The organism is Metaplanococcus flavidus, assembly GCF_042675885.1.
In the GTDB taxonomy this organism is placed as follows: domain Bacteria; phylum Bacillota; class Bacilli; order Bacillales_A; family Planococcaceae; genus Planococcus; species Planococcus flavidus.
On the sequence record NZ_JBHTKI010000009.1, the window covers coordinates 1 to 56176 of the forward strand.

Annotated in this window: 58 protein-coding genes and 1 riboswitch (1 of these 59 cut by a window edge); of the genes, 21 read left to right on the plus strand and 37 right to left on the minus strand. The window is 45.0% G+C overall.

Annotation, left to right across the window (positions count from 1 at the left end):
• Positions 1-557: 557 nt before the first annotated feature.
• Positions 558-1430: a nucleotidyltransferase-like protein gene (locus ACFQ1X_RS07885; RefSeq protein ID WP_144840956.1), complete on the minus strand. Its 873-nt coding sequence runs from the start codon at positions 1428-1430 to the stop codon at positions 558-560.
• A 233-nt stretch (positions 1431-1663) separates the two neighbouring features.
• Here ACFQ1X_RS07885 and ACFQ1X_RS07890 point away from each other — a divergent pair, with 233 nt between their 5' ends.
• Positions 1664-2017 (plus strand): YgzB family protein, encoded by a 354-nt coding sequence (locus tag ACFQ1X_RS07890; protein ID WP_144840955.1) that lies wholly within the window; start codon positions 1664-1666, stop codon positions 2015-2017.
• 97 nt (positions 2018-2114) lie between these two features.
• On the opposite strand, the gene perR is transcribed toward ACFQ1X_RS07890, so the two are convergent.
• From perR to bcp, 4 genes are all read right to left on the minus strand, one after another.
• The gene (gene perR / locus ACFQ1X_RS07895; RefSeq protein ID WP_144840954.1) at positions 2115-2558 is read right to left on the minus strand and encodes a peroxide-responsive transcriptional repressor PerR; all 444 of its coding nucleotides are present in this window, start codon (positions 2556-2558) and stop codon (positions 2115-2117) included.
• 122 nt (positions 2559-2680) lie between these two features.
• The gene (locus ACFQ1X_RS07900; protein ID WP_144840953.1) at positions 2681-3238 is read right to left on the minus strand and encodes a cob(I)yrinic acid a,c-diamide adenosyltransferase; all 558 of its coding nucleotides are present in this window, start codon (positions 3236-3238) and stop codon (positions 2681-2683) included.
• A gap of 2 nt (positions 3239-3240) precedes the next feature.
• Entirely contained in the window at positions 3241-4182 is a 942-nt protein-coding gene (locus ACFQ1X_RS07905; RefSeq protein ID WP_144840952.1) for a D-2-hydroxyacid dehydrogenase, read from the minus strand.
• Positions 4183-4195: 13 nt separating this feature from the next.
• Positions 4196-4672 (minus strand): thioredoxin-dependent thiol peroxidase, encoded by a 477-nt coding sequence (gene bcp, locus ACFQ1X_RS07910; RefSeq protein ID WP_144840951.1) that lies wholly within the window; start codon positions 4670-4672, stop codon positions 4196-4198.
• A gap of 123 nt (positions 4673-4795) precedes the next feature.
• On the opposite strand from bcp, the gene ACFQ1X_RS07915 reads away from it, so the two are divergent.
• Complete coding sequence (locus ACFQ1X_RS07915; RefSeq protein ID WP_144840950.1) at positions 4796-6082, plus strand: glutamate-1-semialdehyde 2,1-aminomutase; 1287 nt, start codon at positions 4796-4798, stop codon at positions 6080-6082.
• Positions 6083-6119: 37 nt separating this feature from the next.
• Entirely contained in the window at positions 6120-7205 is a 1086-nt protein-coding gene (locus tag ACFQ1X_RS07920; RefSeq protein WP_144840949.1) for an FUSC family protein, read from the plus strand.
• Positions 7206-7262: 57 nt separating this feature from the next.
• On the opposite strand, the gene nikC is transcribed toward ACFQ1X_RS07920, so the two are convergent.
• The 9 genes from nikC to mutY all read right to left on the minus strand — a co-directional run bounded on the left by nikC (position 7263) and on the right by mutY (position 17381).
• Entirely contained in the window at positions 7263-8150 is an 888-nt protein-coding gene (gene nikC, locus ACFQ1X_RS07925; protein WP_144840948.1) for a nickel transporter permease, read from the minus strand.
• 14 nt (positions 8151-8164) lie between these two features.
• On the minus strand, positions 8165-9169 hold the full coding sequence (locus tag ACFQ1X_RS07930) for an ABC transporter permease (RefSeq protein WP_144840947.1): 1005 nt from the start codon (positions 9167-9169) through the stop codon (positions 8165-8167).
• 83 nt (positions 9170-9252) lie between these two features.
• Positions 9253-10887, minus strand: a complete 1635-nt coding sequence (locus tag ACFQ1X_RS07935) for an ABC transporter substrate-binding protein (protein WP_144840946.1) — start codon at positions 10885-10887, stop codon at positions 9253-9255.
• Between the two features lie 26 nt (positions 10888-10913).
• Complete coding sequence (locus ACFQ1X_RS07940; protein WP_379082050.1) at positions 10914-11897, minus strand: ABC transporter ATP-binding protein; 984 nt, start codon at positions 11895-11897, stop codon at positions 10914-10916.
• A complete protein-coding gene (locus ACFQ1X_RS07945) occupies positions 11872-12891 on the minus strand; it encodes an ABC transporter ATP-binding protein (RefSeq protein ID WP_144840945.1) in 1020 nt (339 codons plus the stop codon). The genes ACFQ1X_RS07940 and ACFQ1X_RS07945 overlap by 26 nt, the downstream gene beginning before the upstream one ends.
• Positions 12892-13082: 191 nt before the next feature.
• The gene (locus ACFQ1X_RS07950; RefSeq protein ID WP_144840958.1) at positions 13083-14834 is read right to left on the minus strand and encodes an ABC transporter ATP-binding protein; all 1752 of its coding nucleotides are present in this window, start codon (positions 14832-14834) and stop codon (positions 13083-13085) included.
• A 72-nt stretch (positions 14835-14906) separates the two neighbouring features.
• Entirely contained in the window at positions 14907-15449 is a 543-nt protein-coding gene (ntdP, locus tag ACFQ1X_RS07955) for a nucleoside tri-diphosphate phosphatase (RefSeq protein WP_144840944.1), read from the minus strand.
• A 103-nt stretch (positions 15450-15552) separates the two neighbouring features.
• Positions 15553-16299, minus strand: coding sequence for an enoyl-[acyl-carrier-protein] reductase FabL (fabL, locus tag ACFQ1X_RS07960; RefSeq protein ID WP_144840943.1), 747 nt, complete (start codon positions 16297-16299; stop codon positions 15553-15555).
• Between the two features lie 2 nt (positions 16300-16301).
• A complete protein-coding gene (mutY, locus tag ACFQ1X_RS07965; protein WP_144840942.1) occupies positions 16302-17381 on the minus strand; it encodes an A/G-specific adenine glycosylase in 1080 nt (359 codons plus the stop codon).
• Positions 17382-17492: 111 nt separating this feature from the next.
• Between mutY and ACFQ1X_RS07970 the strand changes: the two genes are divergently transcribed.
• Positions 17493-18473: a metal-dependent hydrolase gene (locus ACFQ1X_RS07970; protein ID WP_144840941.1), complete on the plus strand. Its 981-nt coding sequence runs from the start codon at positions 17493-17495 to the stop codon at positions 18471-18473.
• 71 nt (positions 18474-18544) lie between these two features.
• Here ACFQ1X_RS07970 and ACFQ1X_RS07975 read toward each other — a convergent pair whose 3' ends face one another.
• The 3 genes from ACFQ1X_RS07975 to recX are packed head-to-tail and all read right to left on the minus strand — an operon-like array spanning position 18545 to position 19932.
• A complete protein-coding gene (locus ACFQ1X_RS07975) occupies positions 18545-18796 on the minus strand; it encodes a YfhJ family protein (RefSeq protein ID WP_144840940.1) in 252 nt (83 codons plus the stop codon).
• Between the two features lie 4 nt (positions 18797-18800).
• Positions 18801-19133, minus strand: a complete 333-nt coding sequence (locus ACFQ1X_RS07980; protein ID WP_144840939.1) for a YfhH family protein — start codon at positions 19131-19133, stop codon at positions 18801-18803.
• Positions 19126-19932 carry a recombination regulator RecX gene (gene recX / locus ACFQ1X_RS07985; RefSeq protein ID WP_144840938.1) on the minus strand — a complete coding sequence of 269 codons (807 nt, stop codon included), beginning with the start codon at positions 19930-19932 and terminating at the stop codon, positions 19126-19128. The genes ACFQ1X_RS07980 and recX overlap by 8 nt, the downstream gene beginning before the upstream one ends.
• A gap of 92 nt (positions 19933-20024) precedes the next feature.
• Here recX and ACFQ1X_RS07990 point away from each other — a divergent pair, with 92 nt between their 5' ends.
• The 4 genes from ACFQ1X_RS07990 (at position 20025) to ACFQ1X_RS08005 (ending at position 23877) form a co-directional block, all read left to right on the plus strand.
• The gene (locus ACFQ1X_RS07990) at positions 20025-20924 is read left to right on the plus strand and encodes a TIGR01777 family oxidoreductase (RefSeq protein ID WP_144840937.1); all 900 of its coding nucleotides are present in this window, start codon (positions 20025-20027) and stop codon (positions 20922-20924) included.
• Positions 20925-20965: 41 nt separating this feature from the next.
• Entirely contained in the window at positions 20966-22330 is a 1365-nt protein-coding gene (rlmD, locus tag ACFQ1X_RS07995; RefSeq protein ID WP_144840936.1) for a 23S rRNA (uracil(1939)-C(5))-methyltransferase RlmD, read from the plus strand.
• A gap of 366 nt (positions 22331-22696) precedes the next feature.
• Positions 22697-23194, plus strand: coding sequence for a DUF7000 family protein (locus tag ACFQ1X_RS08000; RefSeq protein ID WP_144840935.1), 498 nt, complete (start codon positions 22697-22699; stop codon positions 23192-23194).
• 86 nt (positions 23195-23280) lie between these two features.
• Complete coding sequence (locus ACFQ1X_RS08005) at positions 23281-23877, plus strand: DUF998 domain-containing protein (protein WP_144840934.1); 597 nt, start codon at positions 23281-23283, stop codon at positions 23875-23877.
• 147 nt (positions 23878-24024) lie between these two features.
• Here ACFQ1X_RS08005 and ACFQ1X_RS08010 read toward each other — a convergent pair whose 3' ends face one another.
• Entirely contained in the window at positions 24025-25203 is a 1179-nt protein-coding gene (locus ACFQ1X_RS08010) for an MFS transporter (protein WP_379082059.1), read from the minus strand.
• Positions 25204-25282: 79 nt separating this feature from the next.
• On the opposite strand from ACFQ1X_RS08010, the gene ACFQ1X_RS08015 reads away from it, so the two are divergent.
• Both ACFQ1X_RS08015 and ACFQ1X_RS08020 read left to right on the plus strand, forming a co-directional pair.
• Positions 25283-25663 (plus strand): OsmC family protein, encoded by a 381-nt coding sequence (locus tag ACFQ1X_RS08015; RefSeq protein WP_144840932.1) that lies wholly within the window; start codon positions 25283-25285, stop codon positions 25661-25663.
• A gap of 567 nt (positions 25664-26230) precedes the next feature.
• Complete coding sequence (locus tag ACFQ1X_RS08020; protein WP_144840931.1) at positions 26231-26425, plus strand: SE1561 family protein; 195 nt, start codon at positions 26231-26233, stop codon at positions 26423-26425.
• A gap of 124 nt (positions 26426-26549) precedes the next feature.
• On the opposite strand, the gene ACFQ1X_RS08025 is transcribed toward ACFQ1X_RS08020, so the two are convergent.
• Entirely contained in the window at positions 26550-27482 is a 933-nt protein-coding gene (locus tag ACFQ1X_RS08025) for a YihY/virulence factor BrkB family protein (protein WP_379082063.1), read from the minus strand.
• Positions 27466-27927, minus strand: coding sequence for a YtxH domain-containing protein (locus tag ACFQ1X_RS08030; protein ID WP_379082065.1), 462 nt, complete (start codon positions 27925-27927; stop codon positions 27466-27468). Before ACFQ1X_RS08030 ends, ACFQ1X_RS08025 begins: the two co-directional genes overlap by 17 nt.
• A 197-nt stretch (positions 27928-28124) precedes the next feature.
• On the opposite strand from ACFQ1X_RS08030, the gene ACFQ1X_RS08035 reads away from it, so the two are divergent.
• Entirely contained in the window at positions 28125-29498 is a 1374-nt protein-coding gene (locus tag ACFQ1X_RS08035; protein ID WP_144840929.1) for an alanine/glycine:cation symporter family protein, read from the plus strand.
• Positions 29499-29556: 58 nt separating this feature from the next.
• Entirely contained in the window at positions 29557-29778 is a 222-nt protein-coding gene (locus tag ACFQ1X_RS08040) for a DUF1128 domain-containing protein (protein ID WP_144840928.1), read from the plus strand.
• A 240-nt stretch (positions 29779-30018) separates the two neighbouring features.
• On the opposite strand, the gene ACFQ1X_RS08045 is transcribed toward ACFQ1X_RS08040, so the two are convergent.
• Both ACFQ1X_RS08045 and ACFQ1X_RS08050 read right to left on the minus strand, forming a co-directional pair.
• A complete protein-coding gene (locus tag ACFQ1X_RS08045) occupies positions 30019-31005 on the minus strand; it encodes a class I SAM-dependent methyltransferase (protein WP_144840927.1) in 987 nt (328 codons plus the stop codon).
• Positions 31002-32309 carry an FAD-dependent oxidoreductase gene (locus ACFQ1X_RS08050; protein WP_144840926.1) on the minus strand — a complete coding sequence of 436 codons (1308 nt, stop codon included), beginning with the start codon at positions 32307-32309 and terminating at the stop codon, positions 31002-31004. Before ACFQ1X_RS08050 ends, ACFQ1X_RS08045 begins: the two co-directional genes overlap by 4 nt.
• 187 nt (positions 32310-32496) lie before the next feature.
• On the opposite strand from ACFQ1X_RS08050, the gene ACFQ1X_RS08055 reads away from it, so the two are divergent.
• From ACFQ1X_RS08055 to ACFQ1X_RS08070, 4 genes are all read left to right on the plus strand, one after another.
• Positions 32497-33729 carry an aminopeptidase gene (locus ACFQ1X_RS08055; RefSeq protein ID WP_144840925.1) on the plus strand — a complete coding sequence of 411 codons (1233 nt, stop codon included), beginning with the start codon at positions 32497-32499 and terminating at the stop codon, positions 33727-33729.
• Positions 33730-33814: 85 nt separating this feature from the next.
• Positions 33815-33955 (plus strand): hypothetical protein, encoded by a 141-nt coding sequence (locus ACFQ1X_RS08060; RefSeq protein WP_379082071.1) that lies wholly within the window; start codon positions 33815-33817, stop codon positions 33953-33955.
• 262 nt (positions 33956-34217) lie between these two features.
• Positions 34218-35225 (plus strand): rod-share determining protein MreBH, encoded by a 1008-nt coding sequence (gene mreBH, locus ACFQ1X_RS08065; RefSeq protein WP_144840924.1) that lies wholly within the window; start codon positions 34218-34220, stop codon positions 35223-35225.
• Positions 35226-35338: 113 nt separating this feature from the next.
• On the plus strand, positions 35339-35905 hold the full coding sequence (locus ACFQ1X_RS08070) for a beta-class carbonic anhydrase (RefSeq protein WP_144840923.1): 567 nt from the start codon (positions 35339-35341) through the stop codon (positions 35903-35905).
• A gap of 500 nt (positions 35906-36405) precedes the next feature.
• Here ACFQ1X_RS08070 and ACFQ1X_RS08075 read toward each other — a convergent pair whose 3' ends face one another.
• From ACFQ1X_RS08075 to ACFQ1X_RS08085, 3 genes are all read right to left on the minus strand, one after another.
• A complete protein-coding gene (locus tag ACFQ1X_RS08075) occupies positions 36406-36888 on the minus strand; it encodes a DinB family protein (protein ID WP_144840922.1) in 483 nt (160 codons plus the stop codon).
• A gap of 85 nt (positions 36889-36973) precedes the next feature.
• A complete protein-coding gene (locus ACFQ1X_RS08080) occupies positions 36974-37522 on the minus strand; it encodes a GNAT family N-acetyltransferase (protein WP_144840921.1) in 549 nt (182 codons plus the stop codon).
• 1 nt (position 37523) lies between these two features.
• Positions 37524-39323, minus strand: a complete 1800-nt coding sequence (locus ACFQ1X_RS08085; protein WP_144840920.1) for a M3 family oligoendopeptidase — start codon at positions 39321-39323, stop codon at positions 37524-37526.
• A gap of 202 nt (positions 39324-39525) precedes the next feature.
• On the opposite strand from ACFQ1X_RS08085, the gene ACFQ1X_RS08090 reads away from it, so the two are divergent.
• Positions 39526-40245: a tryptophan-rich sensory protein gene (locus tag ACFQ1X_RS08090; protein ID WP_144840919.1), complete on the plus strand. Its 720-nt coding sequence runs from the start codon at positions 39526-39528 to the stop codon at positions 40243-40245.
• Between the two features lie 47 nt (positions 40246-40292).
• Here the strand turns inward: ACFQ1X_RS08090 and map are convergent, their stop codons facing one another.
• Together map and thiT are read right to left on the minus strand one after the other, a co-directional pair.
• Positions 40293-41045 carry a type I methionyl aminopeptidase gene (map, locus tag ACFQ1X_RS08095; RefSeq protein WP_144840918.1) on the minus strand — a complete coding sequence of 251 codons (753 nt, stop codon included), beginning with the start codon at positions 41043-41045 and terminating at the stop codon, positions 40293-40295.
• A gap of 380 nt (positions 41046-41425) precedes the next feature.
• Complete coding sequence (gene thiT, locus ACFQ1X_RS08100; RefSeq protein WP_144840917.1) at positions 41426-42001, minus strand: energy-coupled thiamine transporter ThiT; 576 nt, start codon at positions 41999-42001, stop codon at positions 41426-41428.
• Positions 42002-42095: 94 nt separating this feature from the next.
• A riboswitch (TPP riboswitch) is annotated at positions 42096-42195 on the minus strand.
• A 139-nt stretch (positions 42196-42334) separates the two neighbouring features.
• Here thiT and ACFQ1X_RS08105 point away from each other — a divergent pair.
• Together ACFQ1X_RS08105 and ACFQ1X_RS08110 are read left to right on the plus strand one after the other, a co-directional pair.
• Positions 42335-43408 (plus strand): M20 family metallopeptidase, encoded by a 1074-nt coding sequence (locus ACFQ1X_RS08105; RefSeq protein ID WP_144840916.1) that lies wholly within the window; start codon positions 42335-42337, stop codon positions 43406-43408.
• A gap of 69 nt (positions 43409-43477) precedes the next feature.
• Positions 43478-43624, plus strand: a complete 147-nt coding sequence (locus tag ACFQ1X_RS08110) for a hypothetical protein (protein ID WP_379082080.1) — start codon at positions 43478-43480, stop codon at positions 43622-43624.
• Between the two features lie 45 nt (positions 43625-43669).
• Here ACFQ1X_RS08110 and ACFQ1X_RS08115 read toward each other — a convergent pair whose 3' ends face one another.
• From ACFQ1X_RS08115 to ACFQ1X_RS08130, 4 genes are all read right to left on the minus strand, one after another.
• Positions 43670-44620, minus strand: coding sequence for an SGNH/GDSL hydrolase family protein (locus ACFQ1X_RS08115; RefSeq protein WP_144840915.1), 951 nt, complete (start codon positions 44618-44620; stop codon positions 43670-43672).
• 12 nt (positions 44621-44632) lie between these two features.
• A complete protein-coding gene (locus ACFQ1X_RS08120) occupies positions 44633-45862 on the minus strand; it encodes an aminopeptidase (RefSeq protein WP_144840914.1) in 1230 nt (409 codons plus the stop codon).
• On the minus strand, positions 45859-47019 hold the full coding sequence (locus ACFQ1X_RS08125; protein WP_144840913.1) for a DEAD/DEAH box helicase: 1161 nt from the start codon (positions 47017-47019) through the stop codon (positions 45859-45861). Before ACFQ1X_RS08125 ends, ACFQ1X_RS08120 begins: the two co-directional genes overlap by 4 nt.
• A gap of 136 nt (positions 47020-47155) precedes the next feature.
• Positions 47156-48628, minus strand: a complete 1473-nt coding sequence (locus tag ACFQ1X_RS08130) for a DHA2 family efflux MFS transporter permease subunit (protein WP_144840912.1) — start codon at positions 48626-48628, stop codon at positions 47156-47158.
• A gap of 176 nt (positions 48629-48804) precedes the next feature.
• Between ACFQ1X_RS08130 and ACFQ1X_RS08135 the strand changes: the two genes are divergently transcribed.
• Positions 48805-49662, plus strand: coding sequence for a TetR/AcrR family transcriptional regulator (locus tag ACFQ1X_RS08135; protein ID WP_144840911.1), 858 nt, complete (start codon positions 48805-48807; stop codon positions 49660-49662).
• A gap of 45 nt (positions 49663-49707) precedes the next feature.
• On the opposite strand, the gene ACFQ1X_RS08140 is transcribed toward ACFQ1X_RS08135, so the two are convergent.
• The 6 genes from ACFQ1X_RS08140 to ACFQ1X_RS08165 form a co-directional block, all read right to left on the minus strand.
• Positions 49708-51159: an amidase family protein gene (locus ACFQ1X_RS08140; protein WP_144840910.1), complete on the minus strand. Its 1452-nt coding sequence runs from the start codon at positions 51157-51159 to the stop codon at positions 49708-49710.
• Between the two features lie 59 nt (positions 51160-51218).
• Positions 51219-51377, minus strand: coding sequence for a Fur-regulated basic protein FbpA (locus ACFQ1X_RS08145; protein WP_144840909.1), 159 nt, complete (start codon positions 51375-51377; stop codon positions 51219-51221).
• Positions 51378-51509: 132 nt separating this feature from the next.
• The gene (gene rlmD, locus ACFQ1X_RS08150) at positions 51510-52874 is read right to left on the minus strand and encodes a 23S rRNA (uracil(1939)-C(5))-methyltransferase RlmD (RefSeq protein WP_144840908.1); all 1365 of its coding nucleotides are present in this window, start codon (positions 52872-52874) and stop codon (positions 51510-51512) included.
• Positions 52875-53073: 199 nt separating this feature from the next.
• On the minus strand, positions 53074-53184 hold the full coding sequence (gene cydS / locus ACFQ1X_RS08155; RefSeq protein WP_379082088.1) for a cytochrome bd oxidase small subunit CydS: 111 nt from the start codon (positions 53182-53184) through the stop codon (positions 53074-53076).
• A 15-nt stretch (positions 53185-53199) separates the two neighbouring features.
• Positions 53200-54228, minus strand: coding sequence for a cytochrome d ubiquinol oxidase subunit II (locus tag ACFQ1X_RS08160; RefSeq protein WP_144840907.1), 1029 nt, complete (start codon positions 54226-54228; stop codon positions 53200-53202).
• A complete protein-coding gene (locus ACFQ1X_RS08165; RefSeq protein ID WP_144840906.1) occupies positions 54225-55574 on the minus strand; it encodes a cytochrome ubiquinol oxidase subunit I in 1350 nt (449 codons plus the stop codon). The genes ACFQ1X_RS08160 and ACFQ1X_RS08165 overlap by 4 nt, the downstream gene beginning before the upstream one ends.
• Before the next feature lie 210 nt (positions 55575-55784).
• Between ACFQ1X_RS08165 and ACFQ1X_RS08170 the strand changes: the two genes are divergently transcribed.
• A protein-coding gene (locus ACFQ1X_RS08170) for an NUDIX hydrolase (protein WP_144840905.1) crosses the window boundary here: on the plus strand, positions 55785-56176 show its 5' portion. Its footprint extends 37 nt past the window's final position; the window shows 392 of its 429 coding nt (coding positions 1-392); the start codon lies at positions 55785-55787; its stop codon lies beyond the right edge, outside the window.

Genomic DNA, 56176 nt, shown 5'->3' on the forward strand with positions numbered 1-56176 from the left:
TGTATTAGGCACGCCGCCAGCGTTCGTCCTGAGCCAGGATCAAACTCTCCATTATAGAGTAGTTGATTGCTCTTGTACTTGCTGGCGCATCGCCGTCCGAAGACAGGCGATTCGCTTTGATCTGCCGAAGCTGATCAGTAGTAAGTCACGAACCCGAGAAGTTCGAAGGCTGTGCTCCGATCGCCCGAAGGCGACCATCGCAAAAGCCGTTCTCGCGCCAAGGCGCTCGTGACGTCTTTCGTTGACGTTTTGCTGTTCAGTTTTCAAGGTTCAAAATTTAGCATCCTGTAAAAGCGACTTCTTTAATTTAGCATCGTCGGTTGCAGGAGTCAAGCGTTATTTATTATTCTAAAAAAGCTTAACCTGTTCAAGCGACATTTAATATCATAATACGTCACCTCCTTGTTTGTCAACGATAAAAAGGATTAAATCATTCTCCGTTTAAAATTCTCCATATTTTGCCTCGCCGGATTACTATCCAGACTTATCATGCGAATCTCTTCTCTAATGAAAGAAACAATTTGTCGATGGACAAACCGTTTCTGAACACATAATTTTTATTTAGCACCTTTCACGTAGTAATAACGATGGAAAATCCCTTCGCTCTTGGTCATGACCCCTTCGATAAATACCAATTTTTTATCTACGAGGTATTCGATGAACACTTCAAGGTCGGAAGAATAGTTTTTCAATTCCTCCTGCTCGTGAAGTTCCTGAATGGTCCAGCTCTTCTTCTTCGACATCACTTCCCTGATGTGTTGTGCTCCATCTTCTGTCCGGGAATGAATCAGAAATTCGCTGGCAAGAAATAGCAGCTCAAGTCTTTTATCAATCGATTCATCGCTGAGCACCAGTTCCTCGTATAATTTATAGATGGATGGCTCTATCTTTTTAACTTGGGACCACACTGTAACTTCAGGAGGCAATCCGTTTTCCAAAACCGAAAGACGCGCCAAATGATGTAAGGATTCAATAACATGTCGATAGGCGTCAAGATAATTTTTCTCTTCGAATAGGACTTTGCCTTCGAGGTATCGACGGATGAGTTTAGCAAACTCAAGCCCCATCTTAATTTTCCTGCCTGTAAACGGATATTCCTTAAGTTCGGTTATCAAATTCTCCATGAATTCATTTCGATCGTAAATGATTCGTCCATTAAACAACCAGTCAACTACTTTCCGGTTCGTACCCAGCAGCAGCCATTTTTGCATCTGCTTCTCAGTGATGATGTGCATCGCCGCTTTTTTTTCACCGTACGTATAATGCTTTGTAAAAACAGGCGTTTCGTTTTCCTTCGTAATGATCAGCAGTATTGAATCAAAAGTATCTGTGTTGGGGCTTACTTTATCCCGCTTTTCAACAAGCACTACGCCAAGCGTACTTTCCTGGCTCGCTCGTTCCTGGTAAATCGGCCTTAGGATTTGTTCCATTTTATTTTCACTCCCTGCAATTTCAGGCTTGTACCGGGCTTCCCCTTTTTCTATCAATGAATCTATTCTTGTGATTTTCACAACCGGCAAGGGTTCTGGTCGCAGAATGCGATTGAATTGGTACTGCTTTTCTCTATTTCGACATATTTCTCGCGATTCCTTCATGAGAATTGCATTAACACTTTTTCACATTGAATATGATATAGTATGATTGATGCAAGGAGGAATAAAACATGAAACCTTATAAAAATAAAATCAACCGCATAAGAACCTTTGCGCTGTCATTAATTTTCATCGGCATCGTGATTATGTATATAGGTATTTACTTTAGAGAGCAGCCAGCAATTATGGTCACCTTTATGTTGCTTGGAGTTGTAGCCATTATCGGAAGCACCGGTGTTTATGCCTGGATCGGCCTTCTTTCGATGAAAACTGTTCCCGTTGAATGTCCAAGTTGTGGACGTCATACAAAAATGCTCGGTCGTGTCGACATGTGTATGCATTGCCGCGAGCCATTGACGATGGATCCTTCCCTTGAAGGTAAAGAGTTTGATGTCGGATACAATAAAAAAAATTCCAAAGTATAAACAAAATCCGTCAGTGGATCTTTCACTGACGGATTTTTGCATCCTAAATATTTCGTGGAATATAAAAAAGCGGGCATAGAAATCTATGCTCGCTTTCTTATTGAGCCTTTGCTGAACCAGTAAGACAATTCTGGCATGTACCATAAATTTCAAGTCGATGGTAATCTACCTGAAATCCGGTGACATGTGAAGCCAGGTGTTCGACTTCATCCAATCCGGGATAATGGAAATCAACAATTTTCCCGCAATCATTGCAAATCATATGATAATGATCATGTGTGACAAAATCAAAACGGCTTGATGAATCTCCATAAGTCAATTCTTTCACGAGACCGGCTTTTTTAAAGACACGTAAATTATTATAAACAGTTGCAACACTCATATTTGGAAAAGATTGTTCAAGAGCGCGATAAATGTCATCCGCTGTCGGGTGCGTTGTTGAGTGAATCATATACTCCAAAATCGCGTTGCGCTGTGGAGTGATTCTGACACCTGTAGACTTCAAAGCATCAAGCGCGTCTTTCAATAAAACGTCAGACATCGCCGTGCACCTCACTTCATAAAGATTCTTACTTTATAATCGTTACAATTAGTGTACTCAATATGGAAGGAAGATGTCAAGAAATCACTATAAGCGCGCCGCTGGAAGAGTCTTATGAATCTTTATTTTCTCTCACTGTGCAATTCGTTTTCTTTGCTGCCCAAACGCTGGTTGATAAAGCGCGCTGCGACAAAAAGAAAATCAGAGAGCCGGTTAAGATAGGCGAATACATGAGGCGACGTCCCTTCCCCGATTGTGGTGGCAAGGCGTTCCGCTCTTCTCACTACGGTACGGGCAACGTGGAAAGCAGCACCGGCGGGATGGCCGCTCGGGAGGATGAAATTGCTTAATGCAGGCAATTCCGCATCATACTTGTCGATCCATTTTTCCAGCTTACCTGTATCTTCAGCAGTCAGCTTCCACTTCACTTCTTTTCCGGCGGGTGTAGCCAACTCTGCCCCCACATGGAATAAAGTCGTCTGGATCTCGTGAAAAATCTCGCAGATTTCTTCCTTCTCACTGAAAAATTCAGCGTTCAGATGGGCCAATGCCAAACCGATCATCGAGTTTGCTTCATCGCAGGTTCCATAGGCTTCAACCAGGACATCGTTTTTCGGTACGCGAGAGCCATATATAAGAGATGTAGTGCCTTTATCTCCTGTCTTCGTATAAATCTTCATAGTTAATACCCCTTTTCCATATTAACGAGATTTGTCGGCTCATTCTCTCCGCTCAACCATTTCTTTAAGTTCGGCAGGAAAATTTCCATAGCCCGCTCCAGGTATTTTTCAGATTTTCCGGATACATGGGGTGAAATCACAATATTATCCAGACTCCAAAAAACATGTTCTTCGGGTAATGGCTCCTGTACAAAAACGTCCAATACGGCATATGAAATCATTTTATTTTGCATTGCTTCTATAAGAACTTCCTCTTTGACAAGATCTCCACGGCCAAAATTCATAAAAATTGCATCTTGTTTCATTGCCTGGAAATGCTCGAGGCCGAGCAGATATTTCGTGTCCGATGTACTCGGCAATATCGAAATGACCATATCGGCTTCAGGCAATTTCGCCAGCAACCCATCAAACGAAATCATTTCATTCATATATTCCGCCTGATTTCCTGAACGGTTGCAGCCGATGGTGATAACGCCAAAAGCTTGCAGCAGCCGGCCTACCTCAGCCCCTATAGCCCCGGGCCCCAAAATTAAAGCAGTTGATCCTCTAAGTTCGGTTGAACGGAATTGTCTCTCCCATTTATGATTTTGCTGGTTTTTGTAGATATCAGGCAGTGAGCGCTTTAAGGCGAGCAGATGGCCCAGAACCGATTCACCCATCGGTGTTTTATGGATGCCCCGTACATTTGATACCGTAATTCCCCGTGCGGCGATTGCTTCATGCGGCATTTTTTCCACACCGGCACTGAATACCATAATCCACTTTAAGTTCTGTGCTTGGGCAATAGCCTCTTCATCCAGGTCCTCACCGTACGTCACAAGGATATCTGCTGTCGGCAATTTACTTTTATCTTTATAAAAAAAATGAAAATCGGCATCCGGAAATTCTGTGATGATTTGTTGCTGCATTTCTTCTTTCGGTACAAACGTAAATAGAATTTCCATGAACTTTCTCCCCCTATGCTTTGCTCAGGTCTTTCACTGTTTCCAGGACTTCCTGAATATGGTCTGTCACTTTGACTTTACGCCATTCTTCAATAACCGTCCCTGTGGGATCGATCAGGAAAGTTGAGCGCTCAATCCCCATAAACTCCTTGCCGTACATTTTTTTCTCAACCCAAACGCCATATGCCTCGGATACTTTATGATCTTCATCCACAAGCAGCGAAAATGGCAGGCCGTGTTTACTGATGAATTTACTGTGCTGTTGTTCGGAATCTGCGCTGACGCCGAGAATCACTGCCCCCAGTTCGGAAAAGTCTTTTTCAGCATCCCGGAAATCACAAGCCTGTGTGGTGCAGCCAGGCGTCATGTCTTTTGGATAAAAATACAGCACCACATATTTCTTACCGGAAAAATCTTGTAAAGAAACAGTTTCCCCGTTTTCATTTTTCATAGTGAAATCTGGTGCATGTAAACCTTTTAATGTGGTCAATACCATCACTCCTTCTCTTAAGTCTATCGTACCTAACTGGAGACGCAGTTTCAATTTCTTTGGCGCAAACACATAAACTTGTCTACAATATAGAATAGACATTATGTAGGAGGAATTTATCCAATGAACCATACAGAATCAAATAAATTGCATAAGGAAGCACTCGAACATATTGTCGGTGGTGTCAATAGCCCTTCTAGATCGTTCAAGGCTGTCGGCGGCGGATCGCCGGTAGTTATGGAGCGAGCAAAAGGTGCCTATTTCTGGGATGTCGACGGCAATAAATACATCGATTTTCTGGCAGCTTATGGACCAATCATCACGGGTCATGGCCATCCACATATTACAAAAGCCATTTCCCACGCTGCGGAAACCGGCGTATTATACGGAACACCTACACGCCACGAAATAACTTTCGCCAAGATGCTGAAGGAAGCGATGCCCAATATGGATCGGGTTCGTTTCGTCAATAGTGGAACGGAGGCTGTTATGACAACTATCCGTGTATCCCGCGCCTACACCGGCCGCACGAAAATAATGAAGTTTGCCGGCTGCTATCATGGACATTCGGACCTGGTACTCGTTGCAGCAGGATCAGGTCCCGCGACACTTGGAACACCGGATTCAGCCGGGGTACCAAAAACGATTGCTGAAGAAGTCATTACAATTCCGTTTAATGATCCGGCAGCTTTTGCTGAGGCGATGGAAAAATGGGGTCATCAAATTGCCTGCATCCTGGTGGAGCCGATAGTCGGTAATTTCGGCATTGTGGAGCCAAAAGAAGGCTTTCTTGCGGAAGTTCACCGGATAGCGGAAGAAAAAGGAGCCTTAATTGTATACGATGAAGTAATTACGGCTTTCCGCTTCCATTACGGTGGTGCTCAGGATATGCTGAACCTCAAACCTGATCTGACAGCGCTTGGTAAAATCATTGGCGGCGGCCTTCCAATCGGCGCTTATGGTGGGAAAAAAGAAATCATGGAAACTGTCGCCCCGCTCGGACCAGCCTATCAGGCAGGCACGATGGCCGGAAATCCCGCTTCGATCCAGGCAGGAATCGCCTGTCTGGAGGTTCTTCAGAAAAAAGGCGTCTATGAAGAAATGGACAGACTCGGTGAACGGCTTGAAAAGGGCATCCTGAAAGCTGCACAGGATTTTGATGTTACCATCACTGTCAATCGCCTGAAAGGCGCTTTGACCATTTACTTCACCGATGTGACAGTGGAAAATTATGAACAGGCTGAAGCTACAGATGGAGAAGTCTTCGGGCGTTTCTTTAAATTAATGCTCCAGCAGAGTATTAATCTTGCTCCCTCCAAATATGAGGCATGGTTCCTCACGACTGAACATACGGAAGAAGATGTGGACACAGCGCTGCAGGCTGTACGAAAGGCTTTCAGCCAGTTGTAATAGGCAATAAAATAAAGGAAGAAGGGATTCATAAGTTATGAAATTAGGTGCACGTATATTAAAAACCGGCGTGGCTATTTCAATGGCCTTGTTTTTAGCCAACTTATTGGAATTGCCTTCTCCTGTCTTTGCAGGCGTAGCGGCAATTTTCGCAATACAACCTTCCATATACAGGTCGTACCTGACCCTATTGGACCAAATATATGGCAACCTCATCGGCGCAACGATAGCTGTGCTATTCGTATTGACCCTTGGCAGCAATTACCTGACTATCGGACTTGCCGCCATATTGGCAATTGTCGTCATGCTCAAATTAAAGCTCGAAAATACTGTGCCACTGACACTTGTCACAATAATCATCATCATGGATTCGCACACCAGTAATTTCCTGTCATTTGCGTCTCTGCGGTTTTTAACTGTCTTATTGGGTATTTTCTCTGCATTTATCGTCAATATGATTTTTCTGCCACCAAAATACGAAACGCGTTTGTTCACATCCATCCATGAAGTGAGTGAAGAAGTCGTCCGTTGGATTCGCGTATCCATCCGGCACGCATCCGACCATGCTTCAGTGAAAGAGGATATCGACCGTTTAACTGATAAACTCGTTAAAGTCGATCAATGGTATTCCTTTTATAAAGATGAAAGAAGCTATACGAAAAAGCAGCAATATACTAAAGCAAGAAAATTAGTGTTGTATCGCCAAATGATCGCCACTTCCAAAAAGAGCCTGGAAGTGTTAAAAAGGCTGCACCGCTTTGAAAATGAATTGACTGAACTTCCCGAGCAATTCCATATGATGGTGCAGGAACGGCTTGAAAGCCTGGCCAGCTACCACGAACAGCTGTATATGAAATATGTTGGCAAATTAAGGCCGGAGCATAGTGAATCATCAGGCAATGATGCTTCCGTGAAACGACATGAAGTGATGGCGATCTTCGTCAAGGAAATCAACATCGCTCTGGAATCGGAAGACAGCGACTTTTCTGTTTACCATTTGATGCATGTCCTTTCTGCCATCCTCGATTACGAGGAACAGCTCGAGCATCTTGATTTATTGATCATCGCTTACTTGAATTACCATGGTGATGAAGTGGATGAAGATCTGGAAAATGTCATTTGACGAATTAATTTAAATTCAAATAAAAACGTGCAGGGGATAAAATCCCTGCACGTTTTTTTATGATTTCATGCGTGGATCAAGTGCATCCCGCAAGCCATCGCCCATTAAATTAAAGCCCAGAACTGTAAGCATAATAGCCAGACCCGGGAAAATCATCGTCCACGGGGCATTGGTCAGAAAAGACCTGGAATCAGCAAGCATCTTGCCCCATTCCGGAGTTGGTGCAGATGCCCCAAGCCCCAGGAATCCAAGTGCTGCCGCTTCGATGATTGCAGTTGCAATCGCCAAAGTCCCCTGCACAATAACCGGTGCCATCGAGTTCGGCAGAATATGCGAAAACAGGATTCGGCTGTCCTGCATGCCAATCGCTTTGGCAGACATAATGTATTCATCTTCTTTTATGCTCAATACTTTCGACCTTATCAGCCTGCCGAAGTTGGGAACATTAATGATTGCAATTGCAATCAAGGCATTTCGTAAAGACGGTCCCAGTACTGAAACAACTGCAATCGCAAGAAGGATACTTGGGAAAGCGAGCATGATATCAAAAATCCGGGAAATGATGGTATCTACCCATCTGCCGTAATAGCCAGCCAAGATGCCGAGAAAACTTCCGACAATTACTGAAGCGATTACTGCTAAGAATCCTACCCATAGAGAAATTCTCGCTCCGTAGACAACACGGGAAAGAATATCCCGGCCAAAATCATCGGTCCCCATCCAATATGTTGAGGAAGGAGGTTGAAACCGTTGGGTCAAGTCTTGTTCATTGATGCCCTGTGGCGTAAACAGTGGACCGAAAATAGCCAATAGAATAAAGAAGATTACGATTCCCATTCCAACTACAGCTACTTTACTTTTGCGGAAACCGCGCCATGCTTCTTTCCAGGGCCCTGCCACTTTCTGCATTTCAATATCTTCATTTTTTACTGTCGTGTCATCCATTATTCTCCCCCTTCCTAATCATATTTGATGCGCGGATCCACTAAGCTGTAAAGAAGATCGACGATTAGATTGATCATAACGAATATGAAGGCGACAATCAGAATGCCCGACTGGATTACCGGGTAATCCCGGAAGCCGATTGCTTCATATATATACCTTCCAATTCCTGGCCATGCAAAAATTGTTTCTGTCAATATGGCGCCACCAAGTAATAAGCCCATTTGAAGACCAATGATAGTCATGACAGGAATGATGGCATTTTTCAATGCATGCTTATAAACGACCCAAAACATTTTCAAACCTTTTGAACGGGCTGTACGAACATAATCCGAACGCATGACTTCCAGCATGCTTGACCGCGTCATCCGGGCGATGATGGCCATCGGAATAGTAGCAAGTGCCGTTCCCGGAAGTATCAGATGTCGCATCACTGTTGCCAGTTGATCGAATTGTCCCGTGATCAAGGTATCGATAATATAAAAACCTGTTACCGATTCTATCGGATCTCGCACATTCATGCGGCCGGAAGTTGGCAGCAGATCCAATTCAATAGCAAAAATCCATTGATTGAGAAGGCCCAACCAGAAAATCGGCATTGAAACACCAATAAGTGCAATAATCATAGCAAGATAGTCGAACCATGAATTCTGGAACCATGCAGAAATGATTCCCGCATTAATTCCGACGATAATGGCAATGATAACTGCAAAAACGGATAATTCGATTGTTGCCGCCAAATAAGGCCATACTTCATCAACTACCGGAGTTCTGGTTCGCAGCGACTCTCCCAAATCTCCGGTAACCAGTCCTTTCAAATAATCAAAATACTGGATATACCATGGATTATCCAATCCTAACGTTGCCCTCAGAGCCTGAATGGCTTCCTCAGAAGCCTGCTGACCAAGAATTACTTGAGCCGGATCACCAGGTATTGCACGAATGATCATAAAAACGATGAATGTCATTCCGAGCAGAACCGGAATCAATTGCAATAGCCGTTTACCAATATAGTGAAGCATTTCTTCACCTCTCCATCTCTAACAATATGTATAGAATAATTTAAAAAAGAGGGGAGCCAGTTTGATCTCCCCTCTCGAAAAATCTACTCCAGATTCAAGTCAACTGTTGATAATTTATCTGAACCAGTTGGGTGTGGTTTAAAGTCAACCACATTGCTGCCACCAGCAAGTAATGGTGTAGAGTGAGCAAGTGGAACCCATGGTGCATCTTCGTGAATGATTTCTTGAGCTTGCATATACAATTCGTTACGAGCATCTTCATCGACTTCCGTCTGAGCTTCGATCAGAATGTCATGCAATTCCTGATTTTCGTAATATGTGTAGTTGTTTGAACCAATATTATCCTGGTCAAGCAATACATACAGGAAGTTATCCGCATCACCGTTATCACCAGTCCATCCTAATAGGAAGGCATCAGCTTCACCGTTTGCAGCTTTTTCAAGATATGTGGCCCATTCATAGGAAACGATGTCTGCAGTGATTCCTACTTCTGCCAAATCACTTTGGATTGCTTCTGCAACTTTTTGGCCATCCGGCATATATGGACGCGGAACAGGCATAGCCCATAGTTCCATTTCAAATCCATCGCCAAGACCGGCTTCTTCCAACAACTCCATCGCTTTTTCAGGATCGTATTCATATCCTTCGATGTCATCGTTATATCCGCTGATTACAGGCGGCATCGGGTTTTTCGCAACTTCTCCACGACCTTCGAAGAATGCATCAACAAGGGCCTGTCTGTCAATTGCATGGTTCATCGCCTGACGAACCAATGGATCGTCGAAAGGTTCACGTGTGTTAGTTAAACCAAGGTAGCCGACGTTCATAGATGGACGCTCATAAATTTGAAGGTTCTCATCAGCTTCAATAGTAGCGGCATCGGATGGGTTGATCCCATCTGCCAAATCAATTTCTCCAGCCAATAATGCGTTCAAACGGCCAGAGTTATCTGGAATTGCACGGAAGACGACTTCATCCAATTTCGGTTCGCCTTCAACCCAATAATCATCGTATTTCTCGATACGTACAGTATCGTTACGATTCCATTCAACGAATTGGAATGGTCCCGTACCTACAGGATTGTCACCGAATGCATCGCCCTGCTCTTCAATTGCTGTAGGAGAAGCGATACCGAACGGGCTCATTGCCAAGTTTTTAAGGAATGGAGCCATCGGACGTTTCAATGTGATAGTGACTTCATAATCGCCAGTTGCTTCCACCGACTCGATTACGTGGCCTTCATCATCACCAAAACCGCCAAACATAGACCCGTAGTACGGGTATTGATCTGCATCTCCTGCAGCCCAACGGTCAAAGTTTGCCACAACAGCTTCAGCATTGAAATCTGTGCCATCATGGAATGTTACGCCTTCTTCCAAAGTGAATGTGTAAGTTAATCCATCATCTGCGGCAGTCCAATCAGATGCCAATCCCGGTTCAAGTTCTGTATCCTGCTCACCGAAATTGACAAGCGTATCAAAAATGTTCTTTGTAACTTTAAATGATTCACCGTCTGTAACAGTGATAGGGTCCAGTGATACCGAGTCTCCACCACGTCCGAAGATCAATACTTTCTCTTCTGTTGACTCCCCTTCGTCACCAGTTTCACCGCTGTCGCCTTCTGATTCTTCATCTGTTCCGCCATTACAGCCGTAAAGTACTGTCGAAATCAGCAAAAGCATCAGAAATGCAAGTGATAGAATTTTCTTGTTTCCCAAATTAACCCCTCCATTTTTGTTTATTATCATTGCGGTCTGCTTTCCTCGTAAAGGTGGCAGGCCACATAATGATCTTTTTCAACTTCCGCGAAAATCGGTATCGTCGTTTCACAAATATCCATTTTAAATGGACAGCGTGTGTGGAAACGGCAACCACTCGGCGGATTAGCGGGACTAGGCACATCCCCTTTGATAACCACTTCTTCCCTCTCGAAAGCCGGATCCGGTACGGGCACTGCAGTGAGCAATGCCTGTGTGTAAGGATGCAGCGGCTTTTCGTAAAGGTCCTCGGTATCAGCCATTTCGGCCATGTTGCCAAGGTACATTACGCCTACACGGTCACTGATGTGGCGAACCACACCGAGATCATGTGCGATGAAAATATAAGTCAGTTTCAGTTCTTTCTGCAGATCCTGCATCAGATTCAACACCTGTGCCTGGATTGATACATCAAGAGCTGAAACGGGCTCGTCAGCAATAATGAGTTTCGGATTTGTCATCAACGCCCGGGCAATGCCGATGCGCTGGCGTTGTCCGCCACTGAATTGATGCGGATAACGTTTTGCGTGATAACTGCTTAATCCTACGATTTCCAGAAATTCGTGAACCTTTTTTTTGCGCTCTTTCGGGTCACCGATATCATGGACGTTCAAAGGTTCCATTAATATCTTTTCAATAGTATGCCGTGGGTTCAGTGATGCATAAGGATCCTGGAACACCATTTGGATATCGCGGCGAGCCTTTCGCATATCACCGCTCGAGAGAGATGTAAGCTCCTGGCCGTCGAAAGTGACTTTTCCTTCAGTCGGTTCCAGCAGCCTCATCAGCATTCTTCCGGTAGTCGACTTGCCGCAGCCCGATTCTCCGACAATGCCAAGAGTTTCCCCTTCCTTAACGGTAAATGAAATATCATCGACGGCTTTAACGTAATTGTTCACTCTTCCGAATATACCTGATTTAATAGGGAAGTATTTTTTCAGGCCTTCAACTTTTAACAATTGTTCTGTCATGCTTCTCTGCCTCCTTTGGATCAAATAGGAAGCACCTTGTCTGATGCTCTTCAGTTGTTTGGTACAGCGGCGGTGTTTCTTCAAAACAGCGATCGAATGCAAATTCACATCTCGGGGCAAAACGGCATCCGGTGTTGATTGTACCCGGTTTTGGAACATTGCCTGGTATTGAGTAAAGCCGCTCTTTTTTGAATCTCATATCTGGAACAGATTCCAGCAGCCCGCGTGTATATGGATGTTGCGGATCTTTGAAGATATCGGCGACCGCCCCTTCCTCGACCACTTTGCCCGCATACATGACCACTACTCTTTCGCATGTTTCTGCAACAACTCCAAGGTCATGGGTGATTAGCAGGACAGCCGTGTTGAGCTCTTTATTCAAATTCTTGATCAGTTTCAGGATTTGCGCCTGAATAGTAACATCAAGCGCAGTTGTTGGTTCATCCGCAATCAGCACTTTGGGATCGCACAATAATGCCATGGCAATCATGACCCGCTGCCTCATCCCCCCCGATAATTGATGGGGATACTCTTTCATCAAGCCTTCCGGACGCGGCAATCCGACCAATTTCATCATTTCGACCGCACGATTGTAAATCTGTTTCTTCGACCAATCCTTTTTATGGATCTTGACCGCTTCCTGAAGCTGGTTTCCAATTGTATATAATGGATTCAATGAAGTCATTGGCTCCTGGAATATCATTGCTATATCATTGCCCCGGATGTCACGCATCTTCTTCTCGGGCAATTTCGTCAAATCCGTATTCTCAAATAAAATTTCGCCATTGGTGATTCTGCCCGGAGGGCTTGGAACCAATCCCATGATCGACAACGAAGTCACACTTTTGCCGCACCCGGATTCGCCTACTATCCCCAATACTTCACCTTCACGAATATGGAAGTCTATATCATCTACAGCCGGTACTTGGCCGTCATCTGTAAAAAAGGTGGTCTGCAAACCTTTTACTTCTAAAATTTTTTCTCTTTCTACCATTTTGACACCCCTTTTTACCTAAAGATAATTCTGAATATTTTATTTCTTTTAATTATACGGAAATTTAAACTATATGCAACAGTTCTTTTTATAGGGTCGGCTATTAAATTTTTATGAACAAAAAAAGAACCAGCTAAGAATGTCTCAGCTGGCTTGCAATAAACACCTATATTATGGAAGGAACTCCAATTTTATTTGAAATGCTGAACCTGGAAAAGGTTATAATAGACCCCTTTCCGCTTCATTAATTCATCGTGTGAGCCTTTTTCTGCCAATACGCCATGGTCAATAACAAGTATTTGATCGGCATGAGTGATAGTGGACAATCTATGGGCCACAATTAATGTTGTTCTGTCGTTAGCGAGTCGCTCAAGCGAATCCTGGATCAGTGCTTCGCTTTCCAGATCCAGTGCGGAAGTCGCTTCATCGAGAATCAGCATTGGCGGATTTTTCAGGAAAACACGTGCAATTGCGATACGCTGTTTCTGTCCACCCGATAATTTGACTCCCCGTTCTCCCACTTTCGTGTCGTAGCCTTCCGGCAACAAATCAATGAACGTATGGGCATTGGCAGCTTTTGCCGCCGCTTCAACTTCCTCATCAGTGGCATCCGGTTTACCCATTAAAATATTGGCCTTGACTGAATCACTGAACAGAATTGAATCCTGCAGCACCAGACCGATCTGATCACGGAGTGTATGGATGCTGACATCTTTTAAATTATGGTCATCCATATAGATGCCGCCTTCAGTCACATCGTAGAAGCGTGGAATCAGCGATACAATCGTCGATTTCCCTCCACCGCTCATACCGACCAGTGCAACAGTCTCACCCGGTTTAACAGTGAAACTCATATCGGAGAGAACTTCTGAGCCTCCATCATTATAATGGAATGAAACATTGCGGAATTCCAGTTTACCGTCCACGACTTTCAAATCGCGGGCACCTTTTTTATCTGTTACATCATAATCTTCATCGACCAGTTCAAAGACCCGGTCCATCGATGCCAATGATTGCACCAGTGTCGTTGAAGAGTTGACGAGTCGGCGCAATGGATTGTAAAGACGTTCGATATAGGCAATAAACGCTACCATCGTCCCAAGGGTTAAATCTCCCTGAATTACCTGATAACCGGCATAGCCGATTACCAGCAACGGTGCCACATCGGTAATGGTATTGACGACGGCAAAAGCCTTCGCATTCCATTTTGTATGGTCGATCGCCTTTTCCAGAAACTGATCATTGGTATCGTTAAAAATCTTCTGTTCATGCTTTTCCAGTGCAAAGCTTTTGATGATGCTCATCCCCTGCACGCGTTCGTGGAGATAACTTTGGACGTTTGCCAGAGCCTGCGACCGTTCACGGGTCAAATCACGCAAGCGACCGAAAAAGTATTTGACGCTCAACGCATAAAATGGAAATGCCAGCAAGGCAACTATCGTCAATGACACATCCATCGTCAGCATGATGCCAATTGCAATAAGAATCGTCGCAAGATCGAGCCAGACATTCATCAAGCCGATCATGACAAAGTTTTTCGTTTGCTCCACATCGTTGATGACACGCGAAATAATTTCGCCTGCTCTCGTGTTGGCGTAATACCTGAGGCTTAACCGTTGCAGGTGGCCATAGAGATAACCACGAATGTCGTAGAGGATTTTATTGCTTACATATTGTGCATAATACTGGCGGAAATATTCAATCGGCGGGCGCAGAAGAAAGAACACAATTGCCGTTCCTCCAAGCCAGAGGTAGAGCTGTTCCAATTTCTCTTCACTCGACAGCGCTTCCGCTCCGATAATATCGTCGATGACAATCTTAATCAGCAATGGAATAAAAAGCGGAATCGCAAATTTAAATACGCCGATCAGGATGGTCAAAGCTATTTGCCAATAATACGGCTTAACAAAATGCATGTACCTTTTCATGCTGCTTCGTTTCATGGTGCTCAAAATAATCACTCCATTCTTTCTCAAAATGAAAAACCTGTTGGCTGGCAACAGGTTTCCATTTAATCAACGAATCCGGTTTTCTCTGTGAAATTCATACCGGTCCGTCCATACTTCGATGAAGTCCGGGGCAAATGGGCCTCTGCGCTGTTTGATCCAGCCTATCAGCTTTTCAACATTGCGATAGAGAATCTGGTCCGTTACTTCAGGGTAGCCCATCTGTCTTTTATGGTCTTCATATTCGTCTTCATCCAATAATGTGTAAGACATATCCGGAAACACTTTTACATCCAGGTCGTAATCGATGTACTTCAGGGAACCATTATTATATACAAATGGCGAACTGATATTGCAGTAATAATAGACCCCGTCATCACGAAGCATGCAAATGATGTTGAACCAATGCTCTGCGTGAAAATAGCAAATCGAAGGTTCGCGTGTTAACCACGTCCTGCCATCCGATTCAGTGACCAGGGTCCGTTCATTTGCACCGATTACAATATTATTAGTCCCTTTCAAAACAGTTGTTTCCTGCCAGACACGGTGGATTCGGCCGTTGTGTTTGTAACTGTGGATTTGTATCGTTTCTCCCTCTGCGGGAATCGCCATGTCCATCCCACCTTCTCGTCTAAGCCCTTATATTATCTGCTATTTCAGTATTATATCAATCAATTCTGAAAACATACAGTAATACGCCGGATTAACCAAAAAATTACATAACGACCGAACGGCCACCATCTACGATAATCGTTTGTCCACGAATCATATCCGAATCATCGGATATGAGGAACATCGCCGTCTTGACCATATCCTCGATTTCCACCATACGCCCTGCCGGCGTGTTGACACGCGCATCGTTCAACAGCTCTTCCCGGTTCGGAAAATGTTTCAGCGCTTCTGTATCAAGGGCACCACCGGAAACCGTGTTGACGGATATTCCTTTTGGTGCAAGCTCAACCGCCAAATAACGGGTGATTGATTCGACCGCCGCTTTTGATACACCGATCGTCGTATAATTTTCAAGGTAACGGATTGACCCGAGTGAACTGATGCCGACAATTTTGCCACCTTTGTCCATCAGCTTTGCAGCTTCCTGCGCGCCGAACAGCATCGCTTTGGCATTGATGTTCATCGTCCAGTCCCAATGTGATTCTTCAAGTTCCATAATCGGGCGGAGTACACCGGACGCAGCATTCGATACGAACACATCTAATCTGCCAAACTCCTCTTTAATCGTTTCGAACATGCTGCGCAATTTGTCAACGTCCCCTACATTTGCTCTCACCAGCAAGGCTTTGCGGCCTCTTGCTTCCACTTCTTTTACAGTGTCCAGAGCAGCGGTTTTGCTGCGTGCATAATTCACCACGATGTCATAGCCTTCTTCTGCCAGGGCAATTGCCATCGCTTTTCCGAGCCCTCTACTGCTTCCTGTTACCAATGCCACTTTCTGATCAGCCATTTCTATGCATCTCCTCTGCTTGTTAAAGCCGTTTTCATTTTTTGTACCGGACCCGATATCGGCAGCAAATCCATTTCTGCCGCATTGACCCATTTCATGTTTTCGGGAATTTCCAAATTTACACCTTTGGCGATAAAGCCATCCACATTCCATGTTAAATGAGAAAAGACGTGTTTGAAAGAAGTAATTTTCTCCGCTTTCTCCACAGTCCCTTTAAATTGTTCGGACAACCGTTCTTCTACTCCTGGTGCCCCAATACTTTCCGCAATTTCCAATAGCGGGAACTGCCACATATTTGCCAATAGGCCTGTTGAAGGACGCTTTTCCATCAATAGGGATTCTCCGCTTCGAATGGCGACCATTGCATAATTGACGCCTTTATTTGTTTTGGCTTTCGTTTTAACCGGAAGTTCATGTTGTCTGCCTTCGTTAAATGCCGCACAATGCTCACGAACCGGACATAACAGGCATTTGGGTGACGTCGGTGTACAAACGAGCGCTCCCAGCTCCATCAGCCCCTGATTGAAAGCGGACGGATCTTCATGGCTGATCAATGCCGTGACCGCTTCTTCAAATACTTTACGCGTTTTTGGTTTGGCAATATCTTCATCAATCAATAAAATCCGCGATAACACCCGCATAACATTGCCATCCACCGCATGTTCCGGCAAGCCATAGGCAATACTCAGCACCGCTCCGGCTGTATAAGGTCCGACACCTTTCAAAGCCAAAATCTCTTTGCGGCTGCCCGGAACCTTGCCGCCATATTTCTCCGCCACTTCCCTGACACCTGCCTGAAGGTTGCGGGCTCGGGAATAATAGCCAAGACCTTCCCATTGCTTCAGCAAAACTTCTTCATCCGCCATCGCCAAATCGTGCAAAGTGGGAAACTTCTCAACAAAACGTTTATAATAGGGAATCACCGTATCCACACGGGTTTGCTGCAGCATAATTTCTGAAATCCATATTTGATATGGATCCGCAGTTCGTCGCCACGGCAGGTCTCTTTTTTCTGTATGGAACCAATCGATCAAGTCATTTTGAAATTGCTTTTTATCTATATTAATAACGGAACCCTCCATTGATACTAGATTATTTCATTAAAATTAGGGGTATGTAATGAGTAGCAATGACGGGTAATCAAAAAACAAATTACCGTCAGACAGCAAATACTTTTGAAGGGGGATGAGACGATGGATACTGGTACACACCTTGTCATGGGCATCGCACTCGGCGGCCTCGCGATGGCGGACCCCGTCGTGGCAAATGATACCGTGACCATGACCGCAGTCATCGCTGGAACCATCATCGGCTCACAAATCCCGGACATTGATACGGTACTCAAATTGCGCGATAACGCTGTTTATATCCGTCATCACCGTGGAGCCACTCATTCAATTCCAGCGGTTTTAACATGGCCGCTCCTATTGACCGGCGCATTATGGCTGATCTTTCCGGAAGTGAATCTGCTGCATCTATGGCTTTGGACTTTCCTCGCCGTATTTCTGCATGTTTTTGTAGATATCTTCAATTCCTATGGCACGCAGGCATTGAGGCCGTTCTCCAATCAGTGGGTGGCTCTTGGCGTCATCAACACTTTTGATCCGATTATTTTCGGAGCTCATGTCATCGCCTTGATGATTTGGGCATTTGGCGCTGATCCGGTATGGACGATCGGCATTCTGTATGTTGTGCTCGTACTTTATTATCTCTCACGGTTTGCTCTGCAATCAGCCATCAAACATGCCATTCGCAATACGGTTCCGGGTGCCAAAGAAATATTCGTTGCACCGACAATGCGCTATTTCCATTGGCGCATCGCAGCAGATACGGACCGCCACCATTACGTTGGGCGGGCATACGGCCGGACAATCAACTTCTATGATAAGTTCATGAAAAAGCCGATGCCTGAAAATGAATTGATTCAAACTGCTTTAAAGGACAAAAACCTTGCAGCATTTGTTTCATTTTCCCCTCTTTACCGGTGGGAAATCAATCAATACGGAGAAATTTTAGAGGTGCGGCTGATTGATTTGAGATATCGCAGCAACGATTATTATCCTTTTGTTGCAGTAGCTCATCTGGATGAGGATTACAATATCCTCAATTCCTACACCGGTTGGATCTTCAGTGAAGACAAGCTTCGCAAAAAACTGGATTTCAGCCATAACTAAATCGAATCATAAAACGCACACTCCAGGGTGTGCGTTTTTTGATGCTTCAACAACTTAATAGTAGCCCTTAATCAGTCGTTCAATAAATGGGAATATTTCGGGTTGCTGGCTGCAAATTCGTGGATATTTTCGCCGTAGCTGTCAATCCACTGGCGTACAACTTTTTCGACCACTTCAGTGCCCTGGTAATCATATCCCGCTTTTGCGTAAGAAGATTCAAAGTCCGAAGCAAGCAATTCAATCCATGTGCGCGCTTTTTCTTCTGAGATATTCGGATTTTTCTCCTGCAGTTCACTGGTCAATTGTTCAATGACTTCCTTCATATTCCTACTTCCCTTCTTTTAACGGACGCAGCATGGAAATTGGTAAAGCCTCTGTGAACTTATCGCCACCAAGGCGATAGCCCCATGCAAATCGGCCTTTCAAATAATCGATTTGAAAATAGACATTGGGATCTCCTTCGATATGGTAGACTTCCCCTTTTTTGAAATCTTCCGGATCGAGCAGATAGCTGGCTGCCATTATGGCTTTGCGTTCCAACACAGCAAACTCATTGATGATGCCCAGCTGTTCGGCTTTGCGTGCTTTTTCTTTCAGGCGTGCAATTTCTGTTCGCAATTCCTGTTCATCCATCTGGTTGTATCGTTTATCTTCACTCATCTTCGTTCTCCTTTTTCTCCAGGTATTCATTGATGACTTCGGCGGGAAATCCTTTTTGGTAAAGTCCCTGTTTCACTTTGGATTTCAAATCATAGCCGGTTAATTTGCTGCTGTATTTACGCCAAAGTTTATCACCTTGCGCTGCGACAATGTCGGTCCATTGGTCTTCGTCTTTTTCCAGATCCAAATCTGCTATTGCCAATTTGATCAGTGAATAAGAATAACCTTTGCGAAGCAATGTGTCACTGATTTTCTGTTCAATCTGGCGTGGAGTCTTCGTTTTTTCCTTGTCAGCAATTTTTTCTGCGAGTCCTTTGGCGAGTTCCAGCTGCTCTTCATCAGAATAGGATGCGAGTACATCTTTTTGCACTTGTTTATCAATCCCTTTCTTCTGCATATCCTGTTGGATCGCTTTCGGACCTTTTTTGGCCGACTTCATCTGTGTGCGCATCAACGCTTCTGAAAATGCCCGGTCATCCAGGAAGTTCAGTTTGTATAATTTTTTGATCGCTTCATCTATAACTGCTTCGCCGTATTCTTTGTCTTTCAATTTCTGCCGCACTTCGTTTTCACTGCGCATTCGAAAACTCAGAAAGTCGAGTGATTTATTGAAAGCTTTACGGACTTCATCTTCAAAATTCATTTCTTCAATGGTCCATTGGTCGAGCTCTTTCCCTTTGGTCAATTGATACCGGACGAGCACCGTTTCATCGACGCTGAAAGCGAATTTCTCTTCAAGGAAAATATTATAGCGTTCAGGATTCTTTTTCCCTTGTGTGATTTTCGTGATAATCGGCATTCACCGGCACCTCACTTCCCTTATAAGTATACCCTTTTAAAGGCTTAATTGCATCGATTCAGGGTACAATAAAGGAAATGGAGGCGATATGCATGAAGATAGCAATCACTGGTGGAACCGGTTTTGCCGGCAAAGAAATGACTGACTTATTCCGTCAGCAAGGTCACGAAGTTTTTGTGCTGACGAGAAGCCCGAAACCTTCCCAAGGGGGAGTTCACTATGTCGAGTGGCTGACAGACAACGCGAAACCAGAACTCGAGTTGGCTGGCATCGATGCGTTTGTGAATCTTGCTGGTTCATCGATCAACGACGGACGCTGGGATGAGGAGCAGAAAAAGCTGATTTACAGCAGCAGGGTGGAAGCAACAACTGAAGTTCTGCGCATCATCCGGGCATTGGAACATAAACCGGAAGTGTTGATCAACGCCAGCGCTGTTGGAATTTATCCTGCTTCGACTGAAAAATCCTATACAGAAGATTCCACTGAAAGAGGCGAAGACTTTCTCGCTAAAACCGTCATCGAATGGGAGCGCCTGGCAAATGAAGCGAAAGAACATGGCGTCCGGGTTGCGTGCGGTCGTTTCGGCATCATTCTGGGCAAAAAAGATGGCGCCTTGCCGCTGATGGCCCTGCCTTATAAACTTTTTGGCGGGGGCACAGTCGGTACCGGCAGACAGTGGCTATCCTGGATTCACGTAAATGACTTAGCACGAGCAGTCCTATTCGCAATTGAAACGACAGAACTTGAAGGCCCATTCAATGTCACAGCACCGTATCCAAAACGCATGAAAGAATTTGGCAAGGAAATTGGACATGAGCTGGGCAGGCCCCATTGGTTCCCGGTGCCGGAATTTGTATTGAAAGCCGTACTTGGAGATAAAAGCCGCCTGGTATTGGAAGGACAACGCGTCCTTCCAGAGGTCTTGCAGAAACACGGTTTTGAATTCTCCTACCCGGATCTCAGATCGGCTCTGGCTGATATCTATAAATAGCGCTATAATGTACGGATGATCAAACGAAGGACGTGTGCAGAATGAATGATAAACCCATTATGGAAACTGGCCAAAAGTTTCCGTTAACGATTAAAAGACTCGGTATCAACGGCGAAGGCATCGGTTACTTTAAGCGCAATGTCGTTTTTGTGCCCGGCGCTTTGCCCGGCGAAGAAATTACAGCGCAAATTACGACAATCAAACGGAATTTCGCAGAAGCCCGTGTAGTTAAAATGCGAAAGGCCTCCCCTCATCGCCAAACTCCACCCTGCCCGATCTATGAGGCTTGTGGGGGTTGCCAATTGCAGCATATGACGTATGACCAGCAGCTCATCGAAAAGCGGGATTTGATTGTACAGGCACTAGAGCGTTATCTTAAAGGCGTTAACGTCAAAATCGAAGACACAATCGGTATGGAGGATCCATGGCATTACCGCAATAAAAGCCAGTTCCAAACACGCCTGAAAGGTTCGAAGGTCATCGCTGGCCTGTTCGCTGAAAGTTCTCATCAATTACTCGATATCGAGCAATGCATCGTGCAACACCCGGATACGACCGTCATCACGAATTCCGTAAAACGGATCCTGGAAGAATTGCGGATTCCAATCTACGACGGAAAAACAATGCAGGGAGTCATTCGGACAATCGTGGTCCGCACCGGTGTTGAAACCGGTGAAATTCAGTTGGTGCTGGTGACCACACGTTCGAAAATACCAAAAAAAGAATTATTGCTCGAAAAACTGAAAGACCTCGACGTTAATCTTGTGTCAATTGTTCAGAATATCAACACTGAGAAAACTTCTTTGATTTTCGGTGACGAAACTGTCACTTTATTCGGCAAAGATACGATTCATGAAAAATTGGGCGAGCTTGCTTTTGATCTTTCAGCTCGCGCATTTTTTCAATTGAATCCGAAGCAGACCGTGAAACTATATGATGAAATTAAACGTGCAGCGGCATTGACCGGCAAAGAGAAAGTCGTAGACGCTTATTGCGGAGTTGGCACTATCGGATTGTGGCTCGCGGACGGCGCCGGCGAACTGCGCGGCATGGACACCATCCATGACAGTGTGGTGGATGCTAAAGCAAATGCCAAACGTCAGGGGGTCAAAGCGAAATACGTTACCGGAACTGCCGAAAAGTGGCTCGATATTTGGAGCAAAGAAGATTTTGTGCCTGACGTGCTGACGGTTGATCCGCCGCGCACAGGACTCGGAGATTCCCTATTGAAAACAATTCTGGCAGTGAAACCGAAACGCTTTGTCTATACATCATGCAATCCTTCCACGTTGGCGAAAGACCTGCAACAATTGACGAAAATTTATAGAATCGAATATATACAGCCTGTCGACATGTTTCCGCAAACGGCGCAAGTAGAGGCAGTTTGCCTGTTGGAGCGAAAATAGGCTGTAAATTCAAACGTAATAAATAATTTTATTTCTAACAGTTTCAATTTTTTTAGTCTTTAAATCAACTAGTCAACAAAGCAATTTAAAAATTGAGAAAACCGGCTTGAATTTATGATTCAAGCCGGTTTTTGCGTTTAATGCTTTCTAAAGCTAAATCAGATTTACATTGTTAAATTTTCTGAATTGTTTTAAAATTATTCTTAGAGCAGTATTTGTAAACACCACCGATGAACATCCGCAGAAAAACACATTATGGAGTTAAATCTATCAATGCCTTTTATAATCCTTGCGATTCTTTGGTAAACATGAAGATGACATTGCAATAACTCATAATAATCCTGTCTATACGGAGGTGTATGAAAAATGGAATCTCTCAGCAAAAGTCTATATGAATACGGAGAATTATTGAAGGTCACTGATCTGCAAAAAGCCTATAAAAGCTTGATGCAATACATTAAGGAATTACGCAGGTACTTTAAGGAAAAGTATCCGGAATATGAAGTATCGGCAAATCTGTATCTTGGTTATCTGGACTTGACGTTTTTTACAATAACCTCTAAGTTGGCACAACAAAATCAACTGAAATACATGGTTGTTTTCAGGCATGATAAAATGCAATTTGAAGTTTGGCTTTCCGGAAGAAACAGAGCCGTTATGTCTAAATACCATAGAAAATTCAGTGGACACAGAATGAATAAACATTCCTTAACCGCAGATGACAAAGGAATGTCTTCTATTATTGAAACCATAGTGGTTGAGAAGCCTGATTTTGACAACATGACTGAATTAACAAATCAAATCGATCTGGGGGTAATAAGTTTTATACAGGAGGTTGAAAACACGTTTTTAACTGACGAATAACTTCAAAGTTCAGCTTTGTGGCCCAAGCTGAATTTGTCGACAAGCGTTTTTTTAAAACATTGATTTCTCTGAGGAGTTTTCTAAAAATGAAAACACTAAAGTATGTCTCTTTGCTTATCTTTTTTCTATTTTTAGTAGTATCAAATGGAATGGCGTTATTCAGTTTTTCGGGCTATTCTCTTTTGAGTAACACTACCAGCCATTTGGGTGCTAAAGGTTCGCCAAATTCTTGGGTCATGAATTCAGTTTTTGTTGCTCTTGGAACAATGGCAATTCTTGTTACTTTTCATACTGGAGTCAGATACCATCAGATTGTAGGTGCAATTTTCGGGCTCAGCCTGGTAATGACAGGGTTTTTCCAACACGCACCTTTAATTCAGTCGATGTCAGTCAATCAGCTAGAGGATCAAATTCATTCGATATTTGCTGGTATTACCGGATTCAGTTTCACCATTCTTGCTGTGGACCACACATTTATCAGCTCGGGATCACAAAGAACTGCAGGTATCATCATGGCTATTGTAGCCATAGTAATATCTCTGGCTATGATGAACTTTCCTGCAATCATGGGACTATTGCAAAGAGTTATGTTCGTCAGTGCTTTTGGTTGGTTATTTTTCTTTCTGAAAACACCGAATGGCACACAAGTATTCAAGAATCCCAATTTCGACAGAATCAGCTGAAATGTACTGAACTGCTGCACTTCACACTGCTTTCGGAACCCGAAGCGTCCTTTTATAGCAAGTGATAGAAATCTTAAAAATTATATCAACACAAAAGGACTTCCATTATTATATGGAAGTCCTTTTGTGTTGGCCTACACTTTTTTATTAATTTGCAGGTTTTATGATTTTATTACCGCGTAAAGCGATGATGGTGAAAATGATGAGCAGAATTCCTGCGATGAGCAGGAGAAAGCTCAATTCTTCTGTCAGATCAAGGAATAATCCGCCCATTGCCGGACCTGCGAGGCTGCCGATGCTGAATGCAATCCCGCACAGCAGATTGCCCGTCGGCAGCAATTCCCGTGGCATAAGATCCGCCATATAGGAAATGCCGAGTGAAAAAGTTGAACCGACAAACATGCCGGCAAGAATGAAAAAGCCGAGCGTAATCCAAGCATTCGACTCGAAAAAGCTTGCGGTGCCGAATGCGGCAGCTCCACCGAAGAGTGCCAGCAGCAGGACTTTCCGTCTGCCGATGCGGTCGCTGAGTTCACCAAGTGGCAACTGGGTCACAATGGCGCCAAGTGAAAAAGCGGCCAGCATATAGGACACCATTGCAATGTCAATCGACTGGCGCAATGCGTAGATCGGGTAAATTGCGTTCAACGAAGATTCCAGGAAACCATAGCCAAGTGGCGGCAGGAACGCAAACCAGCCGATGATGATTGCTGCTTTAAATCGGCTCAAAGTTCCTCTTGCAGTCATCGCACTTGTTGTAGTTTCGGGAAAATCATTTTTCAGGAAGAACACCAATACCCACGCTGTAAGACATAATAAACCGGAAATGATGAACGGCAGGGCTTCAAAGATATTCACGAGTGGAACGAATAATGGCCCCGCACCGAACCCGATGCTGAAAGACATGCCATAGATGGCGATATTTCTGCCCATGCGATTCTGAGGCGATGTGCTGGTGATCCAGGTTTGTGTGGAAAAATGCAAAGCCTGGTCCCCTATTCCGATTAATATTCGCAGGATAAACCAGAAAAGGACAGACTTCCACAGCGGAAACAGCAGCAGTGACAAAACCACCAAACCGCCGCCCACAATGATGATCGGCTTGAATCCAAAGCGGCGAAGCTGGGGCTCCATAAATGGTGCAATGACCAGCGTTCCTATGTATAAGCCTGTGGCACTCAAGCCATTTAATGCCGAGGACACACCGTCCTGCTCAAAAATAACGGCAATCAGCGGCAGCAGCATCCCCTGGGAAAATCCGGAAATCGACACGATCGCGACAAGGATCCAGAACCGGCCGCCTTCACTTTTTAAGAAATTTTTCATGATGCCTCCCCGTCTAAGCACGTTCGTTTGTATTTGAAAAGAATTCAGATACAATTTTATCATAAGGAGGAGATGGAAGATGAAGTTTTTCATGACAGAAAATGGATTTTCGGGTGACTTGCCTTTTGGTGAACTGGCCGTTTCAACAAATGAGGAGCAGGGGTTCCGCCCTTATCAATTGCTCATCGCTTCTTTAGCGGTTTGCAGCGCTGGAGTCATGCGTAAAATTTTAGAAAAACAGCGAATGCCGGCTGAAGATATCCAAGTGGATGTGAAAGAGATTGTTCGGATAGACGAGGAAGCGGGACGTGTGTCAAAAGTGCATCTTCATTTCCTGATCAAAGGAAAGATTGATGACTCTAAGATGCCACGGGTGGTGGAACTTACAAGAAAGAATTGTTCGATGGTCCGTTCGGTTGAAAATTCTATTGAAATTGTTGAAACATACGAACTTGTATAAGACGAATAAAAGCTCAGTCCGTATCTGAATATCAGATTGCGGCTGAGCTTTTATGTTTCAATTTCAATTTCGCTTTTTTTCATAAGACCATTTTAACGGCTATTGCCGGTTAAATGTTCGAACCCCCTCCTTTTACATAGAAATTTTAGATTGGTTTCGACTATTCATTATGGCCTCCTTTCAATTGATTAACTTTAAATTAACACATAATTCTGAATATGTAAATGTCCAAAATACAAAAAACATTAAAATCACTCTTTTTGCCTACTCTATGTTACAAAAAAAGTAGTGTTAATAACCGCTTCGGCGCTCTGGACAAGGGCAAAGACAATGCTCCTGCGCAAGCTCGTCGCAAAGGCGAAAAGCCCGAGTTAGTTCAGCGCGAGCCAAGAGTTGGCCGAAGGTAATTCGGCCGAGTCTTTGTGACGAAGCTAGCGCAGCGATGCAGGAGCACGGGTTTTGGCAAGCATGCTGTTTTGCGGAATATCGACCCCTATAGATATTATACTCATTATTGAAATTTCATTTCAAATCAGCTACGATAGAATGCGAAACGAGGTGTGCCCTATGGGAAAATCCATCACAGATAAGGAACAGCAAGTAACTTATATGAAGCAGCGTTTGAACATGTTTCTCGACGTACTCGATGCAATTGAACCCGAAACAGCTGAACTCGAAGATATTGACCGTCTCATCGCCATGGTTGATGAACTCGACGGTAAGATGCAGCAGTTCAAAAGCCGTCCGATTGATGAAGACTAATAGAAATTTCATTCCGTTTCCTTCTTAGCTGATGAACGGATTTTTCTTTTTAATGAAACATAACTGTTCAGCACTCAGCAGAAATTAAATACAAAAAGCCGGATCCGTTCTTGAATCGTTGAATTCAAGGGAGTCCGGCTTTTTTATCTTTTCTTTTCAGAATATCGCGTCTGGATTGCATGATGGCATTGATTTGTCCACCTATCATCAAAAGAATGGAGGACACGTATAACCACAGCATCAGAATGATCACACCGCCAATTCCTCCGTAGGTTGCTGAATAATTGCCGAAATTATTGATATAGACTGAAAAGCTGTATGATACTGCCAACCAGCCGATTGCAGTGAAAGCCGATCCTGGCAGGACTGATTTAATATCCAGCTTGATGTTGGGTGCCGCCCAGTAAATCACTGCAGCAACAACGAAAATGATTAGAGGCGGTATCGAAAAACGTAATGTGTTCCAGGTTTCCATAAAACCTTCTTCAAGACCCATAAATGAAAAAATGAAAATGCCGATCTGCCTGCCGAATATCGGCAACGCCAACGCAATCAATATAATGAACACCATCAGGAATGTTGTAATGATAGACATGCCTCTGGCAATCAGAATCGGCCGATTTTCTTCTACACCGTATGATTTGTTCAAAGACTTTATAAGGGCGTTCATGCCAAGACTGGCAGACCAGATTGTGGCGATCAGCCCGAAAGACAGCAGGCTTCGATTTTCCTGTGTTAAAATTTCATTCAAGGTTTCTTCAATCAGAAGATAAACTTCTCCTGGCACCACATTCGCCATAAAATTATAAATCTGATCTTCAGCAATATTCAAATAAGGCAGTAAGGTGATCAGAAAAATCAGTAATGGAAAAATAGACAACAGGAAAAAGAACGCTAATTGCGCTCCGAGTCCTGCAACATCCACATCATTGATTCTTTTCCATAATTCTTTCAGGAAGCCGGATGCATTGGTGACGTCATAGACTGGTTCCTTTGCCTCCGAACTATCCGGTTGTGTTTTTTGCGAGCCTTTCAGCGAATTATTGCTTTTTCCCATATTCCGCATCGCGGTTCGAGTTATTGTCTGAAGAACTGCCCTCGTCATCAGTCAATGATGAAGAAGCAGATGGATCGTCTTCCTGGAGTGCTGATTTGACATCTTGAGTCGAATCAACAACAGCTTCTTTTGTATCTACAAAAGCTTCTTTTGTATCCATCGCCATTTCTTTTACCTGAGGAGTCAATTCTTTCAACTCATTGACTTTACCCCCAACGTACGAAGCGTCTTCTGAAACGCGCTCATAAAGGTTCTGGAATTTACTTGCCTGCTGCTGTACGGCGGCTTTCAATTCATCTTTATTGCTTGCATAATATTTGGCGTTCTCTGATACTTTTTTTGATTTTTGCATTACATCATTTCTGGTGTTGCTGTCGAATAAGGAAACGATTACCCCCACTGCAGCTCCCACCAATAATCCTGTCATCAATTTGTTCTGGCTCATTCTGAATTCCTCCCAAAGAAAATAGTTTGTTCTGGCGTGTCTTTTGAATTTTTCCCTAATCTCTCCATATTTAAACTTCTCTGTTTTTATTTTTTAAAAAAGACTTGACTCTGAGTGTAAACTTTCGGAATATTAAATCAATGGGAGGTGCGAAGTTATTTCAAGAAAACAGAATTACATAATTGGGGGGAGAATTGATGGAAAGATTTGAAGAGTTATTGGGGACGATCAGCGGCTATGTTTGGGGAATTCCGCTCCTTATCCTGATTGTCGGAACAGGGATTTATCTTACTATACGTTTAGGATTCTTACAGCTTCGCTTATTGCCTTATGCACTTAAACTAACTTTTTCCAAAAACGTTGATAAAGATTCCAAAGGGGATATATCCCATTTCCAGGCCCTGTCCACCGCGATGGCGGCAACTGTCGGTACCGGTAATATTGTCGGTGTTGCGACAGCCGTTGTACTCGGCGGACCGGGAGCGATTTTCTGGATGTGGCTTTCTGCATTCTTCGGTATGGCTACAAAATACGGAGAAGCCGTCCTTGCTGTAAAATATCGGATCACCGATTCAAAAGGCCAGATGGCCGGGGGGCCGATGTATTACCTGGAACATGGCTTGAAACAAAAATGGCTCGCAGTTCTGTTCGCAATTTTCGGTGCCATTGCCGCATTCGGAATCGGCAATATGACACAATCCAATTCTGTGGCGTCCATTGTTGACGAAACATTCGGATTGGCGCCTTGGGCTACCGGACTTATCCTCACTGCTTTTGCTGGACTGGTAATTTTGGGTGGCATCAGAACCATTGGTAAAGTTACCGCATTTTTTGTTCCTTTCATGGTATTGTTCTATGTAATTGCCGGATTGATCATTATGGTTTTAAACTTCGACCTGATTCCTGCCGCTCTCGGCACGATCTTCAGCGCTGCGTTTACAGGTGAAGCAGCGGCCGGCGGAGCAATCGGTGCTGCGATTCGTTACGGTGTTGCCCGCGGGGTATTCTCCAACGAAGCGGGACTCGGTTCTGCACCTATCGCCGCTGCTGCTGCGAAAACCGATATGCCTGGCCGACAGGCTTTGGTGTCGATGACACAAGTTCTGTTTGATACATTGATCGTCTGTTCGATTACAGGTATTACTATCGTCATGTCCGGCCTTTATACAGAGGAAGGCCTGGAAGGCGCACCGCTTACAAGTGCAGCTTTCGGCCAATTCCTGGGAGGCGTCGGACCATATGTTGTTGCATTCGGTCTGATTTTCTTTGCTTCTTCTACAATTATCGGCTGGTCTTATTACGGTGAAAAATGCTTCCAGTATTTATTCAAGAGTCCAAGCTTGTTGATCGTGTATCGAATCCTTTTCGTAGCAGCCGTCTTCCTTGGCGCTACAGCTTCACTTACTGTCGTCTGGACATTCTCTGATGTAATGAATGGCTTAATGGCAGTTCCAAACTTAATCGGTCTTCTCGGATTGTCAGGCGTCATTGTCTATGAAACGAAGAGAATCGTGGCGAAAGCCAAAGAGGAAAAAGAAGCGAAAACTGAACTTGCACGTTCAGGAAATTGACATTCTTTTTGATAAATGAAATGATAAGGCATACCATACCGAAAGGCAGGAACCCATCATGGACTTATCAAAACAGTCTCCAGAAAATGTAAACTTTATGATTGAGGAAATAAAAACGAAATTGCGGATGGTCAACGTCGACGCGATGAAAGCCGAACATTTCAATGCGTCACAGTATGAAGATTTGCGTGACCTGTACGAAATGGTCAATAAGCGCGATAACATTACACCAGGTGAAATGCAGGCAATCGCGCAGGAACTTGGCTCATTGAGAAAGTAAGAAAAGCGACAGTGAGAGATGGGCCCAAACTGTTTGGGTCCATCTCTTTGCGATGAAGCAGCGCAGCGGTGCAACGCTCTTTCATGTCTCGAAGCTAGCGCAGCGGTGCAGAGACAGAGACAGAGACAGGGACATGGACATGGACAGAGACAAGAGCACAGCTTACCGCAATAACGAAAAGCCCCTGAAATTTTTCAGGGGCTTTTTTCTGTCGCTTTATTTATTTTGTACAAATAAAATTCACTCCGGTTTCCGGTACTGCGCAATGTACCAGCCACCTTCTTTTATGACGGTATGGATGCCCAGCATATCAAGTCCAGCTCCACTTCCCCATTCCCGCAACTCTTCGCGTGTCGGCAGCCGGTAAAGGTTATCGAAAGATGAGAAGAAGCTATTGAAGACATTTGCGAACGGCGGATCGTCGCTGCTGCCTGCAATCGGCGTCACTATGGATAGGATTCCTCCGGGACTGACCCAACTGGCCAATTCGAAAATCAGCGCCTCTCTTTTTTCGAGATCAATATAATGCAGCACATTATTCATCATCACCATGTCAAACGGCTGGTCGGGATTATACTCCCAAAGATCCGCATTTTCCACTGTGATATTATTGTTGTCTGCTGTCAGTTGTTGCGCTTTTACCGTCACTTCTTTACTGATTTCGATACCGGTAAACTGTGCATCAGGAAATCTGCCCGCCAGTTTTTTAATGTACCCCGCTTCTCCGCAGCCGATATCCAACACCGATTGGACATTGTTCTCACGAATTCGCTTGGACATTTTGGGCATAGCAAGCACTTCAAGCAAGCGGCTTGTCTCCGCAACCGTTCCCGCGTGTTTTTCTTCATCAAAATGAAGGCGCTCTCCATTTCGCATCATCTCCGGATAATGTAAAAGCGTCGGGATATGAAGCTCCATCATTTCTTTCAATAATACGCCGGAGGAATTGTCGCCTTTCGGCTTGGGCAGCTTCCAGGCATTGGCCAGCTTATGCCGCCCTCTCCCTGCTTCTTTGAGATGGCCGATGGATACTCCGACGGCCACCCATTGTTCGAGCAGGTTTGCATCAAGCCCGTAAGCATCGGCTACATCCGTCTTTGCCATCGGACGCTCGAATGCTCTGAATAAATCGAGCTCATAGCCTACATACGCGTGCCAGCTGTATAAAAATGGCTCATTCCTTTTCATATACATTCTTGCTTTGAACATCTTCATTACATCTATCATCGCAATCCCTCATCTTTCCATGGATAGTCATCTTCACGTGTATAATATCTCAGCTCTTTTGACTTCTTCGGGAGATCCCTTAAACGCACGGGAATAATCCCTCCCTGAATAAACCGGTCCCTCACATTCTCTTTCCACATACCGAGCCCTGAGACATTGAGCATCTGCTTAAAATGAAGGATTGGATCTTCTTCCATCCGCTCGAAAGTCTTTTGGCGCAGGAAACTTACAGGCTTGAATGGGTAGGAATATGCCAGCGCAGCCAGATGGCTGAGCTGAATCACATGTTCCGCCCTCTTGTAACGAACCTTTTCATACCATTTCAGATTATCAGGATTCATTTTATGGCTTTCGATCATATCGGCTGTCAATTCACCCAGCACATCTGCATCTTGTATCGCCATATTCATGCCTTCTCCGGCCATCGGGTGGACTGCGTGTGCCGCATCACCGATAATCGCTTTATTGTCCCTGACGTACGACGGGGCATGGAACATTACCGGAATCATCAACTGAATTTTTTTCCAGTCCGTCAACTGGTGGACGAAACCATCCATTGTAGGGGCTAAATCCGTATAAAGTTTATGGAAATGGCTGATCGGTTTTTCTTTCAGTTCTTTGTAATCGCCTTCCGGAATCAGATAGACAGATCGCACCTGATTGTCCGGCAACGGGAACAAACCGAGGAATCGATTGTATGTAGAAATAATCTGACCATCCTTAAAATTTTCAGGTCTTGGGAAAGATACGGTTAAGAAATGATGGTTATAAGTCGTTTGTTTGATTTCGATTTCCATATGTTTTCTCGTAACGGAGGCTCTTCCTTCAGCTCCGAAAAAATAATCGGCTTCCACTTCAAAGTTATTTTTTCCTGATTTAAGGAATGCCTTGTTGTCGGCATATCCCGTGCAGGAAGTTCCGGACATATAATGAAAATTCTTATATTCGGATGCAGCATCCAACAAAATATCCTTAAGTTCCTCGTGATGCGCCATAAAAGCTGCATTGTATTTACCGGGCAGTACGCTGTAATCCATAAATGTCTGGTCCCGGACTTGGAGCGAACTGGATAATTCAAGCATATCAAGGACTTTTATCTCGTTGCTGCGTGAGGTAATGTCGTCGTATACGCCTAATCCATCAAAAATCTGCATACTTTTTGGCTGCAGCAATTCACCTTTATAAGTAGGCGCTTTCGCCTTCAAACGTTCTGCCATCACTACGTCGACGTTCCGCTGAACAAGTTTAAGGGCTAATGCCAGGCCACCGATGCCGCCGCCGCTGATAAAGACTTGTGTTTTCATCAAACTCAGCTCCTCTCTTCTATATTCCTCAAAGATGACGGCTAAAAACCTCATTCCGCTTCCGATTCCCCCAAAAGCATGATTTAATTTTCATAGAACCTTATAAAAGAAGCGCTATTTGGGATACAGGCATTGCGGACTATGTCTGAAAATTGTTACTATGTAAGAGATGAGAGGAGAGATTCATTTGACATCATTGAATGATAAATTAAAAAGCTACGCAGAATTGGCGGTAAAAGTAGGCGTCAACATTCAGCCGAACCAAAAATTGTACATAGCCGCTTCCATTGAAGCCGCACCATTTGTCCGCCTGGTTGTAAAAGAGGCATATGAAAGCGGAGCAAAGCAAGTCTTTGTGGACTGGAATGACGATGAAGTTTCCCGGCTACGTTTCGAAATGGCGCCGGAAGAATCGTTTTCAGAGTTTCCTTCCTGGAAAGTCCAGGAACGCGAGCAATTGGCTGAAGAAGGTGCGGCTTTCATGAGCATCGTTTCTCAAAGCCCCGACCTGTTGAAGGGCATCGATTCAAAACGCATCGCTGCTTCCCAGAAAGCGACCGGGCAGGCACTAAGTAAATACCGTCAATATGTTCAATCCGATAAAATCAGCTGGACGGTGTTAGCCGCTCCATCGAAAGCATGGGCTGCGAAAGTTTATCCGGACGTTTCGGAAAATCAACAAGTAGAGGCTTTATGGAATGCAATTTTAAAAGCTGTCCGCGCGGATCTTGAAGACCCGATTGAAGCCTGGAAAGAGCATGATGAATTGCTGCATACCAAAGTTGATTATCTGAATGGCAAAAACTACGCGAAATTGCATTATTCTTCACCCGATACCGACCTGGAAGTGGCTCTGCCAAAAGGCCACCTATGGTGCGGCGCAGGCTCAAATAACGAAAAAGGCGATTCATTCATGGCCAACCTGCCGACAGAGGAAGTTTTCACCGTGCCACAAAAAGACGGTGTAAACGGCTACGTGTCCAGCACAAAACCTTTGAGTTACGGCGGCAATATTATCGACGAATTCAAAGTTACATTTGAAAACGGCCGGATTACGGACATCACCGCTAAACAAGGTGAAGATGTTTTAAAACAACTGGTTGAAACGGATGAAGGTTCCCATTATCTCGGGGAAGTTGCACTTGTCCCACATCAATCACCGATTTCGGCTTCGAATATCCTTTTCTACAACACATTATTTGATGAGAATGCATCCAACCACTTTGCAATCGGAAGCGCTTATTCTTTCTGCCTGGAAGGCGGCAAGAAAATGGATTCTGAGGAATTGCTGAAGCATGGACTGAACCAAAGTATTACGCATGTTGACTTCATGGTCGGCTCGGAAAAAATGGACATTGACGGCATTTTGGAAGATGGTACGCGCGAACCGATTTTCAGAAATGGCAATTGGGCATTTTAAAACTCAGAAATTCGACACTTAATATTTTTTCTTTTATCATGTATAATAAAAATAGATATTCATTGTCGAGAGAGGAGTTTTTATCATGTTAGCTGGTATTGTTACTGTTTTAGGTTTCATGGCTGTAATCTTCATATTTTTCTTTACCCTTCTTCATTTCCTGGGGAAAGAATTGCACTCACATGATGCAGAGCATGTAGACCCACTTCCAAAACGCAAATTCTGAACCATATTATGTAAGCAGGCTTTTATCAAAAAGCCTGCTTTTTTATTATTTTAAAATGACTGATAGATTACAATTTGAAGACATTTATTTTGCATAAACGTTACATATTGAAGCAAAGGTCCCGTTTTTTTTCTTACCGCCGCACCAATAGGCCCCTTTAATATTGCAGTTTCAAGTGCTTCCAAAAAGCTCTCTTTTTTAGCGTGTTAAAATTCAAAATGGACTTGTTTTAACTTGTTTTATATTAGGAGGAGTAATAGGTATGTTTTCTTCATCAGACATTGGAATCGACTTAGGCACAGCGAATATTCTTGTTTATACAAAATCAAAAGGCATTATCCTAAATGAACCATCAGTTGTCGCATTGGATACGAAATCAGGGAAAGTCATTGCCATCGGCGAAGAAGCCAAAGCGATGATCGGCAAAACTCCCAATTCCATCCGTGTGGTGCGCCCGCTTAAAGACGGTGTCATCGCAGACTTTAACGTTACTACGGATTTATTGAAGATGGTTATGCAAAAAGCCGCCAAACAATTGGGGGCAGCTTACCGGAAACCGAATGTCATGATTTGTACCCCATCCGGCGCCACTTCCGTGGAACGCCGCGCCATCCATGATGCCGTCAAGCAAAGTGGAGCGAAAAGTGTGCATTTAATCGAAGAACCTGTTGCAGCGGCAATAGGTGCCGACTTGCCGGTAAGTGAACCGATTGCCAGCGTCATTGTTGATATCGGAGGCGGCACGACAGAAGTCGGCATCATTTCTTTTGGCGGCGTTGTTTCGTCCAACACAGTGAAAGTCGGAGGCGACCGTATGGATGAAGATATCATCCAATACGTACGCAAACATTTTAATGTGCTCATCGGTGAACCGACTGCTGAAAAAATTAAAATAGAAATCGGCTATGCGCTGATTCCCCATAAAGCGGAAACGATGGAAATCCGCGGCCGCGACATCATGACCGGCCTGCCGAAGACGGTCTCGCTGACGTCAACGGAAATTCAGGAAACACTTAAAGAGCCGTTATTGGCTATATTGGAATGCATCCGTGCAACGCTTGAAAATTGCCCTGCCGAATTGTCAGGCGATATTGTCGACCAGGGCGTCGTCATCACCGGCGGAGGGGCGTTATTGAAAGGCATGCAGCAATGGCTGTCTGAAGAAATATCAGTGCCAGTTCACATGGCACCTATGCCTCTTGAGTCCGTAGCTGTAGGTACAGGACGTTCACTCGTCATGCTCAACAAACTGGACAAAATTTCAAAATGATTCTTCCGGAAGCCTTGTGCTTCCGGTTTTTTTTGTCCTGACGATAAGAAACTCGTATTCGGCAAAAATTTCGATTAAAATAGAAGATAGCAATAGTAGAAGGAGTGGTAAATATGTCAATGCTGAATGAAATCCTGGACTATAACAAGAAGTTTGTGGAAGAGGAAAAGTACGAGCAATTCATCACCACGAAATTTCCGGACAAGAAAATGGTCATCCTGACGTGCATGGATACGCGGCTTTTTGAATTATTGCCGAAATCGATGAACTTAAAAAACGGCGATGTAAAAATCGTGAAATCCGCTGGTGCTGTCATCAATCATCCCTTTGGCGGCATTATGCGCAGCCTGATAGTCGCAATTTATGAGCTGAACGCAGATGAAGTGTACATAATCGGGCACTACGATTGTGGCATGGCCGCTATCGAACCTCAAAAAATCCTTGAAAAGATGAAAACGAGAGGCATTACTGAAGAAACGATTGAAATGATGCGCTATTCAGGAGTCAATCTTGATGAATGGCTGCGCGGATTTGACGATGTAACCGAAAGCATCCGCCACAGCGTCAACATGGTGCGCAACCATCCGCTGATGGACGGCGATGTTCCGGTGCATGGGCTTGTCATTGATCCGACGACAGGCAAGCTGGACCTTGTCATCGACGGAAATAAAAATCGATAAAAAAAACCGATGAGAATTTTTTCTCATCGGTTTTGAGCTTGTTGAGAAAGTAAAAATGAAAGCCGATATTCTGCAAAACAGCTTCGAAGACAGTAGACGTGTCCTGCACGGAAACTGTCTTTGCGACGAAGTGCGCAGCACTGCAGGAGCACGATTTTAAGGCTGCTCCTGCATCGCTTCGCTAGCTTCGTCGCAAAGCGCCTGCTCCCCTGGGCGTCTTCGCTGTTTTGCTCCATATCTCAGCTCTTTTTCTATAAAGGAATAGGCGTTTAGGTGTGTTGTATGTGAGAAGGTGAACACTTGCATTATCAGAACAGAATGAAGCGGCAGGCGGCGACTCCATCGGGAACCAGAGCTAGTCCTGAGACCCCGCAGGGAAGGTTTGACCGAACACCATTCGGTCGAACCTTTGCGACGAAGCGTGGAACGCTGCAGGAGCATCGGTTTTTCGAAGCGAGNGTCAGTTTCTCGACAGCCAGAAAACCGATGAGAAGTTTTTCTCATCGGTTTTCTTTTGGAAAATAAATATAATCGACAGTTGTACCTTCTTTGCCGAATTGCCGAAGCAAAGAAGTGATCTGCCCTCTGTGATAAGATGCATGGTTAATAAATGTAAACAGCATCTCTTCCCTTGTCTCTATAAAAGACTTTCCTTTGAGATTCGTGAAAGGCATGATTTCCTGCCATTGATCTTCCGACAGGGAGGAAAAATACAATTCCATTTCTGCGTGAAGCAGCATAAACGCCTGTTTTGCATCCCCAGCTGTTTCGACATGGAAATACTCCACTTCCGGCTTCTCGATTCCAGTCATTCTGAGCAGCCATAATTTTTCAACGGTGATGATATGGCTGATCGTTTCTTTGATCGACGGGAAGGAACTTTCTCCTTCCTTTGTATAGATTTCATCTCCAAATTGTTCGGTATGTGACAGGATCCTCTGGGTGGCCCATTGATGATAGGCGAACAGTTTATCTCTCAGCATAAGACACCTGCTTTCCGTCGGCATTTTATTCCCACAACCATCTTTTTGTTTGTTTCCACCATTTTTTATAGGTGGCCTTGCCCTTTCAAAATTCTGACTCCAGGACTGCAAAATGATAGTGATCTTCCCATACTCCGTTGATGTAAAGGAATTCTCTCAATAAGCCTTCATTGTTAAAATGTGCTTTTTCCAAAACTCGGATGGAACCGGCATTCCGGGGAGAGACATACGCTTCGATCCGGTGCAGCCGGAGCTTCTCGAATCCGAATGCAATCACTAATTTCACTGCATCAGTTGCAATGCCGCGGCCAATATACGACTCATCGATCGAGTACCCGACCAACGCACTGAGAAATGGCAAGCGCTTAATGCTGTACATGGAAATATGGCCGATCAGTTTGTCTGTCTCCGGTTCGAATATTCCAAAACTATATTCCCGGTTTTCCTTCGCCTGATGAATGGATTCAAGTATTTTTTCCCGCTGGACGGCTGCCGTAAAATAACTGTCCCGATGCTGCGGCTCGAATATCGCCCAATACGTCCGGTTCCGGAGAAGCAATTGCACCATTTCCTCGGCATCTTCTGTCGTCAAAATACGCAGGTAACAAAGCCGGCCTTTTAAGAGAAGATTCATATCAGTCGGCTGAAGACGTCAGCGAAATAAACTCTTGTGCATCTTTTACGCAAAGAGCAATCCCTTTTTCCCAGAATGCTTCTTGGGTAATATCTTCTCCCAGATGCTTAAGCGCCAAGTCTTCAGCAGTCATAACAGCTGTGTCACGCAACAGGGCCATGTATTTCTCTTCGAATCCGGCGCCTTCTTCCAATGCTTTTGCATAAACGCTCAGTGAGAATAAATAGCCGAATGTGTACGGGAAGTTATAAAATGGCACGTATGTGATATAGAAATGAAGCTTGGAAGCCCAGAAATGAGGGTGGGTAGATTTCAGCCCGCCGCCGAATCCTTCGATCTGTGCCTGCTCCATCAATTCATTTAAACGCGATGCCGGAACAACGCCTTTTTTGCGCTCTTCGTAAAAACGTGTTTCAAACAGGAATCTGGAATGAATGTTCATGAAGAAAGCAACACTGCGTTGAATCTTATCTTCCAGAAGAGCAATTTTTTCTTCATCAGACGACGCATTTTTCACTGCGGCATCCGCAACGATCATTTCAGCGAAAGTGGAAGCTGTTTCGGCAACATTCATCGCGTAAGAACGGTTGATCTGGTGAACCGGACGCAAGGCATGTGAGTGGAACGCATGTCCGAGTTCATGAGCCAAAGTGGCGACATTGGACATTGAACCGCTGTATGTCATGAAGATCCGAGACTCTTCGGTCATCGGAAGGCCGGTACAAAATCCACCCGGGCTTTTGTTCGGACGATCTTCCGCTTCGATCCAGCCTTTTTCAAAAGCAGTGCGCGAGAATTTCTCGAGTTCCGGACCGAATTTTTTGAAATGCTCCAAAATGAATTCGGCGCCTTCCTGATAAGAGAAAGTTTGTGTACTTTCCGTTACAGGAGCATCCACGTCATACCACTCAAGGCCGTCTTTGCCCAGCAGTTGCGCTTTCTGGTTCAAGTAATCGACAAATGGCTGTTTGTTTTTGGAGATTGCTCCCCACATTGCATCCAGCGTCTGCTGTTTCATGCGGTTAATCTGGAGTGGCTCCTGCAAGGGGTTGTCCCATCCGCGTTTTTTGTAAGTTTCAAGACGGAATCCGGCAATCGAATTCAATGTCTTGGCAAAGAAATCTTCTTTCTCCGCCCAGGCATTTTCCAATTTTTCGTAGGATTCTTTTCTTACACCGGCGTCTGAATGAGAGCTTAGATTATTCGCCTGTCCGACAGACATGGTTTTCTCCTGACCATCGACAGTGATTTTGATTTTAATTTCCCCTACCAGCATATCGTACAGCTGGCTCCAGCCGTGATAGCCGTCCATGCTGAGCGCTGTGATCAGGTTTTCCTCTTTTTCAGAAAGCAGCAAGCGTGCTTTGTCTCGCCATTCATTGAGCACGAAATTGAATTCTTTTAACGTGTCATCCTCCATCAGCGCATTCCACACCTCATCATCCGTCCGAGTCAGGTCCTGCTGGATTTTTTGGAGTGCAGAACTGAAACGGGCACTCTGGCTCGATGACTCGCTTTGCAGCAGCGATGCTTTTTTATCTTCCGTGTCCTGCGCCATCAAACAGCCGATAAATGCACCGGACTGTCTAAGATGAAGCATCGTTTCCTTAACTGCTTCCAGCACTTCTGCCACATTCCTGGCATCTTCAGCCTTGGTGGGCACTTCGAATTTTGCTGAAAGCTTCTCGAATTCCTCTAATTTTGGTCCTGTTTCGTCCATATGTACACGTAATTCTTGTGATTCGCTCCCGCCTGGGAACAAAACATCCAAATCCCACACTTCCGGATATTTTACTGTCATGGTCCATCCTCCTGATAAACTAAATTTTCTAAAAACAATTACCAGTATACCATTTTTCTTCGGATTACGGAATAATAAACACCAGACAATTGAAAGGCTGACATAATATCGACCATTTCTTAGATTTTTATCAGCTGTGGCAAAACAGTTAATTGTTGTCCCAAACAAGGAAAGGTATACTGTAAGCGAGGAGGGATCTGAGATGTTCCGTATAATATTGATGACGATCGCATTTTTGGCCGTCGTTACCATTAACGCATTAGCAAATATACTGCCGATCAATGGCCAGACTACAGGAGAAATTTCCAACAGGCTCCCTGTTCTATTCACACCTGCCGGCTATGTCTTTTCAATCTGGTCAGTCATTTACATATTATTGGCAATCTGGATTGGCGGGTTTTGGATCCGTTATAAGAAAACCAAAGAATCCCCTGCCCCTGCCATCAGCCTTTATTTCATTTTAAGTGCCATAGCCAATATTACATGGCTGCTGCTTTGGCATTACGAGTATTTTGCCTGGTCGATTGCAGCAATGCTTGTTTACCTCGCTTCCCTTATTCTGCTGTATCTGCAATACAATAATAATGAGAGAAAATTTACCGAACGCCTTCCCATTTCAGTGAATATGGGCTGGATAAGTGTCGCCACCATTTCAAATATCAGCTACGTCCTCACTTATTACAGTTGGGGCGGATGGGGCTTGAGCAATGAATTATGGGCAGTGATTATGCTCACCGTTGCAACTGCGCTGGCTCTCCATGTACGCTTCCACCATTCAGATGTACCCTTTGCGCTTGTTTTTGTCTGGGCATTCGTCGGCATCGCCGTCAAACATGGCCTTGATGAAATGCTCGTCACAACGGCCTCTTTATTCCTGAGCGGTGTGATCGTGACAGGCATTCTGCTGATAAAGAAAAATTAAGGATATTTTGCAAAATTAAAAGCCTGCACAAGTGCAGGCTTTTTTTTCTATTCCTCTAATTTAGTTAACAGGATCGGTTCCCCTTTTGTTACAAGGACCGTGTGTTCGATTTGCGCGACCAATGACTGGTCCGGTGTGATGAATGTCCAGCCATCACCCGATTCGATGATATGCTCGGCTTTCTGCGAAATGAAGGGCTCTACTGCAAGGACCATTCCTTCTTTCAGGATAGTCGTTTCCCATGCATCGTAATAATTGAGGATGTGCTGAGGCGCTTCATGCAATGATTTACCGATGCCATGGCCGGTAAGATTTTTGATCACGAACAACCCCTGATCTTTCGCTTCACGCTCAACCGCTTTGCCGATTCCATTCAATTTCGAACCGGCTTTGACTTTTGTCATCGCCCGGTCAAAGGCTCGTTCAGCTGCTTCACAAATTTTTTCCTTTTCAGGATGATTATCTCCGACGACAAATGATATTCCTGTATCAGAGAAATAGCCTTCCAATGATCCGGAAACATCAATGTTCACGATGTCGCCTTCCTGAATCACACGTTTTCCCGGAATGCCGTGAGCGACTTCCTCATTTACGCTGATGCACGTAAACCCAGGAAAATCGTATTCGGATTTCGGCCCTGATACACCGCCCAATTCCTCGAACAGGCGACCGCCAAGTTCATCAATTTCTTTCGTTGTTACTCCCGGTTTAGTCGCAGCTCTCATCTCCTCACGGATTTTCGCGACCATCTGTCCGGCTTTTTTCAGCATTTCAATATCTTTTTCATTAGTTGCAATCATTAAATACCCTTCTTTCAAGCTTTTCTATTAAAAAATTATAACATAAGAAAAGAAGACAATCATAAAGATAGCCTTCTAAAAGGTTGTCGAAAAACCCTCAACTTCTATAACCATTGCGTTCTAGACGGAAGCTTTCCGCGGGGAGCAGGCGGATGCCGACGAAGTGCAAGATCCACTCGGGCGAAGTGTAACGAGCCCGAGTTAGCTCAGCGCGAGCCAAGAGTTGGCCGAAGGTAATTCGGCCGAGTCTTTGCGACGAAGCTAGCGGAGCGATGCAGGAGCACGGGTTTTGGCAAGCGGAGCTGTTTTGCGCAATATCGGTTTATATTTTTCTTTCTTAACAAACTAAAAGAAGACTATCATAAGATAGCCTTCCACTTTTATTCTTTCACATCGACCAGTCTTGGCGCTGCAATAAACAGAATCGAACAGACAAACGCCGTCAGCAGAAATGCCGGAATCATATAAGTCGCATTGTATCCGAACGAATACAGATAAACATTGCCAGTGGCAAATTCACGGAAGAACCAGATTCCCACAATAACGTGGACAATATAGCGCAGGAATGCACCGATAAATGCACCGGCTATAATCCAGGAAACAGCTTTTCCTTTCAGGCCGTCCCGCAGATTCTTAAAATAAGCGGTTCTCATCATGCCCGCAAAGCCTACGCTTGCAAACGCCACAATATAATCCAGTGTCACCTGAGTAAATGCGAAACCGAATGATAAGGGAACGATATAAACTCGTCCTGTGACAACCTGCAGCAAGCCGACCGCCAGTCCAGTCAGGAGACCTGCGCCTATTCCTCTGCGAAACGCCATCAGCACGATCGGAATCATGACCAGACTGACAGATCCTCCCTGTGGCATGCTGAACGCAATAAAATCCAGTACATAGCCGAGTGCGCCGAAAATCGCAATTTCGAGCATCAGCAATAATTTTTTATTCCTCATAAAATCCTCCTATGTGTTTGCACATCACCAGAAGGGCCGCCAATAAAAACCACACAAAAAGCGGCGCCAGGATAGATCCTGACGCCGCGTAAGGGCAGGTTTCCATCCACATCCCTGCGCAAGTATTAACTTACAGGTTCAAAGGGTAAGAACGTTCTCGTTCACTCTCAGCAATTGCTCCCCTTGTGGTGTATACAGTTTTTTTGTTTCATCTGTATTGTAACGAACAAAAAGAAGGGATGCAAGTTCGTTTTACCTTAAGTCATTAGGGTATTGTGAAAGTAAATGTTTCAGAAAGGCGGTGGAGGCAGCGAATAGTGCTGCTGTATTTATATGATTGAATTATTGAAAGATCTGATTAAAATTAAAAGTGATACGAAAGAAGGCGCCAATGAAGCGCTCCAATTTTGCGCTCGGTGGCTCGAACAAAGAGGAGAAAGGGTCCAAATCCATGACAATAACGGATTTTTGATGCTGACTGCCTCTAAAGGACATGGCGATGAAAAACTGATCTGGAATGGTCACGTCGATGTCGTGCCAGGCCACGAAGACCAATTCAGCCCTATGGAAGAGCTTGGCCGTTTGTATGGGCGAGGTTCAGCGGATATGAAAGCTGGCGTGGCAGCAATGATGCAGGCATTCACCGAACTGGATGCGGAAAAATTGTCCCGGGAAGTTCAGCTCCATCTCGTAACCGATGAAGAAATTGGCGGACACAATACTTCAGAATGGCTTGTTTCCCAAGGGTACAGTGGAAATTTTGTCATCTGCGGCGAACCGACCGGCTTGAAAGTCGGTCTGCAGTCAAAAGGCATTTTGCATATGGATATGGTTTTCAAAGGCAAGCCGGCACATGGCAGCAGACCTTGGGAAGGCATAAACGCCATTGAACGGGCCATGAAATATCATATGGCCATGGCGGAACTCCCTTTTCGAAAAGAATCGACGGAATATTACGAGCAGCCTTCTGTAAATCTCGCAATCATCAAAGCTGGTGAACGCTATAATATGGTTCCGGAAATCTGTGAAATGTCATACGACATCCGCTTTATGCCCGGCCAGGATCCCCAGGAAATTACGCGCCAGATGGTCGAACTCGGCGAAACGCTCGATATCGATTTTGATTACAAATCGAGTTCTGCAACAACACCTGCGCTGACCACGACCGATGAAAACCCGTACATCAAAACCTTGGAGAAAAGTATACAAAGCACTACCGGAAACGATGCCATCCTGTTTGGCCAGCACGGTGCTGCGGATACCCGCTATTATGCTGCGGTGAATGGTGGCGAAGGTGCCATCGAATTTGGTCCGACAGGCGATGACTGGCACGGCAACGCGGAATACGTTGAAATTTCCAGTGTCCATGAATACAAAGATATTCTATTGGCCCATGCAATGACTTGAATAGCATGTTTAAATCATTCCTAAAACGGGAATTTATAAAATATCTTTAAAACGAATGGAGCGATTAACATGGCAGTAGGTAGATTGTTCAAATCAGCACTTAAATATGGTCCTATAGCTTATCCGATCATCCGGAAATTCATGAATAAAAAGAAATCCAAAGGAAATGCGCAGACCAATACAAACCAGTATAAAAACAATCAATCTAAAAAATAACCGAAAAATCCCACTCCCTAATTGAAGGGAGTGGGATTTTTTTGGCTAAATGATCGGTAATATTGTCCGGAGAGCCTGATAGCCTGACTGAAGATTCGGCATCAGAAGGGCTGCTGCATCATCTTCCACTTCCTCTGCTCCTGGAGCCGGTGTCTCTTCCCTGTCTTCAGCTTGTTCGTCATTATCATCTGTGGGCTGGTCCTGTCCCGCCATGATTTCTTCAAAACTGATTGGATTCGGTTCAGGGAGTTCCCGGTCTTCGATTGTCCAGCCCCCGCGGTATTGTGCCAGGAATTGATTGGCCATTGCCTGGTAGCCTTCAATATTCGGATGGACATCGTTCGGATTGGGTACTTTCGAAGTCGCATTTTCACCAAATGCTTCATCAACCGATACGAAAATCGCACCGGCTTTCTCAGCTTCATTTCTCAGAATTTCATTCAATGTTGCCACTTGCTCCGCCAATCCTTCTTTCTGCGACTCCCGCGCATGCGGGTAAGCAAAATAATAGCCCATCACATAAATATCAGCGTTCGGTGCGGCAACAGTCAATTCATTCAAAATTTCGTCAATGTTCTGGCGTGCTCCATTCAGTGCGAAATCAGATTGTATCCGCTGAAATTGCAGCGACCCGTCAGCGGGATTGGCTTGCACCAATCGCAGCAGATCGTTTGCTCCTGCAGACAGCGTAATAATATTGGCAGAAGCAAGGACTTCCTGCGTTTCTTCTTCTTTCACCCGCTCCAGAACATCTTGAGTTGCAAACCCTGGAAAAGCGAGATCTTTCGAAAACAATGCGACCGGCTGATTGCGGCCCAATTCCTGGGCGATCAGATCGGCATACCCCGTATCGATCTGGCTTTCCGGTGTCTGCCCCGCAGCCAGTGAATCACCCAGCGCGATATAGACAGCAGGAATTTTCACCTCGGCTGCTGCCGTATCCATCATACTTACCGCCAGCAATAAAGCCAGCACCATTGCTGCTGTTTTCTTCATTTTCTTCACCTCTTAGAATGCCCAATTGCCTTTACGGAAAACCGGAATCTTCGAACCGTCTGCTGTGATGCCATCAATATCCATTTCCGCACTGCCGATCATGAAATCTTCATGGACAATCGATGTATTCAAACCGATTGCCGCCAATTGATTGCGCTCAAGATCACGGGCGCCTTCGAAGCATGTTGGATAAGAATCACCGATCGCCAGATGGTTTGAAGCATTTTCATCAAATAAAGTATTGAAGAACAAGAGACCCGAATCTGAAATCGGTGATTGATGTGGAACCAATGCCACTTCACCGAGATAGGCTGCTCCTTCATCCGAACTGATCATGTCAGTCAATAGTTCTTCGCCCTGTTCGGCTTGTGCTTTGACAATTTTTCCATCTTCAAAAGTCAGGGTGAATCCATCGATGATATTGCCCTGGTAAACCAATGGCTTCGTATTGTGGACAAAGCCATCCACTCCGTTTTTCAGCGGCACGGTATAAACTTCTTCCGTTGGCATGTTCGCGATAAACGGATTGCCCTGCGGTGTTTTTGATGCTCCTGACATCCAGATATGCTTATCGGGCAATGCAATCGTCAAATCCGTCCCAGGAGCTGTATAATGCAGTTTCACAAAGCGATGGTCATTCAACTGGGATGCACGTTTTTCGAGAAATTCAATGTGTTCTTTCCATAAAGAAACGGCATCTCCCCGTCCGATTCGCACCGTAGTAAAGATAGCTTCCCAAAGAGCTTCAATCTGCTTTTCAGGATCAAGTTCCGGAAATACTTTTGCAGCCCATTTCTGTGAAGGGATCGCAATAATCGACCAGGCCACTTTGTCGGAACCGACTGCCTGGCGATATCTCTCCAAGGCTTTGCCGGCAGCTTTTTGAGAATTTGATAAGCGTTTAGCCGGAATGCCGGTAAGCAAATCAGGATCTTCCGCATCTATCCAAAGGAATGAACCCCCCTTTTCAATAACTTCGTCGCGCTGGACTACAGACCACTCCGGATATTCTGTAAAAGCCTCGTCGGGGGCCAACTCGTAATGGGTGCGCGTCTGAACAGGATCCGAATAATTCACGTGGACATTTTTAGCTCCTGCTTCGTACGCTTTTTTGACAACCAGTCGAGTAAACTCAATGGTATCTGTTGTGGTATTGATCAGTACGGTCTGATCTTTTTGGACATTCAAACCAACATATACAGTCAGCTCCGCGTATTGCTCCATTTTTTGCTGGAAATTCATTTTTTATTCCCCTTTGCGTTCACTGTTTTGCTGGAACCTTCGACCAATTCACCGCCGTGCATTATTTTCTGCACCGGTTTTGATGGCAGATCTTTTGTGAATTTCTTATAATGTCTTTCATCCTGATAGGCAAGGAGCGTCAGTACTTCCCCGTCTGCGCCGGCTCTTCCTGTCCGTCCTGAACGATGAAGGTATTGATCGATCGTTTTTGGTACATCCACATGAATGACGTGGGTTACCAAATCGATATCCAGTCCGCGTGCCGCTACTTCTGTCGCAATAAGAATCGACACTTCCCCGTTGCGGAAAGCATCCAGCGCTTTCTTACGCTCATCTTTTCTCATTTCAGAATGCAATGTAACAATTTTGGTGTCACGGAATTTCAGTTTGTTTTCTTTCATCAGCAATTGATCGAGGTTGTTGACGAAGGCCAAACCTTTTACCCCTTCAATATGGGAAATGCGGCGCAGCAGATCCGTCTTGTCGCGTTCGTCCACTTTGATGAATGAATGCGTCACTTTTCCTTGCATCGGCAAGTCTTCCGCTGTCACATGAAGCCGTGTGGGATTCTGCATAAGGCGGTCAGCCACCAATTTCACTTCTTCCGTAATCGTCGCAGACACCAGCACCAATTGACGTTCATTTTGGGTCTTTTCGATGAGCGCTTTCATGACATTGCGGTGTTCCCGCGCCATCAATTGATCCCCTTCATCAAGCACTAATATCCGTATTTCATGCATTTTCAATTTTTTACTTTTCACCAGTTCATTCAAACGGCCCGGTGTACCAACGACAATTGTCGGCTTTTTCTTCAACTTCTCCAATTGGCGTTGCATATTTGCGCCGCCGATCAATTGGGTCACTGTAATATCTGTGCCTTCTGTCCATTCCCGCAGCACATTGACGATCTGCATTGACAACTCCTGTGACGGGGCGATGATCATTGCCTGAGTAGACGGTTTTTCCGGATTTACACGCTCTAAAATCGGCAGCACGTAAGCCAGTGTCTTACCCGAACCTGTAGGTGATTGGGCCAGGATATCATTGCCTGCCATCATTTCCGGAATCATTTGCTCCTGAATCGGCATGATTGTTTCAAAACCGGTCTTTTTCCATTTTTCTTGCCATACTGGACTTAATTCTTCTATAAAAGTCATTTCAATTCCACCTTTTTTTCAATGCTTTTAGTGTACCATATTTGCCGTTCTGGCGCCTTTTTTTGATGTATTCCACTTGCCGTATTGCCTGTAAAAATAAAGAAAAGCCGAACCGGAAACCGGCGCGGCCAATGTGTCAGGAATCTGTTGCTTCTTTTTGTGTATAAACGATTTCTTTTTCCTGTTCGGTTACCGGGCGCTGCGGCTTTTTGATGAACAGCGCCAATATAAGAGCGGCCAATGCGATGAACGTTGAAATGAAAAACGAGAAATTGATGCCTTCAAGCATCGACATATTCACTATGTTTTCCGGAGCAGTTCCATTTGCCAACATTTGTGCTGCCGCCGATTCCGTCCGTGTGTTCATCAGCGTAATGAGGAATGCGGAACCGATGGCACCCGCAACTTGCTGCAATGTATTATTGATGGCAGTGCCGTGCGGATATTCCTTTATCGGCAAAGTATTCAACCCGTTCGTCATGACCGGCATCATCACCAGGGATATTCCAAGCATGCGGATCGAGTAAATCAGCATGATCTGCCAATAGCTGGTGTCTAAAGACAATTGGCTGAAGAGATAGGTCGTAAACACGACCAGCGATAATCCGGGAATCGCCAGCACTTTTGCCCCCCATTTATCGAACATGCGCCCTGTGATCGGAGACATCATGCCCATGATCAATGCCCCTGGCAGCATAAGGAGTCCTGAGTCGATTGGGGAAATCCCTTTGATGGTCTGGACATAAATAGGCATCAGAATCATGGCGGAAAACATCGACATTGATAAGGCGATGGAAATTACTGAAGACAATGCGAACATCGGGTATTTATAAATCCGTATTTCGAGCAAAGGTTCTTCAAGTTTCAGTTGGCGCAGAATAAACAGGACCAATGACACCAAACCGACTGCTATCGTAATATAAACGATTGGATTCGACCAGCCGAGCGTACCGGCTGAACTGAAGCCGTAAAGTATCCCCCCGAATCCCAGGCTGGATAATACAAGCGAAAATTTATCCAGTGAAATTTCACGATTCTGGAAAGTTAAATTCTTTAATTTGAAAATCCCCAATAACAGCGGGATCAGCGCTATCGGCAGCACGATGAAAAATAACACACGCCAATCGTAGTTTTGCACGATAAAGCCTGATAAAGTAGGGCCGATTGCTGGTGCGACGACCATGACAAGCCCGAAATAGCCCATTGCAGTTCCTCGTTTTTCAACCGGAAAAGCTGCAAGCATGACGTTCATCAGAAGCGGCATCATCAAAGCTGCGCCTGATGCCTGCAGCAAACGGCCCGCCAGAAGGATTGCAAAAGTCGGTGCCAATCCGGCAATCAGCGTTCCCAGAGAAAACAAAGACATTGCAACGATAAAAATTGAGCGATTCGAGAAACGCTGTATGAAAAATGCACTGGCCGGGATCAGTATCCCGTTCACCAGCATATATCCGGTTACCAGCCATTGAGCGGTAGCAGCTTTGATTCCAAAGTCTGCCATGATTTCAGGCAAAGCGATATTCAATAAAGTCTGGTTGAATATCGCCACAAAAGCCCCGGTGAAAAGAATTGCTATGATGCCATAAGGCGTTTTATTCTGTTCAGTCATTCTGTTATTCCTCCGTATTTATCTTGCTGATTTTAACTTCTCGAAGCTCCATTTCTTCATTCTATACTCATAGTATATATTTATCAACAAAAATATACCAGTAGTATAATTAAATTGCATAAACTCTTGTTTGCAGGTATTCTGAAAATAGACTTAGAGTATAAAGGGGAGTATAAATGAATCGGAAAAAGCAGAATATCATAGATGCGGCCTACTCCCTTTTTATCGAAAAGGGATATTCCGCCACTTCTATACAGGAAATTCTCGATGAAGCAGGAATTTCTAAAGGCACATTCTACAATTACTTCGCCTCCAAAACCGAATGCCTCATCGCCATCATGGAATCAGTAGGCGCTGAAATCCGCCAAAAACGGATGGAATGTGCAGCCGGCAAGCGTGTGGACGATAAAGAAGTGCTGTCCGATCAGCTTGCCGTACGAATTCAGGTTAACCGGGAAAAAAATCTGTTCTCGCTGTACGAAAGCATTTTTTATTCCCAGGACAAAGAGTTGAAAGATTTCGCTAAAAATTCCTATAAGAAAGAACTCGACTGGATGTCTTCACGCATCATCGACCTGTACGGGCATAAAGCTGCCCCTTATGCCTTGGATAATGCGGCATCGATGCACGGGTCCACCCAGCAGCTTGTGAACCTCTGGCTATTGACGACCGATGAAGATCTTCCGCCCAAACGATTAGCCTCTTTCGTCGTCGACCGGCTCGAGGTTTCATTGCTGGCTCAAATAGATTCCGGTGAACGTTTTATACTGGCACCGACAGTCTATACAGAAAAAACTGCAGAGAACCTTACTGTGGAAGAACTCGCTGAGCAACTTGAAGCCTTTGCAGGAAATAATCCCGAAGATTCCGCTGAAAAACAGCTTATTCTATTTCTTGCCGGGGAATTGAAAATCCACTCGCCGCGGAAAGCACTGCTCGAAAGTGTGCTGGGCACTTTATCCAGCATCCCCGGACATGAATCGGAATTGATGATTTTACTGGAACAGGTGTGGAAAAAGCTGGCGAAGTTCTAATCTGTAATCAAAAAGAGGCAGACCGAAAATTCCGGTCCGCCTCTTTTAATTTGGATTTTTCCTGCCTTTTACAGCTTGTTCAAATGCATAGGCATATTCGATGAGCTTGGGTTCGCTGAAAGCCATTCCGTTGAACGTTATGCCGAAAGGTTCCATTGTTTCTGTATAGCCGAACGGCACAGTAATCGCCGGAAAACCGGCAGCAGCACCGACATTGCAGCCAAAATCCTGGGGCAGGATGATGGCGTCGGCTCCTATTTCTTTTAAAGTGGCGTTAATGCCATATTCCGCAGCCAGGAAACGATTGCGTTCAAGCGCTTCCACATACTCTCTTTCACTGAGCATTCCCGTCAACAGATTGGCCTGCTCCAAAAGATTCTGACCGAATTTCAGCATTTTTTCAGAATTTTCATTATTGAAGGCGATGACATCATCCATCGACCTGATTGGGTTCAACGAATCCGTTTTGGCCAAATATGCATTGAGATCCGCTTTGAATTCGTGCAGCAATACAGCAAAGCCAAGATCCTCCTGATTGGACCCCAGATCCACGTCTTCAATAATCTCGGCACCGCATTCCTTAAGCTTGGTTTTCGCCTGCTCAAACAGCTCGAGTTGCTCATCCGAAATTTCTTTGAACAATTCAGGAGTCACAGCGAGCTTCACATTCTTCAACCCGTTTTTCTTCAGATGCGTGCTCCAGTCATAACTCTCGAAATCTTTGGAAAATCGGGTAATCGGATCTTCCGGATCATAACCGATGAGAGCCGAAAACACTTTGACTGCATCTTCAACTGTGCGGGCCATGGGTCCTGCAGTATCTTGAGTATGCGACAATGGTATGATCCCCCTCCTGCTTATCATGCCAATGGTCGGCTTTATGCCAACAAGGCTATTCTGGGCAGCAGGATTGATAATCGAACCCGATGTTTCCGTACCGATTGATGCTGCAGCGAGATTGGCGGCCACCGCTGCAGCCGCCCCTGAACTCGAGCCCCCGACGTCAAAAGCACCATATGGGTTGTTCACCTGGCCGCCGCGGGAACTATAACCATTCGTCATTTTATCGGACATGAAATTTGCCCATTCCGTCATATTGGTTTTGCCTAAGATGACCGCACCTGCCTTGCGCAGTTTCTCTATAAGGTATGCATCGTTCAGAGCATAATGATTTTCCAGCGCCAGGGAACCGGCACTCGTATGCATTTTATCCCCGGTTTCCATATTATCCTTCACCACAATGGGAATTCCATGCAACGGACTTTTGAAGTCTTTGCGCTGTTGTTCAAAATCCAGTGATTGGGCAACTTGAAGGGCATCCGGATTAATTTCAAGAATCGAGTTGATGTTTTTGTCACGCAGTGAAATATTTTCTTTATACATCAAAACCAATTCTTCTGAACTGATATTTCCCGCCTTCATTTCTTCCTGCATATCGAAGATCGTCATTTCATCCAATTTTTCAATCCGGAAATCTTCCAACTTTTTATGATGCATTGCTTCCCCTCCTCTATCGCGTCTTATTAGATAAATACTGAAAATAAAAAAGCCCCAGCTTACGAGCTAAGGCTTTTCTGGGTATATTCCTTCATCAGTTCATATAAGCTCAACTCGTATAATTGCCGTCCATTAATTTTGAAGACATTGTGCGCCACCAATTCCTCGATGACCGTCGAGCGCTTATTTTCAAATTTCGATTTCGGTATCTGTTCCATTCTGTCCGTTCTCTCCTTGTGAAGTATTCCTTTGTCTTTACCCCTCCAGGACCCTGCACGAAACTCTTCTTTTGAAAATTAAACAAAATAAAACCGGACGCATTTTGCGGCCGGTTATTTTTATGAAGTTTACTATTTCTCAAGTTGCAGCCATGCGACCGCTTCGCAATGGGTGGATTGCGGGAACATGTCCACCGGCTGCACTTCCTGTGTGCGATAGCCGCCGTCTTCGAGTATGCGGAGATCTCTGGCAAGCGTCGCCGGGTTGCAGGACACATATACAACCCGTTGCGGACGCTGTTTCAGAATCGTCCGGAGCAATTGCTCATCGCAGCCTTTACGCGGCGGGTCGACAACGAGGACATCCGCTTGTCTCCCTTCTTTATACCAGCGTGGAATCACCTGCTCGGCAGGTCCCGCTTCGAAAAGAGTATTGCTGAGTCCATTGAGTTCGGCATTGCGCTTGGCATCTTCAATCGCGGGAGCCACTATCTCCACGCCCATGACGAATTTGGCACGCTTTGCAAGGAATAACGAAATCGTGCCGATTCCACAATAGGCGTCGATGACGGTTTCATTGCCGGTCAGATTGGCATATTCCAACGCCTGGCCGTAAAGCACTTCTGTCTGCTCCGGATTGATTTGATAGAATGAGCGGGCGGAAATTTCAAAACGGACACCGCCGATTTTGTCTTCAATGACATCCTTGCCCCAAACAGTAATTGTTTCATCACCGAAAATGACATTCGTTTTTTCCGGATTGACATTTTGGACGACCGATACAGTTTCCGGGACAAGCTCCCGGATCAATTCAACAACACGTGCTGCCTGCGGGAACTTTCTCTTCTTGGTAATCAACACCACCATGATTTCACCGGTGGCACGCGCTTTACGGACGACCACGTGGCGCAACTGCCCGCGATGCGTCTCTTCTTCATACGGTTCGATGCCGATTTCCATCAGCTTCTGTTTAATGCCTGCCATCAAAGTGTCCGCTTCCGGCGTTTGAATCAGGCAAATATCCGTATCCGCAATCCGGTGCGAACGTGATTGGTAAAATCCGGCCACCACACGGCCATTCTCCATGCCAAAAGGAATCTGGGATTTATTGCGGTAACGCCACGGATCCTCCATTCCCTTAACGGCGTGGACCGGAACATCCGGTAATTTTCCGATGCGGGTGATGGCATCACGCACAAGTTTGCGTTTGAACGTCATCTGGCCTTCGTAGGACAGATGTTGGATCTGGCAGCCACCGCATGTATCAAATACCGGACAAGGCGCTTCCACCCGGAATGGGGAAGCATTTTCAACTTGGAGCAATTTGGCAAAGCCATAGGATTTTAAGGTTTTCAATACATGGATATGTACATCTTCACCAGGCAGCGCGCCATGGATGAATAATGGATATCCTTCTACTTTGGCAACTCCTGCGCCGTCGTGGGTCAAATCTTCCACGTGGACCAGCAGCCGCTCATTTTTACTTACAGGTTTCAAATCGTTCACTCCATTTCACATTCGTTTATTGTACTATAGAAAAGCGCAGGCGACCATCAAGATTCGACGGGCATAAGACGATCTGGCGTAGCGGCGCCTTTTGCCGCATAGCCAGAGTGGCTTATGTCACTAGAAACTGGGCGCCGGAGTCTAGACAATATGAAAAAACGCGCCCAGGCAAAGCCTGGGCACGCGCCGGTCATTCACGATCCTTCGATACAACTCCGTCTCTCAACGCGAACCAGAAACCGAAGATCACAGATCCGATCAATACGAGAAATGGTGCATAAAATATTAAGAAATCCTGCATGGAAACTGCCCCCTTTTATGCATGATAATCCGATTTTCCTTTGACGTAATCCTTATCGAACAAGAACAGACGGAACAAAAGATACAATGACGGCAACAACAGGCCAAGGCCAGCGATGAATGCGATGATCAACGCAATCGCCATCGCTTCATTGGTAAAGCTGTCGTAGATCGTCAGATACGGATACAGCAGATACGGATAATGGGAAACGCCGTATGCGAAGAAGGCTGTAAAGAATTGGCCGACCAGCAGGATAAAAGCGAGCCCATAATTCTTTCTTTTCCATATCAGATAGACCGTACCGGCGAACAGCAGGAACGAAATGGCGAATGCCCACCACAGGTCAAGGATGCGGCTGAAATGTTCCGGGTTATGATCCCGCAGTTCATAAATGATGCCAGTTGCCGTCACAATTGCGGGTCCTGCCCATACCAGCGCGTATTTCCGCATCAAATCGGTCGCTTTGGCATCTCCTGCCTTATTGGCGTACCACGTCAGAAATACGGCCGATATATAAAGCACTGCCGTGAGACTGAGGACAACGATGCTCCACATCAATGGACTTGTGAAAAGCGCCCAATAATCGAGATATGGCTGGCTCCCCTCCATTTTGATGAATCCGCCTTCGGACATGGCAAGCACCGGTGACAGGGAAGCCGGGAGCAGAAGCCCCGACAATCCATACATATAAATATAGCCCCGATGATTGATTTTAGCGCCGTATGTGGCAAAAGCATAATAGGAACCGCGAACCGCCAGTAAAACAAGAGCGATACTTGCCGGAATCAGTAAAGTGGTACCGTAATAAAATGCAGTTAGCGGGAAAAATCCTATGATTCCCACAAAGAAAAACACAAAAAACACATTCGTAACTTCCCATACCGGCGATAGATACCGCTGAATGATACCTGTCAGGATATGCTGTTTGTTGGTGAAAGCGCTATAGGCGTTGAAAAATCCGGCTCCAAAATCAATGGATGCCACAATTACATACAGAAACAGGAACAGCCAGAGAACCGAAATACCAATTATTTCTAAAGTCATTCCGGATCACCGCCTTTTCCACCTTTTTGTCGATCAGCAAGTTCTTTTTCCACCGGGTTGCGTTTATACATCCGGGACAGCACAACAATCGTACCAACTCCGAGGATAAAATACAGGCCAGCGAACAGGATAATCATCAGATCGACTTGTCCGCTTGTCGTTGCTGCCTCGCTGGTTCGCAAATACCCGCGCAGTATCCAAGGTTGGCGTCCCACTTCTGTAAACCACCAGCCGGCCTCGATTGCGATCAATGCGAGCGGCCCTCCCGCTACCGTCAGCCAGCGGAACCATTTCTTCGTAATAATCGCCCAGTTGCCCCAAGTCCCGAAAAGGAAAACAAAGGAGAAGAATGCCAGCCACATGCCGATTGTAACCATCGTATCGAAAAGGTAATGGATCCACAGTGGCGGTCTTTCATCTTCCGGGAATTCATTCAGACCGGTTACTTCAGCACCCGGGACTCCATGCGCCAATATACTCAGTGCATAAGGTATTTCAATCGCGTACTTCGGCTCCTCTCCGTCAAGGACACCGAAAAGAATCAGTCTTGCTTCACCTTCCGTCTCAAAATGCCATTCAGCTGCTGCAAGTTTTTCAGGCTGGTATTCCGCAAGATATTTACCCGAGAAATCACCAATGAGAGCTGTGGCAATTGAAAACACAAAACCGAGTTTCATTGTCAGAAGCAGCGCTTTTTTATGATAAATATGATTGGAGCCCTGGACGAGGCGCAAAGCCGCAATCGATGCAAGTACAAATGCACTGGCCATGAAAGCCGTCGCCATAACGTGGGCGACTTTGGTTGGCATTGCAGGATTGAACATCGCGAGCAGCGGGCTGACGTTGACCAGTTCGCCATTCAAGATATCAAAACCTTGCGGCGCATTCATGAAGGCATTAACGATTGTAATGAATACAGAAGAAGCGGCTGCCCCCAAAGCAACAGGGATCAGCAGCAGCAAATGCTTACGCTGGTCCTCAAAGCGATCCCATGTATATAAATAAATACCAAGGAAAATTGCTTCAAAGAAAAACGCAAAAACTTCCATGAATAATGGCAAGGCGATTACATTCCCCGCCAATTGCATAAAGTTCGGCCACAGCAGCGACAATTGGAGACCGATTGCAGTTCCTGTCACTACTCCGACGGCTACCGTTATGACAAATCCTCTCGCCCATCTGCGGGCAAGCAGAATATAATGATCATCGTTCTTTTTTATCCCGACCCACTGAGCGATTAAAATCATCAGCGGAATGCCGACTCCGATTGTTGCGTATAGAATATGAAATGAAAGAGTCATCATGGTCAGGATACGGCTTAATAACACTGTATCTTCAAATCCCATTTACCTGTCCCTCCTGAGGAATATATTTCTCCGTAACTAACATACAATTATTGTACCCTAACCAAGGTCCATGAATCTTCTGTAAGGAATGTTTTAAACCCGATATTTCCGGAAACTTTGAATAAGCTGTGACAATAAAAATAAGGTATCACTTGAAATTTACCTGAATTTTTAGTATTCTATAGAGAATTAAAATAAAGGGTGATTCATATGGAAACAAGCAGAAAAGTTTTTGCCTACATCACAAGAGGTCCAGAAGAAAATCGTGAATTGCTGGTTTTCGAGTACAGAGGTGAACCTGAAGTCGGCGTACAGGTGCCGGGTGGTTCTATCGCAGAAGGCGAAATGCTCATCGATGCACTTTATAGGGAAGTCCAGGAAGAAACCGGACTTCCGCGCGACGTATTGGATTTTGCCGGTAAGATCCATAAGTATAATTATTATCCTGAACACCGGGATAAAGTGTATGAACGCAATATGTTCCATTTCGAATACACCGGAGAAAAAGTCGATGAGTGGGAACATACCATCAAAAGCAGTGGCCGTGACAATGGCATGACTTTGCTGTTCCGATGGGAACCGGTCGATGATTTGCCTAAACT

Bases quoted from the DNA above. Each gene is read 5' to 3' on its own strand.
- ACFQ1X_RS08080 (WP_144840921.1), bottom strand. From the start codon at position 37,522: ATGAATCTTCTCTTAAAAGGCCGGCTTTGTTACCTGCGTATTTTGACG.
- mutY (WP_144840942.1), bottom strand. From the start codon at position 17,381: ATGGAGGGTTCCGTTATTAATATAGATAAAAAGCAATTTCAAAATGAC.
- ACFQ1X_RS08040 (WP_144840928.1), top strand. From the start codon at position 29,557: ATGGACTTATCAAAACAGTCTCCAGAAAATGTAAACTTTATGATTGAG.
- ACFQ1X_RS08060 (WP_379082071.1), top strand. From the start codon at position 33,815: ATGTTAGCTGGTATTGTTACTGTTTTAGGTTTCATGGCTGTAATCTTC.
- ACFQ1X_RS08130 (WP_144840912.1), bottom strand. From the start codon at position 48,628: ATGACTGAACAGAATAAAACGCCTTATGGCATCATAGCAATTCTTTTC.
- ACFQ1X_RS07970 (WP_144840941.1), top strand. From the start codon at position 17,493: ATGGATACTGGTACACACCTTGTCATGGGCATCGCACTCGGCGGCCTC.
- ACFQ1X_RS08105 (WP_144840916.1), top strand. From the start codon at position 42,335: ATGATTGAATTATTGAAAGATCTGATTAAAATTAAAAGTGATACGAAA.
- ACFQ1X_RS08120 (WP_144840914.1), bottom strand. From the start codon at position 45,862: ATGAATTTCCAGCAAAAAATGGAGCAATACGCGGAGCTGACTGTATAT.
- ACFQ1X_RS08115 (WP_144840915.1), bottom strand. From the start codon at position 44,620: ATGAAGAAAACAGCAGCAATGGTGCTGGCTTTATTGCTGGCGGTAAGT.
- mreBH (WP_144840924.1), top strand. From the start codon at position 34,218: ATGTTTTCTTCATCAGACATTGGAATCGACTTAGGCACAGCGAATATT.
- ACFQ1X_RS07930 (WP_144840947.1), bottom strand. From the start codon at position 9,169: ATGCTTCACTATATTGGTAAACGGCTATTGCAATTGATTCCGGTTCTG.
- ACFQ1X_RS07990 (WP_144840937.1), top strand. From the start codon at position 20,025: ATGAAGATAGCAATCACTGGTGGAACCGGTTTTGCCGGCAAAGAAATG.
- ACFQ1X_RS07980 (WP_144840939.1), bottom strand. From the start codon at position 19,133: ATGAGTGAAGATAAACGATACAACCAGATGGATGAACAGGAATTGCGA.
- ACFQ1X_RS08140 (WP_144840910.1), bottom strand. From the start codon at position 51,159: ATGCATCATAAAAAGTTGGAAGATTTCCGGATTGAAAAATTGGATGAA.
- ACFQ1X_RS08030 (WP_379082065.1), bottom strand. From the start codon at position 27,927: ATGAGCCAGAACAAATTGATGACAGGATTATTGGTGGGAGCTGCAGTG.
- rlmD (WP_144840936.1), top strand. From the start codon at position 20,966: ATGAATGATAAACCCATTATGGAAACTGGCCAAAAGTTTCCGTTAACG.
- ACFQ1X_RS08145 (WP_144840909.1), bottom strand. From the start codon at position 51,377: ATGGAACAGATACCGAAATCGAAATTTGAAAATAAGCGCTCGACGGTC.
- ACFQ1X_RS08050 (WP_144840926.1), bottom strand. From the start codon at position 32,309: ATGAAAACACAAGTCTTTATCAGCGGCGGCGGCATCGGTGGCCTGGCA.
- ACFQ1X_RS08160 (WP_144840907.1), bottom strand. From the start codon at position 54,228: ATGACTTTAGAAATAATTGGTATTTCGGTTCTCTGGCTGTTCCTGTTT.
- ACFQ1X_RS08025 (WP_379082063.1), bottom strand. From the start codon at position 27,482: ATGGGAAAAAGCAATAATTCGCTGAAAGGCTCGCAAAAAACACAACCG.
- ntdP (WP_144840944.1), bottom strand. From the start codon at position 15,449: ATGGCGATTCCCGCAGAGGGAGAAACGATACAAATCCACAGTTACAAA.
- ACFQ1X_RS08045 (WP_144840927.1), bottom strand. From the start codon at position 31,005: ATGATAGATGTAATGAAGATGTTCAAAGCAAGAATGTATATGAAAAGG.
- ACFQ1X_RS07890 (WP_144840955.1), top strand. From the start codon at position 1,664: ATGAAACCTTATAAAAATAAAATCAACCGCATAAGAACCTTTGCGCTG.
- nikC (WP_144840948.1), bottom strand. From the start codon at position 8,150: ATGGATGACACGACAGTAAAAAATGAAGATATTGAAATGCAGAAAGTG.
- ACFQ1X_RS07915 (WP_144840950.1), top strand. From the start codon at position 4,796: ATGAACCATACAGAATCAAATAAATTGCATAAGGAAGCACTCGAACAT.
- map (WP_144840918.1), bottom strand. From the start codon at position 41,045: ATGATTGCAACTAATGAAAAAGATATTGAAATGCTGAAAAAAGCCGGA.
- ACFQ1X_RS08070 (WP_144840923.1), top strand. From the start codon at position 35,339: ATGTCAATGCTGAATGAAATCCTGGACTATAACAAGAAGTTTGTGGAA.
- recX (WP_144840938.1), bottom strand. From the start codon at position 19,932: ATGCCGATTATCACGAAAATCACACAAGGGAAAAAGAATCCTGAACGC.
- ACFQ1X_RS08000 (WP_144840935.1), top strand. From the start codon at position 22,697: ATGGAATCTCTCAGCAAAAGTCTATATGAATACGGAGAATTATTGAAG.
- ACFQ1X_RS08075 (WP_144840922.1), bottom strand. From the start codon at position 36,888: ATGCTGAGAGATAAACTGTTCGCCTATCATCAATGGGCCACCCAGAGG.
- ACFQ1X_RS07900 (WP_144840953.1), bottom strand. From the start codon at position 3,238: ATGAAGATTTATACGAAGACAGGAGATAAAGGCACTACATCTCTTATA.
- ACFQ1X_RS08015 (WP_144840932.1), top strand. From the start codon at position 25,283: ATGAAGTTTTTCATGACAGAAAATGGATTTTCGGGTGACTTGCCTTTT.
- ACFQ1X_RS08020 (WP_144840931.1), top strand. From the start codon at position 26,231: ATGGGAAAATCCATCACAGATAAGGAACAGCAAGTAACTTATATGAAG.
- ACFQ1X_RS08125 (WP_144840913.1), bottom strand. From the start codon at position 47,019: ATGACTTTTATAGAAGAATTAAGTCCAGTATGGCAAGAAAAATGGAAA.
- ACFQ1X_RS08135 (WP_144840911.1), top strand. From the start codon at position 48,805: ATGAATCGGAAAAAGCAGAATATCATAGATGCGGCCTACTCCCTTTTT.
- ACFQ1X_RS07920 (WP_144840949.1), top strand. From the start codon at position 6,120: ATGAAATTAGGTGCACGTATATTAAAAACCGGCGTGGCTATTTCAATG.
- ACFQ1X_RS07885 (WP_144840956.1), bottom strand. From the start codon at position 1,430: ATGGAACAAATCCTAAGGCCGATTTACCAGGAACGAGCGAGCCAGGAA.
- ACFQ1X_RS08090 (WP_144840919.1), top strand. From the start codon at position 39,526: ATGTTCCGTATAATATTGATGACGATCGCATTTTTGGCCGTCGTTACC.
- ACFQ1X_RS07940 (WP_379082050.1), bottom strand. From the start codon at position 11,897: ATGACAGAACAATTGTTAAAAGTTGAAGGCCTGAAAAAATACTTCCCT.
- ACFQ1X_RS07975 (WP_144840940.1), bottom strand. From the start codon at position 18,796: ATGAAGGAAGTCATTGAACAATTGACCAGTGAACTGCAGGAGAAAAAT.
- ACFQ1X_RS08110 (WP_379082080.1), top strand. From the start codon at position 43,478: ATGGCAGTAGGTAGATTGTTCAAATCAGCACTTAAATATGGTCCTATA.
- ACFQ1X_RS08010 (WP_379082059.1), bottom strand. From the start codon at position 25,203: ATGAAAAATTTCTTAAAAAGTGAAGGCGGCCGGTTCTGGATCCTTGTC.
- ACFQ1X_RS08085 (WP_144840920.1), bottom strand. From the start codon at position 39,323: ATGACAGTAAAATATCCGGAAGTGTGGGATTTGGATGTTTTGTTCCCA.
- perR (WP_144840954.1), bottom strand. From the start codon at position 2,558: ATGTCTGACGTTTTATTGAAAGACGCGCTTGATGCTTTGAAGTCTACA.
- ACFQ1X_RS07905 (WP_144840952.1), bottom strand. From the start codon at position 4,182: ATGGAAATTCTATTTACGTTTGTACCGAAAGAAGAAATGCAGCAACAA.
- ACFQ1X_RS08035 (WP_144840929.1), top strand. From the start codon at position 28,125: ATGGAAAGATTTGAAGAGTTATTGGGGACGATCAGCGGCTATGTTTGG.
- fabL (WP_144840943.1), bottom strand. From the start codon at position 16,299: ATGGCTGATCAGAAAGTGGCATTGGTAACAGGAAGCAGTAGAGGGCTC.
- thiT (WP_144840917.1), bottom strand. From the start codon at position 42,001: ATGAGGAATAAAAAATTATTGCTGATGCTCGAAATTGCGATTTTCGGC.
- ACFQ1X_RS07945 (WP_144840945.1), bottom strand. From the start codon at position 12,891: ATGGTAGAAAGAGAAAAAATTTTAGAAGTAAAAGGTTTGCAGACCACC.
- ACFQ1X_RS08165 (WP_144840906.1), bottom strand. From the start codon at position 55,574: ATGGGATTTGAAGATACAGTGTTATTAAGCCGTATCCTGACCATGATG.
- ACFQ1X_RS08005 (WP_144840934.1), top strand. From the start codon at position 23,281: ATGAAAACACTAAAGTATGTCTCTTTGCTTATCTTTTTTCTATTTTTA.
- ACFQ1X_RS07950 (WP_144840958.1), bottom strand. From the start codon at position 14,834: ATGAAACGAAGCAGCATGAAAAGGTACATGCATTTTGTTAAGCCGTAT.
- cydS (WP_379082088.1), bottom strand. From the start codon at position 53,184: ATGCAGGATTTCTTAATATTTTATGCACCATTTCTCGTATTGATCGGA.